Origin of the sequence: Nocardia sp. JCM 34519.1 (genome assembly GCF_020361265.1) — a bacterium.
Classification (GTDB): Bacteria; Actinomycetota; Actinomycetes; order Mycobacteriales; family Mycobacteriaceae; genus Nocardia; species Nocardia arthritidis_A.
On record NZ_JAIRBR010000016.1, the window covers coordinates 171,623 to 212,653 of the forward strand.

The window sequence follows — 41,031 nt, forward strand, 5'->3', positions numbered from 1 at the left end:
GCGCCGGGCGAACAGCCGTCCGGTGCGCAGCCGCCCTGCTGGATCCGCGCCAATTCCCGCACGCCATGGTCGAATTCGTGATTGCCCACCGAAGATGCCGCGACGCCGACGGAATTGAGGAAGCTGATCGTCGGCTCGTCGTGGAACAGGCCCGACTGCAGCGGGCTCGCGCCGATATTGTCACCGGCCAGCACGATCGCGCTGGCCGGATAGGCCGCCTTCAACCGCGCCAGATGAGTGGCCAGGTAGACCGCGCCGCCCGCGTCGACCCCATTGATCTTGCCGGTGGCGCCGCCGGGCGGCTGCAGATTGCCGTGCAGATCGTTGAACGCGAACAGGTGTACCTCGTTCGGCCCCGCGCCCGGCAGATCATTGGTGGAGATCAACCCGGTGTCCCGGGTGGTGCTCGGTTTGGAGCCGCCGGAATCGGCGCTCCCGCAGCCGGCGACCAGCAGCACACTCACCAGAGCGGCGATTCCCATGGCGAGGCGGTTCGCAATCATGGTCAGACTCTCGCATGCGCGGCCCATCCGTGTCACCGCAAACCGGCGCGATTCGAGGCCCGCACAACCTTTTCGGCGACTGTTCAGCGCGTGTTCAGCGTGCGGCGCTCGGCATGGCGGCTCGACCTGTGCCGAATACCGCGCCCTCCGCGAGTCGGCCGACGGCTCGTGTGGCAACGTGCATCAGCAGCGGGGAACTCGGGAGGTGGTCTGTGCGGTGAGTGCTCGTGTCCAGAAGGCGATTACGGTTTCGACGCCGTCGTCGATCGTGTGGCCGTCGAGTGGTTCGAGTACGACGCCGTGGATTTGCGCTTCGACGGCTTGGACGAGCAAGGTCGCGGTCAGTGCCGGGTCGGTTCCGTCGATGCCGAGACGGATCAGGTGAAAGGCGACTTCGTTGGCCAGCAGCTGTTCGAACTGCTTCAGCTTTTCCGTACTGGCCGGGGTGCGCGGCGCCTGTTCGTAGAGCAGCCGATGCAGGTGCGGTTCGGCGGTGTGCAGGCGGGCGACCGCGGTGATCAGCCGCCGGACCGTATCGGCCAAAGGTGGCTGTTCGCTGCGTAATTGGGCTGCTTCGGCCAATAGATCCGCTGCGCCGGTGCGGAGGTGGCGTTCGGCGAGCGCGTAGAGCAGCGCGTCCTTGTTGGGTATGTAGTGGTAGAGCGTCCCGATGGACACCCCGGCCAGTTCGGCGACCTTGTTGGTGGTGGTCGCGGCGTAGCCGTGCTGTTGGAAAAGTCGAGCAGCCGCGTCGAGGATGGCGTCGAAGGTGAACTCCGATCGCTGCTGGCGCGGGGTTTTGCGTGGGGTGGACATGGTCTCCCGAAACCGAGTTGTCAAAACCGAGGATTACTCGAATTATTGTGACATGCACGATTCCTACCTGGCCTTTCTGCCCGATGATCTCCGTCCCGATCCTGGGCTTCGCCCCGAGTCGACGTGGTGGCGGTGGCGTGGCGCGCGCATTCATATCGAGCGTGTGCCTCGGTCGGACGCCGCGGTGCGGATGTTGCTGGTACACGGTGGCGGCGGGCATGCGGCGGTGATGTGGCCGTTCGCGGCGCTGGCGGCGCGGCAAGGCTTCGAGGTGTTGGTGCCCGACCTACCGGGTTATGGTCGCAGTGAGGTGGAATCGGCTGGGGCAGTGCGTTATTCGGACTGGGTCGACTGCGTCGCCGACCTGGTGCGTGCCGAGAAGGCGGCCGATCCGCGCCCACTGGTCGTGTTCGGGGCCAGCATGGGCGGAATGCTCGCTTACGAGGCCGCGGCTCGCACCGGCATGGTCGAGGCGATCGCGGTCACCTGCCTGCTCGACCCGCGATCGCCGCTGGCCCGTCGCCACATCGGCAGATTTCGCTGGCTCGGGCAGTACGGCGCACCGCTGCTGGTTCCGGTGGTCGACGGCGTTCGGGTGCCGATGCGGTTGGTGGCCAACATGACTGCGATGTCCAACCTTCCCGACCTCACCGCCACCGTCGTCGCCGATCCACGGGGTGGAGGTGTGTGGATACCTCTCGGATTCCTGCGCACCTACCTGTGCTCGGCGCCGCTGGTCGAGCCGGAGAACTTCACCGCCTGCCCCGTGTGGCTACTGCATCCGGGTGCTGATCGCTGGACGCCGCTGGCGGTCAGCCGGATGTTCTTCGATCGGATCGCCGCACCGAAACACCTTCTCGTACTCGACCGGGCGGGCCACTATCCGGTGGAGGACCCTGGAATCCGCCAATTGGCAACGGCATTGGCGGATATTCACCGCTGGGTCTGCGGCATAGGCTGATCGGACCCGAACGAGCTCGAACCTGGCGGTGAGTTCGGCCGGTTGGAAAGTCAGGTGCGTGAGCGTCGCCCGGGACCGGAGATCCGTTGTCGCCCAATTGATCAGCTCGGGCGGCGGAAACCGGGTGAGGCGACCGCGAGACGCAGTGTATCCGTGTGGTGGGTGAGGGTGAGCTCGTACCAGTCTGGGGTGCGGGCCTGTGCGACGATGCCGTTCGCGTCGGTGGCCAACGTTACTTCCCAGCCGTGCCGCTCCCAGATCCGGATGATGACGGGTGGGTAGATGTCGGTGCGGTCCGGGTCGGGGGGTTCGAGGAAGTAGCGGGTTTCGAGCCGGTCGACGTGATAGATATTGCCCGCGTCGTCGTCGAACGGCAATATCATTTCGCCGTTGAGGCCCTCCTGGGTGCGGATGCGCATCTGACCGCCCAGCGCTCGCAGCAGGTCGGCGACGAGGTCGCGGATGCGATCGCGGGCGGCGTCCTCGGTCAGTTCGGGATCCCACACCACCGCCCGCGCTATCGGCGGCACGGATCTGAGTGCTTGCGGCCCAAGCGATATCGCCGGTACGGCGGGTTCGCGCACGCGGTCACGGTCGAGTTCGAAACCGTAACTCATCAGCTCGTCGAAGGTGTGCGCGAAGTCCAGTGGCCGCTCCAGATGCCCGCCCGCCTCCCAGCCGATGGTGCCGCCGGGCAGATCGGGGGAGACGAAATATCGGGTCTGACCCAAGCCTTTGGCGATGAGCAGCGCCCGATCTCCCGGAATATCCTCGGCCGCTTCCCAATTGCGCACGGATTCGACGATGTTCAACGTGCGATATGTTCGCATGTCCCGAGGCCGGGTGGGGCCGAAGGAGATTCCGTCGAGATCGGTGAATCCCGCATGCACCGTATCGAGGAACACCCGCAGCGCCTTGGGCAACCTCTCCCAATACGGCGGCAGGTCGGCGCCGAACGTTCCCGGATCCCACCCGATGCGAAACGCATACGGCTGAAACGGCTTTCGCAGCGCATATAGGAGTACCCAGTCGCCACGCAGCAGGCAGACCCGCACATCATCGAGGCATTCGTTCAGCACCGCGCCGAACCGCGGCAGCAGCTCGACGAGCACGTCGAGGTTCCACAGCGCGATGGCGGCGGCGCGCCGCGCGCCGGGATCGTCGTGGCGGGCGATCTCGGCCCACCGCGGCGGCACATGCGCGGCCGCCGATGACCCCGGTTCGACGAGCAACGCTGAGCCGGACCGGAATTCCGCGACAACACGTGCGAAATCAGGATTACCCACGGTGCATATCCAACAACATCCCCACAGCTGGTTACCGTCCCCGTCATTCTCCGCCGCGCCGTCCGCACTCCACCAGATCGCGCACCGCACGTGCGGCGGCATTGGCGGGCCCGACATCGTCGAGGATCTGCGATGCGCGTCGCGGAATCTGCCCGACCCGGTACTCCGACGGGGTGCCGTCCCACACCTCGGCGATCATCCGACAGCCCCAATCAACCTCACCCACAGCGATTTTCGATGCCGCCGCATCCAACCGCAAAATCGATTCCCCCACCGGATCCCGCCGACTGAACGGCAATTCGAGTGCTCGGGCCCGCAGTTCATCGGCGTCGGCCCGCGCGCCGACCGCGGCCAAGGCGACCGACTGGTGCCAGCGCAGAAAGTATTCGGTGAGATGGCATCCGTCGGCCACCGTCTCCGCTTCCGGCAACGCGGCGAACATCCGATCGGCTGCCCGGACGGCAGCCGAAGTCTCTCGACGGCACCCCATCCTGGCGTACAACGACGCCTCCGCCAGACAGCCGAACGCGGCTCCGGCATTCGGCCGACCACCTCCGGCCGCCCGAGCGCCACGCGCGGCCGCGAGCCCGGATTCGAGAAACCTGCCATACCAGGCACATGAGGTGCCGATATGCCCAGCGATCCAAGCCTGCACGGCAACATCCTCCGCCAACCTGCCCGCCCGGCGAGCAATGCCGAACCATTCGAGGCAGTCGTCCAAACCCGCGATATCGATGATGCGGATAGCGATGAACCCGGCGTTCTTGGCGAACAAGCGATACAACCGCCGACGGATACCCGCCGATCCCGTCGACAGCGCATACGCCTTGATGCGCGCAAGATCCGCCATCCGTTGCGGGATATATTCCGTCGGCGCGGCGGTGTACAGCATGCGACCGGCGGACTCCGTCAGTTCCTCGAGAAGGTCCAGGTACGTCGCCGTGCCGACGGCCGACAGGTCGATCGTCGCGGGATCCGGAAGCGGTGTGTGGTCGACGATTTCGCGGCCGGTCGGTGCGATCGCGTCCGTGCCGGAGTAATCGTTTCCGAACCCGAGCCGGTCCGGCCTGGTGTGATACAGGACGCACAGGGCATTGAGATAGTGCGGCGTCGGCACGTCCTTCCGGTTCTCCCACCGCGAGAGTTGTTGATGCGCAAGCCCTTCGGACGGCCGTCCGTACGACCGCAGAATCTCCTTCAGCCTCGCCGCGGCCTCGGCCAGCGTGTACCCGGCGGCAATACGGTACGCGCGCAGCGGTGATACGCCACAGTGCCGCTGGACGGCGAACGCCGCGTCGTCCGCGAAACCGCCCGCCGCGATGATATTTCGAGCCAGTCGCCGTCCGCAGGAACTGTTGTGCATGGCGACCCCTCCCGCCGGACTCGTGAATCCTGGCATTCGACGCTACCGCTACGTCGAGTGCGCAGGCCGTCGCCGCGAGGGTTTTCAAGCAGCACGTGCAATCCGCCTTCGGCCCGGCATGGTGGGGGTCTATGTGTGGGTTCGTGTTTCGCTACACTGCGCGGGGTTGGTGTCGGTGTTTCTCCAGGGGGGATTGTGTCCAGAGGTGTTCGGATCGTTGTTGGGATTTTGGGTGGGTTTGTCGGGGCGGGGTTGATCGTCGGTGGTGGTATCGGGTTGCGGGGCAGTGGTTCGGCTGAATCCGATCAGGAGGCGATTCGGGCGCGGTTGCATGAGGAGCAGTTCCAGTTGCAGTCCGGGGCCGATCTCGTATTGCTCGTGAAATCGTCCGGTGGAGCGCTGAATCCGACGGCCGTTGCTTCGATCGCATCGCAGGTGCGGACATTGCCGAATGTGCGGTCGGCCGGGTCGGGCGGCAATCAGGCGATGATGAACAGGGATAAGAGCGCCGCCGTAATTCCGGTGGAAATAGCGGGGGAGGGCGACGGTTACCGGGCGGCGAAGGCGGCTGTCGCCGATGCCGTGCCGACATTGGATACGAGCGATGGCGCGACCGTCACGGTGCTCGGCGCCGCCGCCCCGCCGTCTTGGCGCGCGCCGGTCGGCTGGGCCGCGACAGGCGGCGGCGCGGCGATCGTATTCGTCTCCGGCGCACTGGCTTTCGCCGGTTCACGTCGAGGAAGCGGATTCCAGCCCGCCTATCAGCCACCTATGATGCTTCCGCCGACACAGCAGCCGTTCCACCATCCGATGTACTCCACTCCGGGTGCGATGCCACCGCACAATCAGTGAGTTGGTCACCGCGACGCCACATCATCGGATGCGGCGTCTGCGGTCGCGGACGGGTTCGTCGATGCGGCATAGGCGGATTCGATCTGGTGACGCAGGTGCTTCTCGGCATGTTTGACCGTGGGGCCGACGATCGCCTGGATGACGCGATCGAGTGCCCGCCCCGCCAGACCGCCGGGCACCCGGTAGTCGAGCACCACACCGATTCTGCTGTGCCCCGCGTCGATCGGCTCGAAGGTCCAGCGCGCGGTACCCTCGACCCCCTTCACCGCGCGCAGCGTGATGACGGCGTTGTCCTCCCATTCGATCACCTCGCCGCGCAGGTGCAGCGTCATCGGTCCCAGGTTGAGCGCGGAATCGAATACCGCGCCGACGCCGCGCGACTGCTCACCCACCGGGGTGTAATGCTTGACGCCGAATACCCAGCGCGGCAGATTCCGGTAGTCCGCGACATATTCGAATGCGAACTCGGCGGGCGCCGCACCTTCCGCGGTGTAACTCACATGTCCCATGCCACAACCCCTTCCGTACCGACTATCCGGTAACCGAGCCTATGCCGCGGGGCCGAGCCGCGCCCGGCAATGCGGTCACATACGCAACGTCCGATTCACCAGCGCCGCCATCCGGCCGCGAAAGACGCTGGGGGAGAAGGTAACCGCATGATCGCGCAGCGTCGCCGCCGAATAGCGCCACGGATCGAACGCGAGCATCGCCTCGGCGAGACCGTCGACGACCGCCTCATCGGGACCCGGCGGAATGTGTTCGCCGGTGCTGCCGGGCACAACGGTGTCGAGCGCACCGCCAGCGCCGACGGCGAGAACGGCCGCGCCGCAGGCCATCGCCTCCACCGGAACGATGCCGAAATCCTCGATACCGGGCATGAGCAGCGCGCGGCAGCGGCGATACATGGCGAGCAGCGTGGCATGCGCGGTGGCGCCGAGAAAGACGGTTTCGGGTCCGGCCAGGGTTTCGAGATAGGGACGGAAGCGCCCGTCACCGAGAATCACCAAGCGGCAACCGGCTTTTCGGGCGGCACGAATGGCCAGGTCGGGCCGCTTGTATGGGACGAGGCGTCCGGCACAGAGGAAGAAATCCTCGCGCTCGACCGCCGGATCGGGGGTGAAGCGGGCGATATCGACGGGCGGGTTGATCACCGTCGACGGCAGCCCCCACCAGTCGGCGACGCGATGGGCAACTGCCCGCGAATTGGCGACGATGCTGGTGAGCCTTGGCGCGGCGCGCAATTCGGCGCGGCGGGCCAGCAGGCCGAGCGCGGCGAGGGCGAGCTGTCCGCCGCGCCCGCCCGCCTCCCTGGCGCGAAACCCCTTGTCCCAGGCCCATCGTGCCGGGCTGTGCACATAGGCGATGGTCGGTGCGTCCGTGGCGAGTGCCGCTTGTACGGCGAAGGCGTGATGGCTGATCAGCACGGCGTCGTAGCGTTCGCGTAATGGCAACCGCCGCAAGGCGCCCGGCACGAGCGGCAGCAGCGGCGCATGCGAGCGGCGCCCGGTGGCGGCGTGCGCGCGACTCAGCCAGGTATCGCGCACCGCGTGCACCGGTGCGCGCAGTATCGCCGGATCGACGATCGGCGCGTAAACCGTCGCGTCGGGCCAGGTTTCGACGAATTCGCCGACCACCGCCTCCGATCCACCGAATTCGGTGAACCGTTCGTGCACGATCGCGACCCGTGGCGCGCTCATCGCCCGGCCTCGCCGCGGGAACCGCCGGATCCCGCCTCCGGAAGTCGCCGCGGTTCCGCATGCCTGCGAATGGCCGGGGCTACCGGCCTGCCGATCAGCAACCCGTCGACCGAACCCTGTTCGAGCGCTTTGCGATACACGGCCGCGGCCGCCCGGCAGGCGGTGAGCGTCGCCTCGATATCGGCGTCGGTGTGTGCGGCCGAGGTGACGAAGGATTGCCCGAGCACCCCGCGCTCCAACAACTCCTGGAGAAACAGCGTCCGAAATGGTTGGGACGGTTGGCCGTCCGGGTCGCGGGTGACGAAAATGAGGCAGGACGGCCGCCCGAGCGCCGTCAGCTGCGCGCCGATGCCGAATTCGGCGGTGATCGTATTGAATCCGTCGGCGAGCAGCCGCCCCGCATGCTCCATCCGGGCGACCGGATCGCCGGTGACGTATTCGCGCACGACGGCGCGAAAGGCGGCCAGCGACCCGGATTCCGGACCGTGTGTGGTGGATAGTAGGAACACCCGGTCGCGATCGGTGCGCAGCCCGCCGAGTTCCATCAGCTCCCGGCGGCCCGCGAGCGCGGAGATGGGAAATCCGTTGCCCATCGCCTTACCCCAGCAGGACAGGTCCGGCCGCACACCGTATACGGCCTGCGCGCCGCCCGCGGACCAGCGGAACCCGGTGATCATCTCGTCGAACACCAGCAGGGTGCCGTACCGGTCGCACAGCTCCCGAACCCCTTGCAGGAAGCCGGGTTCCGGTTCGTTCAGCGCCGTCGCCGCCTCCATGACCACCGCGGCGACCCGTCCGTCGCGGAGCACCGCCGCCAGCGACGGCAGATCGTTGTAGCGGAATTTCACCGTCTGCGCCACGGTTTCGGCGGGGATGCCGCTGTCCATCGCGGTGGTGCCGATGAACCAGTCGTCGACGGAGAAGAACGGTTGATCGCAGACGGCGATGGCGGTGCGTCCGGTGGCGGCCCTGGCCAGCCGGACCGCGGCGGTGGTGGCGTCGGAGCCGTTCTTGGCGAACTTCACCATGTCGGCGGCCGGTACCAGCGACAGGAAATCCTCGGCGGCGAGGATTTCCAGCTCGGTCGGCCTGCTGAAGCTCACACCGCCGGCGATGGCCGCATGCACGGCGGCGACGACCGGCGGATAGCCGTGCCCGAGCGTCACCGAGCGCAGGCCCATACCGTATTCGATATAGCAGTTGCCGTCGGCGTCCCAGACCCGGCAACCGCTGCCGCGCACCAGGATCGGCGCCATGAATTCCGGATACTGGTCGGCGCCACGGGCATAGGTGTGCGCGCCGCCGGGAACGAGGTCGTGCAACCGGGCCTGGAGCCGGTTGCTGCGGGTGAAATCACGTCTGCCGGAGGCTTCTTCCATACTGGGCTCCTGGGGTGCGTTGTGGCACGGCGGGTTTCGGCGCGAACCTGCCGTTCAGTCTTCGGTGTGCGCCGCAACGGCGGCCCACAGGTCGTAGTCGGTACGGCCCTGCTCGCTGCCGCCGACCGCGAAGGCTCGCATGGTGCCCTCGCGAACCATGCCGACCCGCGCGGCCATCCCGGCCGCATCGCTGTTATCGGGTTCGATCGCCATCGCGACCCGCCGCAGCCCGAGCCCGCCGAACGCATGGCCGAGCAGCATCCGCACCGCCGTCTCGCGGGCCGCCGGATCCGCTCCCCAGACGGCCAGCCTGGCGTTGCCGTCGAACATGTCGAGATCGAACAGACGGCATTCGCCGGAGTACGACCCGTCCGTCTCGATGGCCAGGATCAGACCTTGTCGTGAGCGTAAACCGGCACGGGCACAGAGCGATTCGCGCAACCAGTGGATGAAGCGGCACTCGGATCCGGACTGCCGGAGCCATGCCGCTCGCCATCGAGGCCAGTCCGTCAACTTACGGTTACGAACCGTGATATGCGGTGGCCCTGGGTCGTCCAGCCGTACGCGCGGTGACGACCGGACCGGGTCGGCCAGGTGTGCCAATCGGCCGAGGGCATATCGCACTGATGCCAGGAAAAGTGTCGCAGGCGAAAGTATCTCGTCATCGATGGCCTCGCGGCCGACAGCGGCCGGGGCACCGGCGAGGGGTGCTACCCCCTGATGATGGGCGATCCACCACGTCACGAATCCGCCTGGCGGAACGTCGCTTTCGGTGATCGCCCAGAGTTCGTGATCCCGCCGCGCCCCGTCGGTGTCGAAGTACTGCCGCATCAGCGCCTCGCGCCGGAACCCCATCTGCGCCGCCCCGCTCGCCGCCGCGATATTGGCGGGCGAGATCGGCGCGGTGATCCTGGCCAGCCCGCCGGGGCCGAAGCCGAAGTCGAGCAGCAGCGCCGCCGCCAAACCGCCGAGCCCGCGCCGCGCGACCTCCGCGTCCACCCAGATGCCCATCTCACCGGATCCGGCGGCTCGGTCGAGCGAGCCGAGTTCGATCTGCCCGGCGAAGCGGCCGTCCACCTCGATCGCCAGCGCCAGCCTGCGCCCGCGCCGGGCATCCGCGCGGATGGTGAGAAGCTCACGGACCCAGAGCTTTCCGGTGTGCCGCTGGGACCAGTCGAGCGGCGAGCTGAACCAGAACGGCTCGATCAGCCGCCGGTCCCGCAGCCGGATGCGCCGCCATGCGCCGAAGTCCGCCAGCCGGGGCGGGCGCAGCAGCACCGTGTTGCCGTGCAGTGCGGCGGGTCCGAGTCTGGTGCAGGGCAACGAGATTCGCACCGGCGGCTCACTCGCGCGGTCGCTGGGCGCCCAGCGAACTCGTCTTCAGCGCGCCGTCGGCGCCGACGGTGATCCGCCAGTAGCCGCCCTTCGGGTCGCGCAGCATGATCCCGTTCTCGGCGCGGTCGGAAACCCAAGTGCCACCGGAGGTTATCGCACCGCGCACCGAACCGTCGGTGGCCCGCGCCTGGAAGATATCGGCGTCGCCGGACCCGGCCATGGCGATGGTGGTTCCGGTGAGCCGGGTTTCGTGCATGCCGGACCGGTTGAGCACATGCCATTCGTTCGGGAATACGCCCGGCGCGATATCGTCCGCGGCGCTGGAGATCAGGTTGATGGCGGTGCCTTCCGGGCAGCCCTGTGAGTCGATTCGCAGCTCGGTGGGCGGATGGTCCAGATCCCGGTCGAATTGCACATTGGCCAGATAGGGCTGACGGCAATAGATCAGGTCCAGACCGAGTGTGCGCGCGGCCACCTTGCAGTTGACCATGCCGAATTGCGCCGGGCCGCCGCGGTCGCGCGCCCCGACCGAGAGCGCGGTATCGGCGCCCTCGAACCACACGTTGGTGAGCCACCAGTCGTTGGCGGCGCCGTCGACGAGGAGATGTTTGTCGGTGGTCTTCGGATCCTCGTCGGAGACGAATTCCACGTTGGTGAGCGCCAATCCGGCATTGTGATCGTTGCCGGTGCCGAGTACGCCGATGTAGTTGCTGGTGAATTTGGATGAGGTCACATAGTTCTGGATGCAGGAGGTGACCAGTCCGAAGCCGAAGTTGTTGATATCGCAGTCGATGAAGGAGGTGCCGCCGGTATTGCCCTGCAGCACGATGCCGCGCTGCTGTGCGAAGCGAGGGTAGTTGTCGCTGAGGTGATTTCCGCGGATCACCACGGATTCGAAGGAGCAGCGGAAACATTCGTCGAGCTGTATCGCGGTGGCCTTCGGGCCGGTGAGGTAGAAGCCGAGCCGGGAGAACCGCACCCGGTTGCGCTTGTGCAGGTTGATCAGCGTGGTGTCGCCGGTGCAGAGCACGAGCGACACATCGCCGCCGTCGCCGAGCACCGTTGCGAAATCGGGCATATCCGGCCACCTGCTGACGTTGTAGTGGCCCGCGGGCAGGTACAGCACCAGCGGTTTGTCGCCGACGGCGGCGGCCGCGGCGATGGCGGCCGTATCGTCGGCGTTGCCGTCGCCCACCGCGCCGAAATCCCGGACGTTGCGGGCCGCGGGCGCGTCGGTGACGTGCGGCGAGCGGAAATCGCTCGCGGGCGAGCCGGATGAGCCGCAGGCGGCCAGGGGCAGCGCCGCGGCGGCGCCGAGCGAGGCGGCGAACAGATGTCTGCGCCCCAATCCTTTCCGGGAATCGCGGCGGCTCATATCCGCAGCCTCCGAATCAGTCGGCGCAGGCCCTTCACCGGCCTGGTGTACGCTACCGCGCCGCTGAGCCGATTGTCTCCGAAAGTGGCCAGGGCGCCGCGCAATTGGGGGATCGTGGTGGCGCCGAGGGTGACGACGCCGACCGTGTGATCGCACAGCGGCGCGACGGCGATCGCGTCGGCGGCCGCGACGACCGGCGCGACCTGGACGACCACATGGTCGTAATCGGTGCGCAGCTTGGCGAGGACGGCGGCGAACCGGTCCGAGGCGAGCAGATCCTGCGTTCGATCGTCGGCCGCGCCGAGCGGCAGCAGGGCGGCGTTCGCACCGGGCAGGCCGGTGAGTACCTCCGCGATGGGCACCGCGTCGCGCAGGACCGCGACGAGTCCCGCCGTCGGCTCGGAAATCGTCTTGGTGATCGAGCGATTCGAGGTGTCGGCGTCGACCAGCACCACCCGGCTGCCGGTATCGGCGAAGGACTTCGCCAGCGCCGCCGCGACTTCGGGTTCCGACCGGCCGGAGAGGCTGGTGGTCAGGATGGTGCCGGACTCCCCGCTGCGGGTGAGTCGGGTTCGCAGTCTTCGGGTTTCGTCGGGCGCACCGGGTCTGCCCGCATCGATGACGCCGAGGACCGGCACCCGTGACCGATAGCCCGCGCCGCCGGGTATCGGGTCGGCGAGCACCGCCGCGAGGTCGGTGGAGGTGCGCAGGGTGCGGTCGGTGCGGTCGCGCACGAATGCGGCGAGCCCGCCGAACACCAGCCCGGCGAGCAGGCCGAGCGCCAGTATCCGTTTGGCTTGCGGCGCCGTCGGCCCGGACGGCAATTCGGCCTTGTCCACCACCGCGACGCGGGCCGCGGGTGCGGCGTTCTTCTCGATGGTCTCCAATTCCGCGACGAGCTGGCGGAATTGGGCGACCACCGCGTCGGCCAGATCGCGGGCGCCCTGTGCGGTGGAATCGGTGACCGAGATGACGACGATGGTGCTGGCGGGCGGCGAGTCGGCCTTGATTTTGCCGCGCAGCTCGCCGACCGACATCTTCAGGCCGCGGTCGTCGATGGTGCGCTGGGCCACCGTCGCGCTGGTCGCCAGGTCCAGATAGGACCGGATCCGTTGCTGCGCGGCCAGCCCGCCCTGATACGAGTCGTTGACCGAGGTGCCGGTAGCCATCGAGACATACATGCTGCTCGACGCGGTGTATGTGGCGGGCGTCGTGCGCAGGTAGCCGAACGCGCCGATCAGGCCGAGTAAAACCGCCACGGCGATGATGACCCACCGGCGGCGCGCGATATGCCAGTAATCGGTCAAACCCATTGCCCGGAACCCCCTTTCTCGATGGTGACAGCCCCGACCGGAACGATCGCGCCGCGCCGCGTGGCCGGCCACGGTTCGGCGCGCCGACGGAATTCGCGGACCAGCAGATAGATGACCCAGGCCAGCACGCAGGCCTGCAGGAATTTGCCGAGATTCTCCATGCTGCCGAGGATTCCGCGCTCGAACAGCGCCGAGGCCCCGGTCATCGCCAGGCCGAGCACCACGATCGGAAAGTACTTGGCGTGCAAGGCCTTTGCCCAGGCGAGCAGCAGTCCGAAGGTGAACAGCGCGCCGACGAAGACACCCGGATAGCCGCCGAAGACGTAGCCCTCGTTGACATTTCCCTCGGCCAGCGAAACCGAGACCCGGGTCAGATCCACCGACGCGCCGCGGACATCGGTCGCCCATGCGGTGCCGGACTGGAATTTCGTGGCCCCGAGCAACTGGGTCGGGATGAGGCTCTGCAGCGCGTGCGTGACGACTTCGTCAGGGGTGAGCCAGGATCCGGGTCTGTGATAGTAGGCGTCGGTCGCCGCCTCCAGCAGGTCGAAGCGCCGCAGCATGCTCAGGAACGGCTGCACCACCGTCGGGTACTCCGAATTGACCAGCGCGGTTTGGCTTTTCGCCTCGGTCGTGGTTTTGAGCGACTGGAGCCAGCCGAATCCGCCGATGGCGAGCACGCCGATCAGCGCGACGCCGATCGCGTTGCGCCTGGTCCAGCCGAGGATCGCGAACCGCAGGGCCACCGCCAGCGCGGCGCCCAGCACGGGGGTCTTCGACTGCACCACCGCGGTCCACAGCAGTTCGACCCCCATCAGCCCGCCGATGATCAGCACGGTGGTCCGCTGCCGCGCGGGCCGGATGAAGATGATCAGCCCGAGCGCGGCGATGCTGGCGAGGATGGCGACGAAGTTCAGTATCGGGTTGGCGCTCTCCACATCGCCCGCGTGACCGACGGATCCGGTGGCCACCGAGGCGGCGCGCCCGAACAGGCCGACCGCGTACATCGCGCCGAGCGTCGGCACCAGGTCGGGGTCCGCGAGCAGCGCCGGCGGCGGGGTCGTCCGGCGGCGACGCCAAAAGGCATACGCCACAACGAGTCCCGCGTACACCCAGAGTCCGAACAGCACATGCTGCAGCACCAGCGCGATACCGCGGTCGTAGCCGAGATCGGCCAGGCGCGGATCGGGAATGTTGTCGCCGAATTCGGGCACCGGCCGCACCCACAGCAGCACCACCGGCCGCGCCACGTAGGACAGCGACCAGAACGCCGCCTGCGCCACCAGGAACACCCGCGCGACCCCCGGTACGAAAAACGCCGCGACCGCGATGGTGAGCAGTGCGCAGGCGATGAGGAAGACCTCCGTCTGCGCGGTCATGCGGTTCCGGCTTCCGTGCGGGTCGAAGCCACTTCAGGCGAGCGCATCGACGATCTCCCTGGCCCGGTCGACATACCGGTGCCTGCCCTCGGTGATCCGGCGATAGCCGGATTCCGCTACCGCGGCGGCCTTTTCGGGATGCGCCGCGCACCAGTCGATGATCTCGCGCAGTTCGGTCCTGCTGCCGAAGAGGAAGCAGTCGACGGCGTCGTCGAGCAGTTCCGCGTGCTCGTCGGTGCGTTCGCCGACGAACAGGCCGCCCGCCGCGGGCACCTCGAAGGTGCGGCAGGTGTGGGTGTCGCGGTTATCGGAGTTGAGCAGCACCAGATTGGCCGTGACGGCGGCGACCGCCTGCGAATACTGCTCCCCGTAGACCGGTCCGGCGACAGTCGTTCCGGTGGCCCGCAATTCGGGGACCCGGCGCCAGCCGGGGCCGCGCACCAGCAGCCGCGCACCGTAGGTGCGGCCGAGCGCGACCATATCGGTGCGCCGGTCCGGGCGGCAGACGCCGATGAAGCCGACGAGATAGCGCGTGCCGCCGCGGCGCGCGGTGGGATGGTGCCATGCGGGATCGTAAGCGCTGCGCACGAACCGGACCTCGCGGGCGCCGCGGGCGCGCAGCTCGCCGACGTTGTGCCGCTTGGTTGTTACGATGAGGTCCCAATCACGTTCGTGCGCAAGGTATTCCGGAGAGGTGTTCACCGGGTTGGCGACATCGTCCGGGCTGTAGTGCACCCGCAGCGCGGCGGGGACGCTCAGCAACCTGCGCTGGTCCAGGTGCACGCCCTTGAATACGAAAAGCAGGTCCGGCCGGAAATCCGCTGCGGCGCGGTCGATCTCGGTGTGGATCGCGGCCACCCGCCACGGCGCGCGGCGCCCGGCGACCTTGGCGTATACCCAGGGCGGGGACAGCCGTGCCGGTAACGTCACGGCGGTGGAATCGATCACCACCACCTCGTGCCCGGCCTGGCGGAAGCCGTCCGCCAGCGAGCGGGCATTGCTGCCGACCCAATCGTCGCCGACGTACAGGATTTTCACGCCGCACCCTCCTCGCGCATGAGGACTATCGCCGGAGCCCCGGTGAACGGTACGGTCCGCTCCCGCACAATCAGCCCGCGCACTCGGATGAGATACCAGGCGGCGACGGTGCATTCGGTGAATACGCTGCCGTAGACCAGCGTCCACACCGAATGGGTGCGGAAGGCGATGCCGAGCGCGACGGCCGCGACACAGGTTCCGATGATCGCGCCGATCAGCACCCCGACGGTGTCCTGGCGCACCGGGAGGATGGCCGTCGTGACGAACGAGGTGACGGTCGTCGCCGGCAGCATGAAGATCTCCACCCGCAAAAGCCCGATGGCGCCGGTGAACTGGGCGCCGAAGATGAGATGGATGAGCAGCGGCGCCACCGCCCACACCACCGCGGTGGCCGCGGTGGCCAGGCAGACGCACGCGATGAGGGCCTGCAGGCTCTTGCGCCAGAATCCGTCCTCGGTGCTGCGCCGGGCCATCCGCGGCAGCAGCGCGAAACCGATCGGGTCCAGCGTCGACTGGATGGCGCGCACCAGCCGGTCGCCGGCCGAGTACAGGCCGAGCGCAGCCGGGTTGAGTACCGCGGAGTAGACCGCGGCCGCGCCTTGGCCGTACACGGTGACCAGCAGCCGTGAGGCGAGAACCGGCGCGCCCGTGCGGAATACGGAGCGAAGTCCGGCCGGCCTGGCCGGTCTGCCGAAGGTGCGGAAGGAGTCCCACCAGGTGAGCGCCACCGTTGGCACCGACGACACCAGCAGGCACAGCACCGCCACCTGCGGGCTGGGTAGCCGCGGCAGAAATGCGACCAGCAGCGCGAGGTAGACGATCCGGCCGATGCCCTGATACGCCGTCGAGGTGCCGAATCGTCCCTGGCCGATCAGCAGCCAGTCCTCCGAGATAGACCAGAAACCACCGGAGAACAGACCGAGCAGAATCATCTCCAGCTGCACCGGCGCGCCCAGCGCGTAGCTGCCGAGCAGCGCGATGCCCATCACGCTGAGCGTCGTCGCCCGGATCGCGAAGTAGTTGCCGCGCAACTGATTCAACTGCCGATGGCGGTGGCCGCCGGGTTCGCCGGTGTCGTGCACCCGGGCCGCGAGGAATGAGGTGATCCCCAGATCTACCATCAGCGAGCCGATGAAATACGACGACATGCCGATGGCGAGCAGGCCGAGTCCGCTGGCGCCGAGCGTGCGGGCGATGAGCGGCACCGTGACGATCGTGATGACGTACTGCCCGTACTTACCGAACATCACGTACCCGATATCGCGGATGATGGCGAGCAGGCCGTGCCGCTGGTGCGCGCCGGCGCCGTTGCGCCCGCGGGCGCTGTCGGTGCGGCGATGCGCGCCGTGCGCGACGGGCGGGTGATATTCGTGATCAGCCATGGGTTTTCGCTTCCGCGGTGCGCCGTCGTGCGCAGGTGGTGAGGAAATCGGCGACGATGCCCGCTGACTCGGTGATGCCGAAATCCCGGGTCCTGGCACGCCCCGCCGCGGCGATGCGGGCACGGCGTTCCGGATCCGCGACGAGGTCGTCGAGTGCGGCGGCCAGCCCTGCCGGATCGCCGGGGTCGACCAGTAATCCGTCGACTCCGTCGGTGATGATTTCGGCGGGACCGCCTGGGCCGGTGGCGATTACGGCGCAGCCCGCGCGCATACCCTCGACGACGACCTGACCGAACGGTTCGGGCAGCACCGAGCAGTGCACCAGGATATCGGCGGCGCGCAGGTAGGTCTCCGGATCGTCGACGTGCCCGGTGAAGGTGACGGGGAGCGCGAGTCCGGCGGCCATGCGTTGCAGGCGCGCACGGTAGGGCTCCTCGTCGAAGAAGCTGCCGCCCACCAGAAAGACTTGGCGTGGCGGGACTTTCATCATGGCGACCGCGCGAAGCAGCACATCCTGCCCCTTCCACGGGGTGAGGCGGCCGACTACGGCGATGACGGTGTCCGCGGGCGGATGCTGTTCGCGCGGTGGGGGATCGGCGCCGAATTCGACGCCGGGATAGGCGATCACGGCCGGTTTGCGTCCGGTGCGCAAGGTGCGCAGGGTGGTTCGGCTGTTGGCGACGTAGCCGTCGGCGCAATGGCCGAGCAGCCGGATCGCGAGCACCGGCAGCCTGCCGAAGTAGTCCACCGAAATCCGGTCGTGCACCTGCCAGATCAGCGGTATCCGCGCCCGCCGGGCCCCGACCAAGCCCATCACGAGCGCCTTCGTACTCTGTGCGACCAATACGTCGGCGGACAGTTCGCGGGCCAGTGCACCGAGCCGCCAGCCGAGCCGGAGCAGTCCGAGGAACCCGGCGGCCAGTCGCAGCGGACCCGATCCGATGGTCATCGCGCGACTGTCGAATCCGCTTCGCAATACCCGGGTTTCGATCCCGCGCGCCCGCGTGCGTCCGACCATCGGACCGTCCTCCGTATAGGCCATCGCGACCTCGGCCCCGCCGGTGGCGCGCAGCGCCGTCAGCAGCCGCAGGGTGGCCAGCTCGGCCCCGGACGGCGCCGCGGTGTGCGTGAGGAACAGTGCCCGAGTCATCGCGTGATTTCCCGGTACATCGTCAGATGGCGGGCCGCTGTGACATCCCACGAAAAGGTGGCGGCGTGCGCCCGGCATTCGGCCGGTGTCGGCAGTGCGCCGTTCAGCGCGGCCACGAGGCGGGCGCCGAGCGCGTCGGCGTCCTTGGCGGGCACGATCAGCGAAGGATCGAGTCCGCGAACCGAATCCGGCAATCCGCCGCAATCGGTGACGACGGGCGCCCGGCCCGCGGCCAGCGATTCCAGCGCGATCAGCCCGAAACCCTCCAGCGCGACGGTCGGCGCCACCGTGCACACCGACCCCGCGTAGAGCTCGGCCAGGCCGGTGTCGTCGACCCGTCCGGCGAATTCGACATGATCGCCGAGCCCGGCCGCCAGCGAACGCAATTCGCGTTCCGCGGTGCCGGTGCCGACGATCACCAGGCGGGCGTCGGGGTGCGCCCGGCGCACGCCGGGCCAGCAGCGCAGTAGCACATCGATGCCCATCCGGCGCTCCAGCCTGCGCACGCACAGCACGGTTCGTGACGATTCCGGAATCGGTTCGGCCCGAAAGCGATCCAAATCGACTCCTGGCGGCAGCACCGCGATCCGCTGCGCGGGAATTCCGTACTCGTCGCTCAGCAGCTGACCGAAGTGGTTGGACAGCACCACGATTCGCGCGGCGCCCGCATACCTGAGCCGTTCCAGGAAATATTTGGCCTTGACCGCGAGCGGCCCCTGTCCGGCGATCCTGCTCTCCGCCGCCCAAGGCCCGTGGAAATGCACGACGAGCGGGATGCGCCCGCGCGGACCGAGCGCCGCGGGACCGTAGAGACAGAAGTGCCGATCGAGAACGTCCGCATCGCGTAAGGCGTGACGGGCGAGAAATGCCGTTCGTGCCCGGCGCGCGGTGGATCCACCGATATCACCCCACGAACCGCCGTCGCCGACAGCCCGCCCGAACGCCGTCGCCGACACCGCGACCTCGGGATTGCGGGCAAGCGCCGCATAAAGATCGGTGAAATACCGATTGAGCCCGCCCGGCGCCGCCCCGAACCATTCGGAACCCGTCATATGCACCCGGAGAGTCTCGGGCCCTTTCGTCACCGCGGCCCCCTACTCCAGGCAATGCTGCGTCGAACCAGGCGGGGCCGCGTCGAACCGGTCGGGTCGAACTCGCTTCCCGCGCAATAGTCTATGGGACGGCGGGAATTTTTCACGCGGTCCGCGAAATGCCGAATCCCATTCGCCCACAACGGACTAGCCGGTATTTTCCCGAACTGCACAAGTGGCCGATTCTCAGGAACGTACGGTAGATTCACTCCCGAGTTCGTGCTCGGCACGGGCGACCCGCGGGGGCTGGCGGGAGGACTGACAGTGGGCATCCACGGTTCCGTGGCCGAGCAGGCCCGGCTCGACGAGGGCGAGTTGCGGGTCCTCGTGGAAAACGGTGAGTATTGGCTGCGCAATCGCGGCGATATCGCAATGATGGTGATGACCGTCGAACGACTGCGCGCCCGCTGGCCGCGCGCCCGGATCGGGGTGCTCACCCATCAGCCCGCCATCCTGCGCGCCCTGCTGCCGACGGTCGAGCCGATCTCCGGGCCGGACTGGGACTGGCCCGCCGACGATCTGCGCGGCCGGGTGACCCGAACGGCCGCAACGAAATTGGTCGCTCCGCTGGCACTGCGCTGGCGCGCGGCCACCGACGGCCCCAAGGATCGCGTCCGAGCCGCGCTCGCCGACCGGCGCGAGCGCGCGGACACCGAACAGCGGGATACAGCTGTCTTCCCGGTCCGGATCCCGCCCGCCGCCGAACGGGCGTCGCTGGTGCTGGCGCTCGGCGGCGGCTACCTCACCGATGTGGACCGGTACCAGGCGCACCGCACCCTCGACCTGCTCGATTACGCTGCCGCGCAGGGTATTCCGACCGCGATGCTCGGTCAGGGCATCGGTCCGCTGCACGATTCCGGTCTGCTCGACCACGCCAGAAAGGTGCTGCCCTCGGTCGATCTCGTCGCCGTGCGCGAGAGCAGGCGCGGGCCCGGACTGCTGACCGGCCTCGGCGTCCATCCGGAGCGCGTCATGGTGACCGGTGACGACGCGGTCGAATTCGGTTACCGGCTGCGCGACGCCAGAATCGGCGCGAATCTGGGCCTGTGCCTGCGGGTCGCGGATTACGCACGGGTGAGCGACGCGGCCAGGGCCACGCTCGGCACCGTGGTGCGGCGGATGGCGAGCGAACTCGACGCGGGCATCGTCCCGCTCATCATCTCCGAATACGCCTCGGAGGACCGGCGCTGCACGCTGCCGCTGCTGGACGGCTCGGTGCGCGCGCTGCCCGCCGTCGGGCGCGGCGGCACCGCGCGCGATGTCGCCCGTCAGGTGGCCGACTGCCGCCTGCTGGTCACCAGTGCGTATCACCTCGCGGTTTTCGCGCTCTCCCAAGGGATTCCGGCGATCGGCATCACGGTCTCGGAGTACTATGACGACAAATTCCACGGCCTCGCGCAGATGTTCGGCGCCGGGCTGCGGGTGGTGCATCTCGATTCCGCCGCATTGGAATCGGAGCTGTCCGCCGCCGTAGCGGCGGTGTGGAACGAGGCGCCCGCGGTGCGGGATGCATTGCAGCAGAAGGCCCTCGAGCAGATCGAGGCCAGCCGCGCCGCACTCGCCCGGGCGTGCGGACTCGTCGAGGAGCGGGCCGGGAACAAACCCTGCGGCCCGCGTAACGAAGGGCCCGCGAACGCCGCTAATTGAACATACGGCTCGCGGCGAGAATTACCGAGGCTAGGGGGCTGATCGTGACCACACTGTCGGTGTGCGTACCCGCGTACAACGCCGAGCGGACCCTGGAGACCACGCTGCGCTCGGTGCTCGATCAGGACGCGGATTTCGAGGTGCTGGTCTTGGACAATGCCAGCTCCGACGCCACCGGTGAGATCGCCCGCTCGGTCGCGGATCCACGAGTCCGGGTGCTGCGCAACGACGTCGCGCTGCCCATCGGCGACAACTGGAACCGGGCGATCGGCGCGAGCACCGGCGAGCTGGTGAAGGTGGTGTGCGCCGACGACGTGCTGCGTCCCGGCGCGCTGGCGGCGCAGCTGGCGGTGATGGCCGACGATTCGATCGCCATCTCGGCGGGCCGGTTCGAGGTGATCGGCGAATCGGACGAACTGCTGGAGACCGGGCTCGGCCTGGCCGGCCTGCTCGGCATGCGGACCCCGAAGACGTTGGCGCGCACCATCGTCCGGCGCGGACCGGCCGAATTCGGACCGACGGCCGCCGCCATGTTCTATCGCGAGCACTTCGACAAGGTCGGCGGCCTGCGCGGTGATCTGGTGTTTCCGATGGATGTGGACCTCTTCGCCAGGGTCGCATCCTTCGGCATGTTCTACGGTATGACGGAAATCCTTGCCGCATGGCGTAATTCGTCGTTCAACCTGTGCAGCCGGACCTCCACCGTCAGCAAGCTGACCGATATGCTGCGCTTCCACCACCGCATCGCGGCGGACTATCCGGATCTGGTCGGCCGGGGCGACGTGCTGGCGGGCGACGCCCGGCTGGCGGGTGCCGCACTGCACCGGCTGCGGGTGCGCACCATTGCCACCGTGCGCAACCGCCCCGATCTGCTGTGAAGCGAATTACCTTGTGACTCTTAGATACTCCAGAGCGGCCCGTACGTGATAACGGTGTCGCCGGTCGAGCCGACCACCCGGACCCACGGCCGGATGGTGGTCCGGCCGAGCACACCGCTGACGGTGCCGTGGAAGCCGGACATCCTGATGAAACCCTCGGTGCCGGAGACATCACCGCCCGCGCACTCGATATCCTTGATGCCGGGCCCGAAGCCGACCTGCAACTGAAGGCCGAGCGTCGGAATGACATTGGTGAGATCGGCCTTCAAACCGTCGCTGCCGCCGAGTTCGAACTCCAGACCCGGCGTCGACCAGTTGAAGGTGAGGTTGCCGTTGAGCGTCGCCGGATAGCCGACCTCGTAGCCGATGGTGATGTGCCCGGCCCAATCGCCCGCGCGCGGCCCGGTGATGTGGAATGCGGCCTCGCCGCTGTGAAACCACTCGCGGGTCAACGGGTTTCCGTCCAGCGGTGGTACGAAATCGATGCGGGTGTCCTGCTGGATCGCCTCGATGGTGCGCTCGCCGTGATCGACGATGGTGTTGCTGCTGTCGATGGCCGCGTTCGCGGTGGCATTGCCGAATCCGATATCGCCGCCGAATCCGATGCCGCCGCCGAGGGCGATGCCGGACGCCACGATCGAGGCCAGCGCGGCCATCCGCATCGGTGTCGGCCGGTTCCCGCCCGCCCGGTCGTCCGCCGCCCACCGGTGACGGAGCTGATCGGTATCCCTCATCAAATAACCCCTGTCGTGAATGTGCCGAACCCTTGTGTGCCGGGCGCGATTCGCGCGCTCGACGCCCGCTCCCCTTCGAATTTCCGAGGGCACCAAGCATTTCCATGGTTGACGACAATGCGTACCCGGTAAATGAATAATGTCACGTCAAGTAATCACCGGTTTGCTGGTTAATTCCCGGCCGGTCGGAATGGTGAATTACCCGCAACTATGTTTCTGATTTCGGCCCCGCCGCGTCATCGATCAGCCAGCGGCCGTGTAGTCCCGGAAAGTCCGCGCGCACCTCCTCCAGTAGATCGGGCAAGGTCAGCAGGACGAGATCCGGTGCGGCGGCCAGGAGTTCGGCCGGTCCGATGATGGGGATATCGGTGCCCGGCATACGCCGTCCCCGTTTTGCCGGTGCGGCGTCGGCGACCGCCCCGATCAATCCCCGATGAATTCCCGCACGGCTGAATACCGCGACCGCGCGCGAGGCTGCGCCATACGCGTAAACGCGCTTTCCGCGCGCCTTTTCATATTCCAGGCGCTCGCGCAATGCGGTCGCGTGCATATCGGCGGCGCATTGTAGTTCGCGCGCGGCGGCCGGCTCGGTGAACGGCGCCTCGGCGGCGCGAATCGCGCGGATCGATTCGTCGGGTTCGTGCGCGCCGTGCCGGGCGGCGACGAGCACCGTCCCGCCGTACAGATCGAAGGTCCATCCGGTGACGACGGTCATTCCGGCAACCATCAGCAATCGCTGCAGCGCCTCCAGCGAATAGTAAGCAAAATGTCCGTGCCGCAATGCGTTCCACTGCCGCGCCGCGACGATGGTGGCAAAGGAGTGGTATTGGACGAGCAGCAGCCCGCCGGGCGCGGTCGCCTCGGCCCGCGCCGCGACCGCCGCCCGCTGGTCAGCGTGGTGCATGAGGCCGAAGCAATCGATGACGACATCCGCAGCGCGAGCCGTCGTCGCGAAGCCGCGCCGGGTCAGCAACGGTAGCCAGCTGCCGCCGTGCGGGCTGCCGAACTCGCGCACCGAGCCGCCGCGTAGCAAACCCGAGGCGGCGACCCGGCCCACCGCATCGGCCGCCTGATCCCGCAGCGCCCGCGGTTCGACCCCGCGCGGCTCACGGGTGATGGTGTCGTCCTCGGCCAGCTGAGCCAACCCGCATCCGGCACATAGCCGCATCCGCAACGGATGCGCCGACTCAGCGGGGTGAACGGCCGTCGCCGCGGGCGGAAAATGGTCCGCCGCAGGCACTTTCCCGAGATCGAGCACCGTATGCAGTTCGGCGGAGCCGCAGGCGCGGCAGGGCGGCACGGACACGACGCGGGCCGCTCAGTACGCGCCCTCGCCGCGGGCCACCGCGCCGATGGTCTTGGCGATGAGGAGCAGGTCCAGCACCATCGACCAGTTCTCGACGTAGGAGAGATCGAGCCGGACGGAATCTTCCAGCGACAGGTCGGATCGTCCGCTCACCTGCCACAGCCCCGTGACTCCCGGCTTCACCAGCAGCCTGCGCCGCATCTCGCCGTCGTAGCTGGCCACCTCGCGCCGCACCTGCGGCCGCGGGCCGACAACGCTCATCTCACCGCGCAGCACGTTGATGAACTGGGGGAGTTCGTCGAGGCTGAACTTGCGGATGATCCGCCCCACCCGGGTGACCCGCGGGTCGTCCTTCACCTTGAAGAAGAGCGGATTGCCGCCGTTGGTCTCGATCAGCGAGTTGATGTAGCGGTCCGCGTCGACGTACATGCTGCGGAATTTGATCATGCGGAACGGCTTGCCGCCCAAGCCGATTCGCTCGGATAGGTAGAACACCGGCCCGGGGCTGGTGAGTTTGACCGCCAGCGCGATGCCCGCGAGGGTGGGTGCGATGGCGAGCAGGACGACCGCCGCGAAGCAGATGTCGAAGACCGCTTTGCCGGTCGACTTGGCCCGGTCGTACTGCGGTTTCGCGATGTGCAGCATAGGCATTCCGGCGACAACCCGATTGGTGAGCCGGGTGCCCGCGACATCGATGACGCCGGGCGCGACGATCAGTTCGACCCCGAGTGGATCGAGTTCCCATGCCATCCGCCGGAATTCGACGGGACCGAGATGTTCGGTCGCGGTCACCGCCACGGTGTCGGCCCCGCTGCGGTGCACCGCGTCGAGCACCGAGCGGTCGTCGCCGACCACCGAGAAGGTGTGGCCCGAGGCCTGGAATTCGTATTGCGCTGTGCCGCCGGGCGCTTCGGGAATGCAGACGCCGACCACGCGATAACCGGAGGCGGGATCGCGGGAGAACGCCGTCGCCATGGCGTGCGCCGCCTCCGGACTGCCGACCACCAGCACCGAGCTGCGGTATTCGCCGCGGCCGCGCCGGGACCGCGCATGCAGCCGCCAGGCGAAGCGGCTGAACATCAGGCCGAGCAGGCCGAGTGGTAGCGCGATCGCCAAATACCCACGGGCGAACTCGATCTGGAAGATCAGCGAGAGGATGGCGATGAGGCCGAACAGCCGCATGGTGGCGGCGACGAGGCGGCGGTATTCCTCGGCCCCCGAACCGACCACCTGGGGGGAGCGGGTGCTGCCCGCGGCGAGAAAGGCCGACCAGGTGAGCGCGAGCGCGAGCGACACCACCGTGTAGCCGACCTCGTAGGGTAGGTGCCAAGCCAGCGGCGGCGCCGCGGGCCCGCCGAACCGGATCAGCTGCGCGAGCCCGACCGCCAGCGCTATCACGACGAAATCGGTTGCAGCCAAGCGCTTTACATACTCGGTTTGCCATCGTTCCCGAGCGGGACGCGGCAGCACCCGCGGTGGTCGCGCGAAATCCAGATCGTCGTTGTCGGCGAGCTCGAAGCTCATTACACACGCACCTCCCCCTACGGAAAGTGATTCCTCTCCCGATCCCCATCGACCGGACCCGCGGCCTGCGTTCGGCCGCCCGGGGTGCTCGTAGTTTCGGCGGCCAGAACGCGATTGTTACAGAACACAATGGGTCTTACATGCGGAATCGCAAGGTACACAAGGTATTCCACGCGATAACCAATAAGGGGGCGGTCGGTTTTGAACCGGTCCCGCCCCCATTGTCGCGGCGGCGTCGGTCCAGGTCGACGGGTGCGGCGGTGGGCGACGGCCGATGCGTACCACCAACGGCATGATTTGCCGCCGAAATGCTACCAACCGGACTTCGTTGAAAGTGGTCCGAAAATGTCTCCCGGGCAGGGGATTTCACCTACCCGACAGGTAGCCGTAGTTGTAACGTCTCACTGGTTCGGGCCGAACTCTCCAGCATCGGCGGGCAATAAGCCGCCGATCGTCTTCACGGCAGAAGGTGGGGCCATTCGTGCGATGTCGACTGTGTGAATCCGAGCGGTTGGCGAGCGTTCTCGATCTCGGTGCGACGCCGCCATGCGAGAAGTTCCTCGGGGCGGACGAGCTGAACCGTCCCGAGACGACTTTTCCGCTGCACTTGCAGGTGTGCCAGGACTGTCTGCTGCTACAGATTCCGGCATTGATCACCCCGGAGGAAACTTTCACCGAATACGCCTATTTCTCGTCGTATTCGGATAGCTGGGTGCGGCATGCGGAAACCTTCGTCGGGCAGGCGGTCCGGCGGCTCGGATTGGACGGTGACTCGTTCGTCGTCGAGGTGGCCAGTAATGACGGCTATCTGCTACGGCATGTGGTCGCGGCCGGAATTCCCTGCCTCGGCATCGAACCTTCGGTGAACGTCGGCGAGGCGGCGCGGGCGGCGGGTGTGCCGACCGAAACCGTCTTCCTCACCGAAGAGACCGCGCGCCGGATCCGCAGCGCGCACGGCGCGGCCGACCTGGTGGTGGCCAACAATGTCTACGCGCACGTGCCCGACCTGCGCGGCTTCACCCGCGCGCTGCGCACCCTGCTGGCCGATGACGGCTGGCTGTCGATCGAGGTCCATCACGCGCTGAATCTGTTGCGGCTCGGGCAATTCGACACGATCTACCACGAGCACTTCCAGTACTACACGGTACTGGCCGCGCAACGCGCCTTGGCCACCGCGGGTTTGACGGTCGTCGACGTGGAACAGCTGCCGACACATGGCGGTTCGCTGCGCCTGTGGGCCCGGCCCGATCCGGTGGCGAGCGCGCCGAGCACCCAGGTGTGGGCGGTGCTGGAGCTGGAGGCGCAGGCCGGATTGCACCGCGCCGACGGCTATTTCGAGCTGCGCCCGCGCGCCGAGGCGGTGCGCCACGAACTGCTGCGCTTTCTGCTCGACTGCAAGGCGAAGGGTAAGCGGGTGGTCGGTTACGGCGCGCCGGGCAAGGGCAATACGCTGCTCAACTACTGCGGTATCCGGCCGGATCTGCTCGAATACACGGTCGACCGCAACCCCTATAAACACGGAAAGTTCACGCCGGGCGCCAGGATTCCGATCCATCCGGTAGAGCGGATCGATCTGGACCGGCCCGATGTCGTGCTGGTGCTGCCCTGGAATCTGGAGCGGGAGATCACCGCGCAATTGCGGCATATCGGTGAGTGGGGCGCGGAACTGGTGTATCCACTGCCCGCCCTGCATCGCGCCGAATGGCCGGACAACGCGCCGATCGAAATTATCACGGGGAGACACGCACGATGAAAGTTGTCCTGTTCTGCGGCGGTTACGGCATGCGGATGCGCGACGGCACCGACGATATGATTCCGAAACCCATGCAGCTGGTGGGGCCGCGGCCCCTACTATGGCATGTGATGCGGTATTACGCGCATTACGGTCACAAGGATTTCATCCTATGCCTCGGGCACGGCGCCGAGCACATCAAGAACTTCTTCCTCACCTACGAGGAATCGGTCTCCAACGATTTCGTGATCCGGGACGGCCGGGTCGAATTGTTGCGCACCGATATCAGCGACTGGTCGATCACCTTCGTCGACACCGGCGTGGAATCGCCGATCGGCGAGCGGCTACGCCGGGTGCGCCCGCATCTGGCCGGCCAGCGGTACTTCCTGGCCAACTACGCCGATGTGCTCACCGACGCGCCCCTGGACGAGATGATCGCGAAATTCACCGCCTCCGGTATGGCCGCATCGATGATGGTGGTGCCGCCGCAATCCTCGTTCCACTGCGTCGACCTCACCCCGGCGGGCGAGGTGAAGGAGATCTTACCGGTCGCGCGAATGCCGTTGTGGGAGAACGGCGGATACTTCGTACTCACCCAGGAGGTGTTCGATCTGCTGCCGCCCGGCGGCGATCTGGTCGCCGACGCCTGCGGTGTGCTCGCCGGGCAGGGCCGGTTGTTCGGATACCGGCATCTGGGCTTCTGGAAACCCGCGGACACCTTCAAGGAACGCGCCGAACTCGATATGGGCTACCGGACCGGTCAGCGGCCCTGGATGGTTTGGGAGCGAGTGTGATTCGGCTGACCACCGGGCGCGTCGCCGAGATCGCCGCGCTCGGCGCGCACTGCGACGATATCGCGATCGGTATGGGCGGCACCCTGCTCACCCTGGCCAGGGCGCATCCGCGGCTGCGGGTTCGGGCGCTGGTGCTGTGCGGCGCCGGCACCGAGCGGGAGAACGAGGAATGGGCGGCGCTGGAGGCGTTCTGCCCGGACGCGCACGTCGAACTGACGGTGCTCGACCTGCCGGACGGCCACACCCCGGCGCACTGGGACCGGGTCAAGCGCGCGCTGAATACCTTTCGGCGCCAGACCAATCCGGATCTGGTGTTCATGCCGCAACCCGGTGACGCACACCAGGACCACCGCCTGCTCGCCGAGCTGGTACCCACCGAATTCCGCGATCAGCTCACCCTCGGATACGAAATACTCAAGTGGGAGACCGATACTCCCGCGCCGACCGTATTCCAGCCGCTCTCCGTCGATCTGGCCGAGGAGAAGGCCAGGCTGCTGCTGAAACACTATCCGTCCCAAGCGGATCGGGCATGGTTCGACGCCCAGTCCTTCCTGGGGCTGTCGCGGCTGCGCGGGGTGCAGTGCCGCGCGCCGCACGCCGAGGCGTTCGTACTCGCCAAGGCCATCGTCGATTTCGGAGGAAAGTGAGATGCGGGTTCTCGTCACCGGACATCAGGGTTATCTGGGCACCGTCATGGTTCCGGTGCTGCGCGCCAGTGGGCACGAGGTGGTCGGCCTGGACAGCGGATTCTTCGCCGAGTGCGTGCTGGGGGCGTTGCCGAGTGAGCCGCCGGGGCTCGCGATCGACCTGCGCGATGTCACCGCCGAGCAGCTCACCGGATTCGACGCGGTGGTGCATCTGGCGGCGCTGTCCAACGATCCGCTCGGCGCGCTCGCGCCCGAAATCACCTATGAGATAAACCATCACGCCTCGGTGCGGCTGGCCCGGCTGGCCAAGGCGGCCGGGGTCCGGCGCTTTCTGTACGCCTCGACGTGTTCGGTCTACGGTGCGGCGGGGGATGGGTTGGTCACCGAATCGGCTCCGCTGCGCCCGATCACACCGTACGCCGAGAGCAAGGTCCGGGTGGAGGACGATGTCGCGGCGCTCGCGGATGCCGATTTCTCGCCCGTATTCCTGCGCAACGCAACGGCTTTCGGATTCTCGCCGCGGCTGCGCGCGGATATCGTGCTGAACAACCTGGTCGGTTACGCGGTGCTCACCGGCGAGGTAAAAGTGCTTTCCGACGGCACGCCGTGGCGGCCGCTGGTGCATGCCCGCGATATCGCCGCCGCCTTCGCGGCCTGCCTGTCGGCCCCGGCGGAGGCGATTCACTGCCGCGCCTTCAATATCGGCACCGAGCACAACAATCTCACCGTCGCCCAGATCGCGCTCGCGGTGGTGGACGCGGTGCCCGGCGCCAAGTTGGTGATCACCGGCGAAACCGGCGCCGACCCGCGCTCGTATCGTGTCGACTTCACCGCTGCCAGAAAGGCTTTGGGCTTCCGCGCGCACTGGACCATCGCGCAGGGCGCGGCGGAGCTCTACTCGGAATACCGGGCCCGCGGCCTGACCGCGGCAGACTTCTTCCATCGTTTCACCCGGCTGGCGCATCTACAGAGCCTGCGCGATACCGGTGTGCTCGACGCCCGAATGCGCCGGGTCACGGCGGATCCGGCGGTACCGGCCAGGAGTTGATGCCCACGCGAAGCGACTTCGCCGGGCGACAATCCGCGGCGCAATAATGTCCGCCGCGGATTGTGCTCGCTGCCTTGGGGTTACGCCGCGAGCGGTGGGTAAAGGGCTGCGAGTTCCTGAAATACGGCGGCGTTGAACGCGAAGGCGCGCTGCGCCTCCTCGAGCACCCGGCCCTGTTCGTCGGCGTCGAAGCGCAGGTTGTCCAGCGCCTCGCGGTATTCGCGTTTGAAAGCCGCCGGGTTGCCGATGTTTTCGAAGACGTAGAAGCGCACACCGTCGCCGCGCTTGGGCAGGTTCCACTGCTTCTCGGCAGAGCCGCGGATGATCTGCCCGCCCGACAGGTCACCGAGGTAGCGGGTGTAGTGGTGCGCGATGAACCCGGCGGGCCAGTCGCGGGCACATTCCTCGATGCGGGCGGCATATGCCGCGGTCGCCGGGAGCGGCGTCAGCTCGGCGCGCCAATCCGGGCCCGCGAGGTGGGCGAGATCGCGTTCGAGCTCCGGGGTGCGGGCGAGTTCGGCGCGGATGAACGGGGCCGCGACGGTATCCGCGGCGAGGCGCGCGGAGTTCGCCTCGAGCGCGCGGTATACGAACCACAGCTGACCGCTGAGCGCGACATAGGCGTCGATGCCCAGCTTTCCGCCGAGCAGATCGCCGACGAAGCTGGAGTTCTCGGCGTCGGAATGCTGCTGTTCGGTGGCGGTGCGCAGGAGCGTGGAGAACGGAGCCGTCTCCGTAAGCGTGTCCGACATTTTCGACTACCACCTCACCTGAATCGCCACTGCTGAATCACCATCGCCACCCGGACAGCCCTACAACTTTGGCTACCCTAATCAGCTACTGACGACGATACGTTCGCGCTCGGGACCGAGCATCCATCAAAAGGTGTAAAAGCCGGTCCACCCTTCGATCAAAATCGGCCTCTACCTGCGCATTTGGCTTTGTGAGGCCGGTCACCGGGTGTGCGGAGGTCCGCCGCGCGCGGGCTCGTGCGCCGGAACGCGCCCTTGGTCTCGCCCGCCGAGCCGTGGTAGAACTCGTTCTAATTCTGCCGATGGGAGTGTCCGGTGCGCCACGGAATCGTCTTGTTCACCAGCGATCGGGGCATTACGCCCGCCGACGCGGCGCTGGCCGCCGAACGGGCCGGATTCCACACCTTCTACGTACCCGAACATACCCACATTCCGGTGGTGCGGGCGGCGGCGCACCCGCGCACCGGCGACGCCACCCTGCCCGACGACCGCTACCTGCGCACCCTCGACCCGTGGGTCGCACTGTCCACCGCCGCCGCGGTCACCGACCGGATCGGCCTGTCCACGGCCGTCGCGCTGCCCGCCGAACACCACCCGATCACGCTGGCGAAGACCATCGCCACCCTCGATCACCTGTCCGGCGGCCGGGTGCGTCTCGGCGTCGGATTCGGTTGGAACACCGATGAACTCGCCCATCACGGGGTACCGGCGGGCCGCAAGCGCGCGGTCCTGCGCGAACACCTCGACGCCATGCGGGCCATCTGGACCGACGAAGAAGCCAGCTACGCGGGCGAATTCGTGACATTCGGCAAGAGTTGGTCCTGGCCGAAGCCGATCCAGAAACGGATCCCGGTACTGCTCGGCTGCGCGGGCACCGAGAAATCCTTCGCCTGGCTGGCCCGCAACGCCGACGGCTGGATCACCACACCCGCCGAAACCGGCCTCGATACGAAAATCGAACTGCTGCACCGAGTCTGGCACGAGCACGGGCGAACGGGCACACCGGAGGTGATCGCGTTGGCCGGACGCCACGATGCGAACCAGCTCGCGCAATGGGCCGAATCCGGCGTCACCGAAGCGGTTTTCGGACTACCGGACCGCTCACCCGAAGACGTCCAGGGTTATCTGGCGCGCCTCGCGGGCAAACTCGGCCTGCACGGCTCGTAATCCCGGCACAGCAGTCGGCTTCCCGCGCAGACAATTCGGAGATGACTGCCAGCGCGGGAAGCCGAAAGCTCCACAAACACACTCAGCGCAGGTCGCGCCTACGGAAGGCGACAGCGCCCACCGCGATCAATCCGGCGGCGACAGCCAGCAACCAAAGCTCCGGCGTCGCGGTGAATTCCGCGCCGGGCAACTTCGGCGGATGGTTGTACGGCACCAGATCGGCGGTCCAGTGCGGCAGCCCGTTCAGCATGCCGAGCACGAAGATGAGGAGCATCGCGCTGAACACACCCCAAGCGACCGGCGTGAATCGCGGCGCTATCCCATAGAGCGCCACCGCGATTCCGGTGAACACCCAGATGGCGGGCACCTGAACGAGCGCGGCGCCCAACGTATCCGACAGCTTGCCCGGGATGTCACCGGCCGCGGTCCCGTAGACGAAGCCGAACACCGTACCGGCGAGCAGCACCAGGAACGCCGACGCGAGCAATGCGAAACCGACGTGGCTCGCGACATATCGCCGCCTGCTCACCGCGCCCGCGAGCGTGGCCTCCACCCGCTGGCTGGCCTCCTCGTCGTGCAGCCGCAGCGTCGCGGAGATCGTGTACGCGCCCGCACCGATGGCGAGCATGGTCATGCCGAGGGTGACGAAGGCGTCCTCCAGCACCTTGGTGCCGCCGGTCCGCGTGACGAAATCGCCCATCGTGGAGCCCTTGTTGATCATGTCGCCGATGCTGCGAACGATCCCACCCATCAGCGCGCCGTACAACGCGAAGCCGATCGCCCAGACCAGCAGCGTGCCACGCTGCAGTCGCCAGGCCAGCCCGACCGGACCCGACAGCTCCGATGCGGCCGTCGCCGGGCCGGGTCGTTCGGCAATCAGCCCCGATCCCGTATCGCGAACCCGCAGCAGCGAATACGCACCGGCCCAAGCGATCACCGCGAGGGCGAGCAGCGGAACCAGCGTCCACCAACGGATTTCGGCCATCGGCCGCATCAGCACACACCAGCCGACCGGTGAGAACCAGGACAGCACACCGTTTCCCGCGTCACCGATGGCCCGCAGTGCGAAGGCCGCGGCCAGTGCGCCGAAGGCGATGCCGCGGGCCACCCGTGCGGTGCTGCCCGCCTGCGCGGCCACCGCGGCCACCCCGCCCCAGAGCAGGCCCGATGCCGCCAGCGCCGCGCCCCACGCGAGCGCATGCGCCCCGGACGTCTCGGATTTCAGCGTCACCGCGCAGACGAGCCCGGTGATCGAGCAGCCCGCACCGGTCAGGATCAGTGCCGCGGTGAGTCCGGCGTAGCGGCCGATGCTGGTCGCGCCGACGAGTTCGGCGCGACCGGTATCCTCCTCGACGCGGGTGTGCCGGATGACGGTCAGTATGGTAGCGATGGCGATCATCGTGAAGAATGGACCGCCCTTCCAAAGCGCAACCGCGGGAAGGTCGGTGGCGTAGAGCCGCCCATACATCATGTGCAGCGCCGGACTGTCCTGAATGGTCTTGGCGTACTGCGCCAGCTCGGCGGGTTTCCCGTCGTAGATCTTCTTGGTGCTGGACAGGTACATGATCGGCACCAGCCCGAACAGCAACGACCAGAGCGGCAACACGATTCGATCGCGGCGCAGGTAGAGCCGCAGCAGCCGACCGGTTCCGGCGAAATCGGCGGCGGTGCGCGCGGCGGGCGCCGCATAGTGCCGCCCGGCGACGGCGGTTGTCATGCCCGCACCCCCGTCGCGGAAGTCGCTGCGGCGGAACGGGTTCCGTCACCATCGCGGTCGATGTGGTAGTGCCGCAGGAACAACTCCTCCAGAGTCGGCGGCGCGCTCGTCAGGTTGCGCACCCCGGCGTCGCCGAGCACCCGGATCAACTGGCCGAGATGTTCGCCGTCCACCTGGCAGCGCACCGTAGAGCCGTCCCGCTCGATGTCCTCGACCCCCGGAATGCGTGCGAGATCGCCTGGGTCGCCGATCAATTCGGCGGTGATATTGGTGCGCGAGAGGTGCCGCATATCCGACAGCGACCCGCTCTCGACGGTGCGGCCCTCCCGGATGATGGTCACCCGGTCGCACAGCACCTCCACCTCGGAGAGGATGTGACTGGACAGCAGCACCGTGGTGCCGCGGTCCTGCGCCTCCTTCACACATTCCCGGAATACCTGCTCCATCAACGGATCCAGGCCCGAGGTCGGCTCGTCGAGCAGCAGCAGCCGCACGTCGGAGGCCAGCGCGGAGACCAGCGCCACCTTCTGGCGGTTGCCCTTGGAGTAGGTGCGCGCCTTCTTACGCGGATCCAGATCGAATCGTTCGATGAGCTCGGCGCGCCGCCGGGTATTGATGCCGCCGCGCATCCGGGCGAGCAGATCGATCGTCTCGCCGCCGGAAAGTGACGGCCACAGCGTGACATCGCCTGGTACATAAGCCAATTCGTGATGCAGGCCGACAGCGTCGGACCACGGGTCGCGGCCGAGCAGCCGGGCGGTGCCCGAGGTCGCCCGCAGGATGCCGAGCAGGATCCGGATGGTGGTGGACTTACCCGCGCCGTTGGGCCCGAGGAAGCCGTGGATCTCGCCTTCGGACACCGCGAGATTCAACCCGTCGAGTGCCGTGACATGACCGAAGGTCTTTCGGAGATCCTTGATTTCGATGACGCCGGACATTCACTCCTCCTTGGTGAGTGCGTCGAAAAGCGTTGAGTCGGTGAATATGCCCTGGGTGTACATCTCCAGTGCGGGCATGGTGAGATCGTCGGTGACGTCGCGAATGGCCTTGCGGAAGTCGATCTTTTCGCCGTTCGAGCAATACAGCTGTATCCAGAGCAGCCCCGCGCCGACATTCATCATGGTCAGATATCGTGCGCGGGCGTATTCATCGCGGCTAGGTCTGATGGTCCCCGCATCGACACCCGTTCGGATGTAGCTCACCGTATCGTCGACCAGGTGGTCGAAGAACGATATCGCCGCCGGCCCACCCGCCTGCAGGGTGCGCAACAGGTAGGCCACCATCGGTCCGTACACCTCGACCTCGGCGATCGCGGAGAGGAGACCCTTGGTGCGATTGAGCTCGTTCATCGCCTTGAGTTTCTCGTCGCGAATCAGCTGGAGCACTCGCTCGTCACATGCGGCGCGCAGGCCGTCCTTGGATCCGAAGTGGTGGTTGACCAATCCGGGCGAGACATCGGCGGCCTTCGCGATGACGCGTACACCGACCTGGAATCCCTGCTCACCGAAGACCTCGATCGCGGCGTCGCGTATGCGCGCCGCGGTATTCAGATCGTCGGCGGATCCTTGCGATAGGGGCTGTCGGTTAAACACACGTTCAGTATATTAAACATCCGTTCAAACACCAGCAAGAGGCCTGTCCGATTTGTGTCCCGGCGAAGTCGGCCAGAGGTGTGATCGAATCGGAAACCGCAGTTCAGGGGCCGTGTTCACGCGTCGGGAGCGGGAGACCGGACATCGTCCGACTATGGTCGAGGACATGGCCGAAGACATCGCGACCCGGACATCGACGACGGCAGATCACCTTCGCGCGGCACTCGACGGACCATGGGCGGCGGTCCGCGAGGAGGCCAGGACCCAGCTCGCGGGCGACCGCTTCATCGGCGATCCGTACCTCGACTACCGGGCCGCACGGGCCCGGGTGCTGGAGCAGATGCGGGCCGTCGCGACGCTCGGCTACGCCGAACGCGGCTTCCGGCGCGAGCACGGCGGCACCGGTGAACCCGGCGCCGCCGTGGTCGCATTGGAGATGCTGGCCTACTGTGACCTGTCGCTGTGGGTGAAATGCGGTGTGCAGTGGGGACTTTTCGGCGGCGCGGTGGAAAATCTCGGCACCGAACGGCATGCCGATTACGTCAAGCGGCTCATCTCACTCGATCTGCTCGGCTGCTTCGCCATGACCGAATCCGGGCACGGCAGCGATGTGGCGAATCTGGAGACCACCGCCACCTACGACCCGCAGGCCGGGGAATTCGTCATCCACACGCCGACACCGTCCGCGCGCAAGGATTACATCGGCGGCGCGGCCGAACACGCAAGGATGGCAGCGGTTTTCGCGCAGCTCATCACCCAGGGCGAGCGGCGCGGCGTGCACTGTCTGCTGGTGCCGATCCGCGACGAGCACGGCGCCGACCTACCCGGCGTCACCACCTCCGACGACGGTCTCAAGGGCGGCCTACCCGGTGTCGACAACGGGCGCATCGTCTTCGACAACGTCCGGGTGCCGCGGGAGAACCTGCTCAACCGCTACGCCGATGTCGCGCCGGACGGCACGTACAGCTCGGCCATCGAGAACCCGAGCCGCCGATTCTTCACCACGCTCGGCACTTTGGTGCGCGGCCGGGTCAGCGTCGGCGGCGCGGCGGCCGCGGGGGCGCGGGTGGCGCTGAGCATCGCGGTCCGGTACGCGCTGAAGCGCCGCCAGTTCGCCGATCCCGATACCGGGGCCGAGACGCTGCTGCTGGATTACCGCAGCCATCAGCGCAGGTTGTTGCCGTTGGTGGCCAAGTCGTACGCGTACGCCTTCGCACAGAACGACCTGGTGCGCCGCATGCATCTGGTGCAGACCGGACAGGATCTCGATCCGGGCGCGCAGCGCGCGCTGGAGAAGCGGGCCGCCGGGTTGAAGGCCGCGCAGACGCGGCATGCGACCCGGGCCATTCAGGAATGCCGCGAAGCCTGCGGCGGCGCAGGCTATTTGACGGAGAACCGGCTGGTGACGCTGAAGGCCGACACCGACGTGTTCACCACCTTCGAGGGCGACAACGTGGTGCTCACCCAGTTGGTGGCCAAGGAACTGCTCACCGCGTACTCCGACGAGGTCCGCGATCTCGACGCGCTCGGCTGGGTGCGGTTCGCCGCGACCATGGCCGGTGACGTGGTGCGCAAGCGGTCCGGCGTGCGTCAGCTCATCCAGACCATGCGCGACGGCGCGAAGGACACCGTCGACGAGGGCGATCTGTCCCGCCGGCCGGTGCAGTTGCAGCTGTTCGCCGACCGGGAGGACTACCTGCTGCGCACCGCGGCGCACCGGCTGCGCGCCCGTGCGAAGGACACCGGACCTTTCGAGGCGTTCGACAACGCGCAGGACCACATCCTCGCCGCGGGCGCCGCGCATATCGACCGACTGGTGCTGGAGGCCTTCGTCGAGGGTATCGCCGGCATCGCCGACCCAGCCGCCCGCGACCTCGCCGAAACGGTGTGTGATCTGTTCGTTTACACACTGCTGGAAGAGAATTCGGCGTGGTACATCATGCACCGGTTCATGTCGGTCGAGCGGGCCAAGGCGGTGCGTCGCGGCGTCAACGAACTGGTGGACCGGTTGCGTCCCGACGCGCTGACCCTCGTCGAGGGACTCGGCGTGCCCGAACACATGCTGCGCGCGGCCATGCTCGACGACGCGAGCGTCTACGACCGCACCTGAGCCGCGTCTCCCGGCATGCTGTGGAAGACCGTGCCGCGCGGCTACGGTCGCGAGTGATCGACCCGGCCCTTGTCGGTGGCCGTTTGGAGCAGCCCGGCCAGCCAGCACAGCGCGGTGGTCAGCGCGATGGCCGCGGCCGCGCCGCCGACGATATCGGTGGGCAGGTGGTATCCGAGCCCGATCATGCCGATCGCGACGAGCGCCAACGCCACCACAGTGAGCGCGAGCGCCGCCAACCCGGCCCGCGCCGAATCCGTCAGCAGTACGAATGCCGTTGCGACGGCGACCAATTGGACGGTGTGCCCGCTCGGGTACGCGAGGTAGTCGTGCAGCGGCCGCGCCCAGAGCGGTTTGAGCAGGAAGGTATTGATCGCCACGGTCAGCTCCGGCGCGAGCAGCATGGTCGCCGCGGACCACCACCGGCCGCGATGAGCGAACCACGCCGCCGCGGCGACGAGCAGCGGCAGCACGATATAACCGTCGCTCGGGATCACCAGCGCGTGCAGTACGCCGGGATGCGCGTCGAGCGCCGAGTGCACCGGTTCGGTGACCGCGCGGTCGGCCGCGGTCGGACCGCCGTCGGCGGGGAAGGTGGCCGGTAACGCGACCGTCACCGCGGCGCCCGCCGCAACCGTCCCGGCCGCGACCACCGGGGTCGGCTGTCGCTGTTTCACCGGACGACCATAGCGTTTCCTGTCATGCCCGCAGAATTACGGGCGCGATTGCCGAAACCGCGGTCGCCGGACGCGCAGCTCTACCAATTGCTCCGAATAACGCGCCACCGCAATGCTTTTCTGGTCGAGTTTCGCGAAATCGCCTGTATGGCAAGTATTTGCTATACCGACGGCAGCCCGACTCGAACGAGAAGTGCCTGCCCCTACCGGGAAACGAGCCTGCATCGATTCCGCTGCCGGGACCGTGTGGCTTGGTATTGTCGTTCTGCAGCGATTCGCGCGGTGAACCGCGCGAATCGAAGGTTCGGCTCGCGCCCGGATGCGGTTGATGCATGGGATGTTTCGCGGCGACCGGGCGCGTGGGTGCAGTGAGAGGGACAGCGATGGTTGATCGGAATTACGGATTGCAGCTGCCCGTGATATCCCGAAATACTCAGCCCGGTAGTGCCGCCCACCATTTGCCCGTGCTCGTCGGACGCGACGGCGAATTGGCCGAGCTCGCCGAACTGCTCGCCGCATCCGGTCCCCGGCTGCTCACCGTGACCGGCACGGCGGGCGTCGGCAAGAGCAGGCTGGCGCGAGCGGCCTTGTGCGGCAAGGAATTCGAAGGCACTTGGCGCACTCCCGCCGAACCGGGCGTCGCCGTCGACCTCGCCGAGTGCGCCGATCGCGCCGCGGCCTGGAATGCGGTTCTCGCGGCGGTGGGCGGTCGCCCGCTCGGCATCGTGCGGCCGGTGGCCGGGGTCGACTCGATCCTGGCGCTGCTGGCCGCCCGGATCCGGGACGCACCGGCAACCCTGTTGCTGGACAACTGCGATCGCCTGATCGAAGCGATCCCGGCCGATGTGGCCGCCCTACTCGACCGCTGCCCGCGCCTGGTGATCGTCGCGACCAGCCGGGCGCCGCTGCACCTGCGCGGGGAACATATCGTCCGGGTGCGGCCGCTACCCGGTGAAAGCGGCGACGGCGACTACTATCCGGCCGCCTCACCCGCCGCGCGGCTGCTGCTGGACAGCATCGACAGCCACTATCGCGGGCTCGCCGCACTGGCCGACCGTCTGGTGCTCGACGATATCGTCCGCGAATTGGACGGTGTGCCACTGGCTTTGGAGCTCGCCGCGGGCGCGATCGCGCGCCTCGGGCCGGTACGCACCCTGCACCGCATCAAGGCGGGCGCCGACCTTCAGTCACCCTTCTTCGTCGACGTGCCCGCCCGGCACCGCGGCATGGACGCCGCGGTCGGCTGGGGCGTCAGCGGCCTGGATCCGGACGTCTTGGAGCTGCTGCTGCGCCTTTCGCTGTTCGAGGCGCCATTCGATCTCGAGACGGCCTGCCTGGTGAGCGTCATCGACGAGGAGCGCACCGGCGCGGCCATCGCCGAGCTGGTTGATCGCAGTCTGCTGGAACACGATCCGGCGGCGCCCGCCACGGCCGCCTATCGCCTCTTCGCAACCGTGCGCGCCTGGTGTCGGCGCGTGCTGGCCGCGGAACCCGAACGCGCGGAACGGATTCGGTGGGCACACGTGGATCGTCTGTGCCGGCTGGCCACCGTGCTCGGTCCGCTGCTGCGGTGCGACGGCGAGCGCGCGGATGCGATGGCGAAGGCGGGCGCACGGATCGCCGACCTGCTCGCGGCGCTGCATCACCTGCTGGAAACCGGCCAGCCCGAGCGTGCCGTCGCGGCCGCCGCCCGGCTGGAACCGGTGTGGGTGGCGCACGGCTATCTGGCCGAGGTGGAATCGCTGCTGGCGCGCACCCTGCGCACGGACGAACTCGGCGCCGCGTCGGCCGCGCTGTGCCGCCAGGTGCTCGGCATCTGGGCGCTGCGCACCGCGCGGCTGCACCGCTCGGTCGAACTGCTCACCGATGCCGTTGCCGGATACCGGAATTCGGGTGATCCGGTGGGCGCGGCCGGGTGCGCGGTCGTACTCGGCACCGCGCTGTGCATGCTCGGCGACGATGACGGCGCGCGCAGGCAGCTGCGGTCGGCCGCCCTGCGGGCCGACCGGCTGTCCGAGGAACTCGTCGGCTGGCTGGAGGTGGCGCAGGCGATGACGGAGATCCCGCTCCCGGCTCGCCGCGACGGGACCGGATGGGCGGTGGTGCGCGACCGGGTGCGCGAATTCGAGCTGCCCATCCGGCTGCCCGCGCTGTACATGCTGGCCCGCACACAGCTCGCGCCCGAAACCCTCGACCGGGCGCTGCTGCTGTTGCGCGAGGTGCTCGGCACCGAAGGCATCGAGGCGCATCTGCTGCCCGCGATCAACGCGCTGGAAGGTTGCGCGCTGGCCTATTTCGCCGCCGGCGGCGACTACCGGGAGGTGGCCGCGACGCTGTCCATGGCGGCTCGGCACCTGCGCGAGGTGCACGCCATCCCGCCACTGGCCGCCGAGGACTGCTCGATGGCCGAACCGGATTACCGGAATGCCTTGGGGGAGGAGCGTTTTCGTGCGGTCGCCCGGCGTGGCTCGGAAATGGATCTGGCCGCCGCCATCACCTACGCGCGCTCCGCTCCGCTGCTGCGCGCACCCGACGAGTCGCCGCTGGCGGCGCTCACCAACCGGCAGCGCGAGATCGCCAGGCTGGTGGCCACCGGGATGACCAACCGGATGATCGCGACCCACCTGCGTATCTCGGAATGGACCGTGGTCAACCATGTGCGCCAGGTGATGTTCAAACTCGACTGTCCGTCCCGCCTGCATGTCGCGCTGCTGGTGGAACGGGAGAGTCAGCCGTTCGCCGAAACCGATCCGGCGGCGACGCCGACCGCGTGACTATCCGGGACCGTACGTCAGCACCAGCGCGATGACGAACCACAGCACCCAGACGAACGCGACGATCATCCCGGTGGCGAGCAGGATGCGCATGAACGCCTGGCCCATATCCATATCGCCGGGCACCCGGGGGTAGAGCTTCCACGGGCTGTACCACGGCGCCTCGATGCGCAGCCGCGGGCTCACCTGCGCCTCGCGCTCCTTGGCCAGCCGCATCTCCTCGACATACGCCTCGGCCTGCGCCTGGTTCGGGCCGCCGTGCCACAGCGTGATGTCGATCGGGCCGAGGAAACCCTCGTTGATCAAATCCTGCGGGGCGGGCAGATACGGCAGAATGCCGAGCCCGCGGAAGGCGACGGCGATATCGTTCGCGGTCCACAGGAACTGTTCCTCCTCGGCCAGCTGCTCGAAGTACGAGCGCAACCGGGACGGGTCGTCGCCGAGCACGACGTCGAAACTCGGGTCGCTCCAGGCCTGTTGGATGGTGAGCTCGGCGCCGCGCAGCGGCACCACCAGCACGATGCCGTGCACCACCCGCTGGCCGAGCCCGCGCGCGGCGAGCCAGTTGTACAGCGCGTAGGTGTGCTCGCGGGATTTCTCCAGCGGTGTGCGCCGGTCCCGTCCCTCCAGCGCGGCGGGCTCGCCCGAGATGGTCCACGGGCCGTTCAGCGGAATCTCGAGCACGCCGTCCTGCCGCGCGACCAGCGCCTCGGCCTCGATGATCACGCAACTCGACGGCGTCCAGACGATCGCGTCGAACTGGTGCAGCCGATCCTGGTGGAACAGGCTCGCGTTGATGGTGGCGACGCCGTGCGGACTGGACGGATCCTTCCAGGTGCGCAACCAGTCGATCAGCGCACGCTCGGCGTTGGTCCCTGCGGGGTTCTGCACTCGCACGAGCATTGTGACAGTTTATCTTGGCCGCGCTCCGCGCGGCGTGTTCGCGGCCCCGGGGAGTCTCGCGTCTCAGCGGTCGAGACTCGCGCCTGCGGCGCATGCGCTTCGACCGCTGAGA

General features: G+C 67.8%; 35 protein-coding genes (1 of these 35 running past the window's edge). 11 read left to right on the plus strand and 24 right to left on the minus strand.

What is annotated here, in order from left to right; translation table 11 throughout:
- A protein-coding gene (locus LGY53_RS31500) for a bifunctional UDP-sugar hydrolase/5'-nucleotidase (protein WP_225730320.1) crosses the window boundary here: on the minus strand, positions 1-503 show its start. It extends 1,186 nt beyond the left edge of the window; 503 of the gene's 1,689 nt are visible here — the first part of the coding sequence; the start codon lies at positions 501-503; its stop codon lies off the left edge, out of view.
- 183 nt (positions 504-686) lie between these two features.
- Positions 687-1,319, minus strand: coding sequence for a TetR/AcrR family transcriptional regulator (locus LGY53_RS31505; protein WP_225730321.1), 633 nt, complete (start codon positions 1,317-1,319; stop codon positions 687-689).
- Positions 1,320-1,371: 52 nt separating this feature from the next.
- Here LGY53_RS31505 and LGY53_RS31510 point away from each other — a divergent pair, with 52 nt between their 5' ends.
- A complete protein-coding gene (locus LGY53_RS31510) occupies positions 1,372-2,280 on the plus strand; it encodes an alpha/beta hydrolase (protein ID WP_225730322.1) in 909 nt (302 codons plus the stop codon).
- 101 nt (positions 2,281-2,381) lie between these two features.
- Here the strand turns inward: LGY53_RS31510 and LGY53_RS31515 are convergent, their stop codons facing one another.
- On the minus strand, positions 2,382-3,566 hold the full coding sequence (locus LGY53_RS31515) for a hypothetical protein (RefSeq protein WP_225730323.1): 1,185 nt from the start codon (positions 3,564-3,566) through the stop codon (positions 2,382-2,384).
- 43 nt (positions 3,567-3,609) lie between these two features.
- Positions 3,610-4,929 carry a helix-turn-helix domain-containing protein gene (locus LGY53_RS31520; protein WP_225730324.1) on the minus strand — a complete coding sequence of 440 codons (1,320 nt, stop codon included), beginning with the start codon at positions 4,927-4,929 and terminating at the stop codon, positions 3,610-3,612.
- 252 nt (positions 4,930-5,181) lie between these two features.
- Between LGY53_RS31520 and LGY53_RS31525 the strand changes: the two genes are divergently transcribed.
- Positions 5,182-5,781 carry a hypothetical protein gene (locus LGY53_RS31525; protein ID WP_225730325.1) on the plus strand — a complete coding sequence of 200 codons (600 nt, stop codon included), beginning with the start codon at positions 5,182-5,184 and terminating at the stop codon, positions 5,779-5,781.
- Between the two features lie 5 nt (positions 5,782-5,786).
- On the opposite strand, the gene LGY53_RS31530 is transcribed toward LGY53_RS31525, so the two are convergent.
- The 11 genes from LGY53_RS31530 to LGY53_RS31580 form a co-directional block, all read right to left on the minus strand.
- Positions 5,787-6,290, minus strand: a complete 504-nt coding sequence (locus tag LGY53_RS31530; protein WP_225730326.1) for an SRPBCC family protein — start codon at positions 6,288-6,290, stop codon at positions 5,787-5,789.
- Positions 6,291-6,365: 75 nt separating this feature from the next.
- Complete coding sequence (locus LGY53_RS31535; RefSeq protein ID WP_225730327.1) at positions 6,366-7,478, minus strand: glycosyltransferase; 1,113 nt, start codon at positions 7,476-7,478, stop codon at positions 6,366-6,368.
- Complete coding sequence (locus tag LGY53_RS31540; protein WP_225730328.1) at positions 7,475-8,857, minus strand: glutamate-1-semialdehyde 2,1-aminomutase; 1,383 nt, start codon at positions 8,855-8,857, stop codon at positions 7,475-7,477. Before LGY53_RS31540 ends, LGY53_RS31535 begins: the two co-directional genes overlap by 4 nt.
- 54 nt (positions 8,858-8,911) lie before the next feature.
- Positions 8,912-10,192, minus strand: a complete 1,281-nt coding sequence (locus tag LGY53_RS31545; protein WP_225730329.1) for a GNAT family N-acetyltransferase — start codon at positions 10,190-10,192, stop codon at positions 8,912-8,914.
- Between the two features lie 7 nt (positions 10,193-10,199).
- Positions 10,200-11,567 (minus strand): glycoside hydrolase family 55 protein, encoded by a 1,368-nt coding sequence (locus LGY53_RS31550; RefSeq protein ID WP_225730330.1) that lies wholly within the window; start codon positions 11,565-11,567, stop codon positions 10,200-10,202.
- On the minus strand, positions 11,564-12,880 hold the full coding sequence (locus LGY53_RS31555; RefSeq protein ID WP_225730331.1) for a GNVR domain-containing protein: 1,317 nt from the start codon (positions 12,878-12,880) through the stop codon (positions 11,564-11,566). Before LGY53_RS31555 ends, LGY53_RS31550 begins: the two co-directional genes overlap by 4 nt.
- A complete protein-coding gene (locus tag LGY53_RS31560; RefSeq protein ID WP_225730332.1) occupies positions 12,871-14,259 on the minus strand; it encodes a hypothetical protein in 1,389 nt (462 codons plus the stop codon). Before LGY53_RS31560 ends, LGY53_RS31555 begins: the two co-directional genes overlap by 10 nt.
- Positions 14,260-14,292: 33 nt before the next feature.
- Positions 14,293-15,297, minus strand: coding sequence for a glycosyltransferase (locus LGY53_RS31565; RefSeq protein ID WP_225730333.1), 1,005 nt, complete (start codon positions 15,295-15,297; stop codon positions 14,293-14,295).
- On the minus strand, positions 15,294-16,679 hold the full coding sequence (locus LGY53_RS31570) for a lipopolysaccharide biosynthesis protein (RefSeq protein WP_225730334.1): 1,386 nt from the start codon (positions 16,677-16,679) through the stop codon (positions 15,294-15,296). Before LGY53_RS31570 ends, LGY53_RS31565 begins: the two co-directional genes overlap by 4 nt.
- Entirely contained in the window at positions 16,672-17,829 is a 1,158-nt protein-coding gene (locus LGY53_RS31575; RefSeq protein WP_225730335.1) for a glycosyltransferase family 4 protein, read from the minus strand. Before LGY53_RS31575 ends, LGY53_RS31570 begins: the two co-directional genes overlap by 8 nt.
- Positions 17,826-18,881: a glycosyltransferase family 4 protein gene (locus LGY53_RS31580; RefSeq protein WP_225730363.1), complete on the minus strand. Its 1,056-nt coding sequence runs from the start codon at positions 18,879-18,881 to the stop codon at positions 17,826-17,828. Before LGY53_RS31580 ends, LGY53_RS31575 begins: the two co-directional genes overlap by 4 nt.
- Before the next feature lie 303 nt (positions 18,882-19,184).
- Here LGY53_RS31580 and LGY53_RS31585 point away from each other — a divergent pair, with 303 nt between their 5' ends.
- Both LGY53_RS31585 and LGY53_RS31590 read left to right on the plus strand, forming a co-directional pair.
- Positions 19,185-20,567 (plus strand): polysaccharide pyruvyl transferase family protein, encoded by a 1,383-nt coding sequence (locus LGY53_RS31585; RefSeq protein WP_225730336.1) that lies wholly within the window; start codon positions 19,185-19,187, stop codon positions 20,565-20,567.
- A 38-nt stretch (positions 20,568-20,605) separates the two neighbouring features.
- Complete coding sequence (locus LGY53_RS31590; RefSeq protein WP_225730364.1) at positions 20,606-21,445, plus strand: glycosyltransferase family 2 protein; 840 nt, start codon at positions 20,606-20,608, stop codon at positions 21,443-21,445.
- Positions 21,446-21,465: 20 nt separating this feature from the next.
- On the opposite strand, the gene LGY53_RS31595 is transcribed toward LGY53_RS31590, so the two are convergent.
- The 3 genes from LGY53_RS31595 to LGY53_RS31605 form a co-directional block, all read right to left on the minus strand.
- Positions 21,466-22,179 carry an MspA family porin gene (locus LGY53_RS31595; protein WP_225730337.1) on the minus strand — a complete coding sequence of 238 codons (714 nt, stop codon included), beginning with the start codon at positions 22,177-22,179 and terminating at the stop codon, positions 21,466-21,468.
- A 208-nt stretch (positions 22,180-22,387) separates the two neighbouring features.
- Positions 22,388-23,479 (minus strand): methyltransferase domain-containing protein, encoded by a 1,092-nt coding sequence (locus LGY53_RS31600; RefSeq protein WP_225730365.1) that lies wholly within the window; start codon positions 23,477-23,479, stop codon positions 22,388-22,390.
- Between the two features lie 18 nt (positions 23,480-23,497).
- The gene (locus tag LGY53_RS31605; RefSeq protein WP_225730338.1) at positions 23,498-25,009 is read right to left on the minus strand and encodes a sugar transferase; all 1,512 of its coding nucleotides are present in this window, start codon (positions 25,007-25,009) and stop codon (positions 23,498-23,500) included.
- Positions 25,010-25,490: 481 nt separating this feature from the next.
- Here LGY53_RS31605 and LGY53_RS31610 point away from each other — a divergent pair, with 481 nt between their 5' ends.
- The 4 genes from LGY53_RS31610 to LGY53_RS31625 are packed head-to-tail and all read left to right on the plus strand — an operon-like array spanning position 25,491 to position 29,230.
- Positions 25,491-26,762, plus strand: a complete 1,272-nt coding sequence (locus LGY53_RS31610) for a class I SAM-dependent methyltransferase (RefSeq protein ID WP_225730339.1) — start codon at positions 25,491-25,493, stop codon at positions 26,760-26,762.
- Positions 26,759-27,535: a glucose-1-phosphate cytidylyltransferase gene (locus LGY53_RS31615; RefSeq protein WP_167474706.1), complete on the plus strand. Its 777-nt coding sequence runs from the start codon at positions 26,759-26,761 to the stop codon at positions 27,533-27,535. Before LGY53_RS31610 ends, LGY53_RS31615 begins: the two co-directional genes overlap by 4 nt.
- Positions 27,532-28,182, plus strand: a complete 651-nt coding sequence (locus LGY53_RS31620) for a PIG-L deacetylase family protein (RefSeq protein ID WP_225730340.1) — start codon at positions 27,532-27,534, stop codon at positions 28,180-28,182. Before LGY53_RS31615 ends, LGY53_RS31620 begins: the two co-directional genes overlap by 4 nt.
- A 1-nt stretch (position 28,183) precedes the next feature.
- Positions 28,184-29,230 carry an NAD(P)-dependent oxidoreductase gene (locus LGY53_RS31625; RefSeq protein ID WP_225730341.1) on the plus strand — a complete coding sequence of 349 codons (1,047 nt, stop codon included), beginning with the start codon at positions 28,184-28,186 and terminating at the stop codon, positions 29,228-29,230.
- 80 nt (positions 29,231-29,310) lie between these two features.
- On the opposite strand, the gene LGY53_RS31630 is transcribed toward LGY53_RS31625, so the two are convergent.
- Positions 29,311-29,982 (minus strand): heme oxygenase (biliverdin-producing), encoded by a 672-nt coding sequence (locus LGY53_RS31630; protein ID WP_225730342.1) that lies wholly within the window; start codon positions 29,980-29,982, stop codon positions 29,311-29,313.
- A gap of 315 nt (positions 29,983-30,297) precedes the next feature.
- On the opposite strand from LGY53_RS31630, the gene LGY53_RS31635 reads away from it, so the two are divergent.
- Positions 30,298-31,149 (plus strand): LLM class F420-dependent oxidoreductase, encoded by an 852-nt coding sequence (locus tag LGY53_RS31635; protein ID WP_225730343.1) that lies wholly within the window; start codon positions 30,298-30,300, stop codon positions 31,147-31,149.
- An 82-nt stretch (positions 31,150-31,231) separates the two neighbouring features.
- Here LGY53_RS31635 and LGY53_RS31640 read toward each other — a convergent pair whose 3' ends face one another.
- Genes LGY53_RS31640 through LGY53_RS31650 form a run of 3 tightly spaced genes read right to left on the minus strand, consistent with a single transcriptional unit; the run spans position 31,232 to position 34,458 of the window.
- Positions 31,232-32,866: an ABC transporter permease gene (locus tag LGY53_RS31640; protein WP_225730344.1), complete on the minus strand. Its 1,635-nt coding sequence runs from the start codon at positions 32,864-32,866 to the stop codon at positions 31,232-31,234.
- Positions 32,863-33,804, minus strand: coding sequence for an ABC transporter ATP-binding protein (locus tag LGY53_RS31645; protein ID WP_225730345.1), 942 nt, complete (start codon positions 33,802-33,804; stop codon positions 32,863-32,865). Before LGY53_RS31645 ends, LGY53_RS31640 begins: the two co-directional genes overlap by 4 nt.
- Positions 33,805-34,458 (minus strand): TetR/AcrR family transcriptional regulator, encoded by a 654-nt coding sequence (locus tag LGY53_RS31650; RefSeq protein ID WP_225730346.1) that lies wholly within the window; start codon positions 34,456-34,458, stop codon positions 33,805-33,807.
- Positions 34,459-34,624: 166 nt separating this feature from the next.
- Here LGY53_RS31650 and LGY53_RS31655 point away from each other — a divergent pair, with 166 nt between their 5' ends.
- Positions 34,625-36,568: an acyl-CoA dehydrogenase gene (locus LGY53_RS31655; protein WP_225730347.1), complete on the plus strand. Its 1,944-nt coding sequence runs from the start codon at positions 34,625-34,627 to the stop codon at positions 36,566-36,568.
- Positions 36,569-36,609: 41 nt separating this feature from the next.
- Here LGY53_RS31655 and LGY53_RS44250 read toward each other — a convergent pair whose 3' ends face one another.
- Complete coding sequence (locus LGY53_RS44250; RefSeq protein ID WP_225730348.1) at positions 36,610-37,242, minus strand: phosphatase PAP2 family protein; 633 nt, start codon at positions 37,240-37,242, stop codon at positions 36,610-36,612.
- 464 nt (positions 37,243-37,706) lie between these two features.
- On the opposite strand from LGY53_RS44250, the gene LGY53_RS44255 reads away from it, so the two are divergent.
- Positions 37,707-40,016: a LuxR C-terminal-related transcriptional regulator gene (locus LGY53_RS44255; protein ID WP_225730349.1), complete on the plus strand. Its 2,310-nt coding sequence runs from the start codon at positions 37,707-37,709 to the stop codon at positions 40,014-40,016.
- Here LGY53_RS44255 and LGY53_RS31670 read toward each other — a convergent pair whose 3' ends face one another.
- Positions 40,017-40,919 (minus strand): nuclease-related domain-containing protein, encoded by a 903-nt coding sequence (locus LGY53_RS31670; RefSeq protein WP_225730350.1) that lies wholly within the window; start codon positions 40,917-40,919, stop codon positions 40,017-40,019. It abuts the gene before it with no gap.
- Between the last annotated feature and the right edge of the window lie 112 nt (positions 40,920-41,031).

What these genes read in the sequence shown, in the direction of transcription:
- LGY53_RS31570 (WP_225730334.1), bottom strand. Translation starts at nt 16,679, where the DNA reads ATGGCTGATCACGAATATCACCCGCCCGTCGCGCACGGCGCGCATCGC.
- LGY53_RS31530 (WP_225730326.1), bottom strand. Translation starts at nt 6,290, where the DNA reads ATGGGACATGTGAGTTACACCGCGGAAGGTGCGGCGCCCGCCGAGTTC.
- LGY53_RS31670 (WP_225730350.1), bottom strand. Translation starts at nt 40,919, where the DNA reads ATGCTCGTGCGAGTGCAGAACCCCGCAGGGACCAACGCCGAGCGTGCG.
- LGY53_RS31625 (WP_225730341.1), top strand. Translation starts at nt 28,184, where the DNA reads ATGCGGGTTCTCGTCACCGGACATCAGGGTTATCTGGGCACCGTCATG.
- LGY53_RS31540 (WP_225730328.1), bottom strand. Translation starts at nt 8,857, where the DNA reads ATGGAAGAAGCCTCCGGCAGACGTGATTTCACCCGCAGCAACCGGCTC.
- LGY53_RS31640 (WP_225730344.1), bottom strand. Translation starts at nt 32,866, where the DNA reads ATGACAACCGCCGTCGCCGGGCGGCACTATGCGGCGCCCGCCGCGCGC.
- LGY53_RS31655 (WP_225730347.1), top strand. Translation starts at nt 34,625, where the DNA reads ATGGCCGAAGACATCGCGACCCGGACATCGACGACGGCAGATCACCTT.
- LGY53_RS31535 (WP_225730327.1), bottom strand. Translation starts at nt 7,478, where the DNA reads ATGAGCGCGCCACGGGTCGCGATCGTGCACGAACGGTTCACCGAATTC.
- LGY53_RS31605 (WP_225730338.1), bottom strand. Translation starts at nt 25,009, where the DNA reads ATGAGCTTCGAGCTCGCCGACAACGACGATCTGGATTTCGCGCGACCA.
- LGY53_RS31510 (WP_225730322.1), top strand. Translation starts at nt 1,372, where the DNA reads ATGCACGATTCCTACCTGGCCTTTCTGCCCGATGATCTCCGTCCCGAT.
- LGY53_RS31645 (WP_225730345.1), bottom strand. Translation starts at nt 33,804, where the DNA reads ATGTCCGGCGTCATCGAAATCAAGGATCTCCGAAAGACCTTCGGTCAT.
- LGY53_RS31630 (WP_225730342.1), bottom strand. Translation starts at nt 29,982, where the DNA reads ATGTCGGACACGCTTACGGAGACGGCTCCGTTCTCCACGCTCCTGCGC.
- LGY53_RS31615 (WP_167474706.1), top strand. Translation starts at nt 26,759, where the DNA reads ATGAAAGTTGTCCTGTTCTGCGGCGGTTACGGCATGCGGATGCGCGAC.
- LGY53_RS31550 (WP_225730330.1), bottom strand. Translation starts at nt 11,567, where the DNA reads ATGAGCCGCCGCGATTCCCGGAAAGGATTGGGGCGCAGACATCTGTTC.
- LGY53_RS31575 (WP_225730335.1), bottom strand. Translation starts at nt 17,829, where the DNA reads ATGACTCGGGCACTGTTCCTCACGCACACCGCGGCGCCGTCCGGGGCC.
- LGY53_RS31580 (WP_225730363.1), bottom strand. Translation starts at nt 18,881, where the DNA reads ATGACGGGTTCCGAATGGTTCGGGGCGGCGCCGGGCGGGCTCAATCGG.
- LGY53_RS31555 (WP_225730331.1), bottom strand. Translation starts at nt 12,880, where the DNA reads ATGGGTTTGACCGATTACTGGCATATCGCGCGCCGCCGGTGGGTCATC.
- LGY53_RS31595 (WP_225730337.1), bottom strand. Translation starts at nt 22,179, where the DNA reads ATGAGGGATACCGATCAGCTCCGTCACCGGTGGGCGGCGGACGACCGG.
- LGY53_RS31560 (WP_225730332.1), bottom strand. Translation starts at nt 14,259, where the DNA reads ATGACCGCGCAGACGGAGGTCTTCCTCATCGCCTGCGCACTGCTCACC.
- LGY53_RS31505 (WP_225730321.1), bottom strand. Translation starts at nt 1,319, where the DNA reads ATGTCCACCCCACGCAAAACCCCGCGCCAGCAGCGATCGGAGTTCACC.
- LGY53_RS31520 (WP_225730324.1), bottom strand. Translation starts at nt 4,929, where the DNA reads ATGCACAACAGTTCCTGCGGACGGCGACTGGCTCGAAATATCATCGCG.